This window comes from Sphingomonas sanguinis NBRC 13937, assembly GCF_001591005.1.
GTDB lineage: Bacteria > Pseudomonadota > Alphaproteobacteria > Sphingomonadales > Sphingomonadaceae > Sphingomonas > Sphingomonas sanguinis.
On record NZ_BCTY01000002.1, the window covers coordinates 55154 to 112824 of the forward strand.

The window sequence follows — 57671 nt, forward strand, 5'->3', positions numbered from 1 at the left end:
GCGCAGTGGGGTCTGGAGGTCGCCAGCTTCTTCGTCGAGAGCGTCTCGCTGCCCGATGAAGTGCAGGCGCATTTCGACAAGGCGAGCGCGATGCGGGTCGTGGGCGACCTCGACCGCTATGTCCGCTTCCAGACCGCCGACGCGATCGACACCGCCGCGGCCCAGGGCGGCGGCATGGGGGGGATCGGCGCGGGGGCGGCGGCCGGGGCCGCACTTGGCCAGGCGATGGCCTCGGGCCTGGGCACACCGGCAGCCGCCGCGCCTGTGGAAGACCCGTTCGCGCTGATCGAAAAGCTCCACAAGCTGCATGTCGCCGGCGCGCTGAGCCAGGCGGAGTTCGAGGCCAAGAAGGCTGCGTTGCTCGCCAAGATCGGCTGACATGACCGAATTTGCCTGTCCCCAATGCGGCGCGCCCGTCGCGTTCCGCTCATCGCTGCCCACGCGCGTGTGCGATTATTGTCGCAGCCTGCTGGTGCGCGACGGCGACGATCTGCGCCGCGTCGGTCAGGTGGCGGCGGTGCCCGAGGACGTCAGCCCGCTGCAACTCGGTGTGCGGGGACGGTTCGACGGCCATGGTTTCGAGCTGGTCGGCCGTGTCCGCTGGCGCTGGACGGACGGGGCGTGGAACGAATGGTACGCCGCCGCCGATGATGGCCGCTTCTGGTGGCTGGGCGAAGCGGCGGGCCGCTACATGCTGTTCGCTCCCGCAAGCGGCGACGCGGATCAGAACGCCACCTATCGCAAGGTTGCGGAAGGCAGAGAGCCGGAGGTCGGCGAGAAGTCCCGTATCGGCAGCACGCCATATGTTGTCGCCGATGTCCGCTATGTCGAATGCGTCGCCAGCGAGGGCGAACTGCCGATATCGACCCCGAGCGGCAGCAAGGCGCTGAGCGTCGACCTGGCCGCATCGGACGGCCGCTGCGCCACGATCCAGCGCGATGGCAGCGGGACCAGCCTCTATAGCGGCCGCTACGTCACGCTTGCCGAGATCGCCGCCACCGGCCTGCGCCGCTTCGATGGCTGGCCGATGCCCGGTTACGCGGCGTGAGGATGGGGCGATGACCGACACGGTGCGCGCCGTCACCTGCCCGCGTTGCGGCGGCACCATCGCGTTGCGCGCGGCGGGGTTGAGCGTGTCGGTGGTCTGCGAGCATTGCGGCACCACACTCGACGCGACGTCCGACGATGTGCGCGTCATCACCGCCGCGCAGCAGGCGATGCGCCAGCCCGCCATCGCGCTCGGCACGCGGGGCACACTGCGCGGCGAACAATGGGAGGTGATCGGCTATCTCGAGCGGACCGATGGCTATCAGGGTTGGCAGGAATATCTGCTGTTCAATCCATATCTCGGCTATCGCTTCCTGGTCGATGACGGCCGCTGCTTCAGCCTGGGCGTGCTGATCGATCGCACCCCGGACACGGTGTTCGACGGGTACGAGCTGGACGGTGCGCGCTATCGCCGCTTCGGGGCCGGGTACGCGGCGTCGGTGACCTTCGTCGTCGGCGAATTCTATTGGCGCGTCAGGGTGGGCGAGCAGGTCCATGTGTCGGACTATGTTCGCTCCGGCGCGATGCTGACCTGCGAGGAGAATGCGCAAGAGCGGAGCTGGACGCTGCTGACCCTGCTGAGCGTCGGCGAGGCGGAAGCGGCGTTCGGCCTGGAACCCCGACCAAGACCCTCGGGGGTCACGCCGTCACCGCACGAGCCCTCGCCCCATCTCCGGCCCCTGCGCGAGGCGGTGTTCGTCTTCGCCGCCGCCGCAATGGCGCTGGTCGCGGTGCTGATAGTCCTGGGCCAACCGAGCCGGACGCTCCTGAGCGAGACGATGGAGCTGACGCAGGACGCTCCGCCTGTCGAACGGGTGGTCGCAACCCTGTCCCTGCCCGCCGCGTATAACCGGATCACGGTCGACGCCCGCGCGGATACGCTGTCCAACAGCTGGATCGACCTGGATTATGCGTTGGTGGATCGGCGCACCCAGCGCAGTTTCGACACCTATGCCCTGGCCGAACGCTATAGCGGCACCGACTCCGACGGCAGCTGGAGCGAGGGGGACCGTTCGCCGAACACCAGCTATGCCAGCATTCCCGGCGGCACCTATGACCTGGTGGTCGAGGCCGCGGTCCATGGCTGGACCGGCGCGCAATCGCCGCCTGTGTCGTGGCAGACGGTCCCGGTCACGATCCGGGTGACGTCGGGCGGCAGGTTTGCGGGGCCGATGATCCTGGCGCTGATCGCGCTGTCGCTGTGGCCGGGCCTGCTGGCGATCCTCCACTTCGCGTTCGAGCAGCGGCGGGTCGCACCGATCAAGGGAGACGATTGATGCGGCTGAGCACGATCCTCTACGCCCTGTTCTGCCTGGGCGTCGTCGCCCTCTTCACGCTGGCCGTGATGCGCAGCTATTCGCCCTTCGCCGACAGCCATCCGGGCGGCGGCGCGCGGGCGGCGGGCGGCGTTCGCGGCGCGCATGGACCCACCCACAAATGACGGAGCAAGGAATGCTGTCCACCACCGTGCTGCTCGCGACCCTGCTCTATGCCGGGCTGGGCGTCCTGATCTTCGCCGTCGGTTTCTGGATCTGGGACCGACTGACGCCCGCCGATCTGTGGGGCGAAATCTGTCGCGGGAACCAGGCGGTCGCGATCTTCAGCGGGGCGATCGCCATCGCCATTGCGATCATCATCGGCGCCGCGATCCACGGCTGATCCGATGTCCCAAACCGTGCCGCCACCGCGCGCGGGCGCGGCCCTGTTGCTGTCCGCCTTCGTTGTCGCGACCTGCGGCCTGGTCTATGAACTGCTGGCGGGAACGCTGGCCAGCTATCTGCTGGGCGACAGCGTCACGCAATTCTCGACCGTTATCGGCACCTATCTGTTCGCGATGGGAATCGGATCGTGGTGCTCGCGCTATGTCCGGCGCGACGAACTGGCGGTGTTTGTCCGGGTCGAGATATTGGTCGCGGTGATCGGCGGCTCCTCGGCGGCATTGCTGTTCCTCCTGTTCGACCGCGTGGCCGATTTCCGGCTGCCGCTTTATGGCATCGTGCTGGCGATCGGCACGTTGGTGGGCCTGGAAATCCCGCTGCTGATGCGCATCCTGAAGGACCGGCTGGAGTTCGGCGATCTCGTCTCGCGCGTGCTGACTTTCGACTATATCGGCGCGCTGGCGGCCTCGTTGCTGTTCCCGCTGCTGCTGGTGCCCAAGCTGGGGCTGATCCGCACCGGTTTCCTGTTCGGGCTGTTCAACGTCGCGGTCGCCATCGCGCTGATCCTGCGACTGCCGGGGCGACGGCTGCGCGGCGAACTGGCGGTGGCCATCGCCGTCGCGCTCGCCCTGCTGGCCGGTTTCCTCTGGTCGGAACGGTTGCAGCAGACCGCCGAGATCGCCGCCTATGGCGATCCCATCGTATATGCCGCCTCCACCCCCTATCAACGGATCGTCATCACCAAGCGGCGCGATGATCTGCGCCTGTTCCTCAGCGGCAACCTGCAATTCTCGTCCCGCGACGAATATCGGTATCACGAGGCGCTGGTCCATCCCGCACTCAGCCGGGTGGCAGCCTTGCGTGACGTGTTGGTGCTGGGCGGTGGCGACGGGCTGGCGGTGCGCGAGATCCTGAAATATCCCGGCGTCCGGTCGGTGACGCTGGTCGACCTGGACCCCGCCATGATCGCGCTGTTCCGCAACAGCGCCATGCTGTCGACGCTCAACGCCCATGCCTTTTCCTCGCCAAAGGTCCATGTCGTCAATGCGGATGCCTTTCGCTGGCTGCGCGACAATCGGCGGAGTTTCGATGCGGCGATCGTCGATTTTCCCGATCCGACCAATTTCTCGCTGGGTAAGCTCTACACGGTCAGCCTCTACCGCGAGCTGGCGCGCGCGCTGAGCCCCGGCGCGGTGGTGAGCGTGCAGAGCACCTCGCCGCTCGTCGCACCGCAGGCCTTCTGGACGGTGGCGACGACCATGGAGGCGGCGGGCTTCACGACGCGCGGCTATCACGTCTATGTGCCGAGCTTTGGCGAATGGGGTTTCGTGCTGGCGGGCTTGGGCGCGCTTCCGGCGGCGGGGCCCCTACCCGCGGGCCTGCGCTTCCTCGATCCGACGACCGAGCGGCTCGCCTTCGCCTTTCCGCGCGACATGGCGCGACGGCCGGTCAGCGTGAACCGGCTGGACAATCAGGTGCTGGTCCGCCGGTTCGAGGAAGAATGGGCGAAGGTCGAGGGATGAGGCTGACCCGCCGCACGCTGATTGCCGGGGCGGCCGTCGCCGGGTTGCTCGACGGGTGCACGCATCCGGCCATGGCCGGGGAGCTGGGCGGGGCCGATCTGGCGCGCGGCCACCGGCTGCGCGATGGCGGTTTCCCCGAGCCTTCCAGCGAGCAGCATACCGATATCGCGATCATCGGCGGCGGCATCGCCGGACTGTCGGCGGCCTGGACGCTGGCCGACGCGGGAGTCGCGTTTCGCCTGCTCGAATTGGAGGACGAAACCGGCGGCAATGCCCGTGGCGGACGCAATAGCGTCTCCGCTTATCCGCTCGGCGCGCATTACCTGCCCATTCCCAACCCGGAAGCGACACGCGTCATCGCGCTGCTGGAGCGGCTGGGCATCATCACCGGCTGGCAGGATGGCAAGCCGGTCTTCGACCCCTATCAAGTGGTCTCCGCGCCCGAGGAACGGCTGCTGCGCCTGGGCCGCTGGCATGAGGGGCTGGTGCCCGGCACCGCCCTCAGCCCCGAGGACCGCCGCGACATCGCCGCCTTTTTCGCCGCGATGAAGGCGTTTCGCGACCGTCGCGACGATGGCAGGCCTGCCTTCGCCATCCCTATGGCGCTGAGTTCGACCGCCGACGACCTGACGGCGCTCGACCGGATCAGCATGACCCAGTGGCTGGACCGGCAGGGATGGCGCTCGCGCATGCTGCGCGATTATATCCGCTATGCCTGTCGCGACGATTACGGCACCGAGCCCGATCAGGTCTCGGCCTGGGCGGGCATTCATTATTTTGCCAGCCGACGCGGGGCCGCCGCCAATGTCGATGGCGACCTGGTGCTCACCTGGCCCGAGGGGAATGCGCATCTGGCCCGCGCCATGGCGGCGCGCGTGCGCGGGTCGATCGAGACCGGACGCATCGCCTGGCGAGTAGAGCGTCAGGGCGACGGGGTGGTGGTCGACAGCCATGACGTGGCCAGCGGCCACTCGACCCGGCTGCACGCGCGCGCCGCGATCCTGGCGACGCCGCGCTTCGTGACGGCCCGGCTGGTGAAGGGCGTGGATGCGACCGGCTTTCGCTATGCGCCGTGGATCGTCGCCAATGTCACCGTCGACCGGCCACCGGAAGGTCCGGGTTTCGACCTGGCCTGGGACAATGTGTCGGCGACCAGCGAGTCGCTCGGCTATGTCGTGGCGACACATCAGTCGTTGGCGACGGCCCCCGGCGCGACCGTGCTGACCTGGTACATGCCGTTGTCGCGCATGACGCCCGCCTCCGCCCGCAGGCTGATGCTCGAACGGCCGCTCGCCGCGTGGCAGGACATCGTGCGAGACGACCTGCTGGCGACCAATCCCGATCTGGACGGCGCGATCCGGCGGATCGATGTCTGGCGCTGGGGCCATGCGATGATCCGGCCCGAACCCGGCTTCATCTGGGGCGACGCGCGTCGCCACGCCGCCCAGCCGCAGCCGCCCCTGTTCTTCGCCCATTCTGACCTGAGCGGGTTCTCGATCTTCGAGGAAGCGCATCACCACGGCGCGGAAGCCGCCGAACAGGCGCTCACGTCGATCCGGGGTAGCCAAGTATGAACCAGGCCGGCACCCACCTGATCGCCGACCTGTATGGCTGTCGGGGCTTGGACGACATGGCGCTGATCGAAGACACGCTGCGCGCCGCCGTCCGCGCGATCGGCGCGACGCTCATCGGACTGCACCTCCACCCCTTTGGCGAGGGCCAAGGGATTACCGGTGTCGCGATGCTGGCGGAATCGCATATGACGATCCATTCCTGGCCGGAGACCGGCTATGCGGCGATCGACATCTTCGTCTGTGGCCTGGGCCACGATCTGGACCGGGGCATCGCACTGATCGCCGACGCGCTGGGGGCCGAGCGGCGGGTCCTCACCCGCATCGAGCGCGGCGCTTAATCGACCGCGACCGAGAAGCTCTCCGCAATGCCCGCGCTCGCCAGAATGGGCAGGAGCGCGGCCCCCAGCACCGTCGCCTTCTCCCCGATTGCCGACGCCCGGATCGCCGGGCGGCCCAGTTCGTCATACCAGGGCCGGTCCGACAGCAGCAGCGCGAGTTGCTCGCGGATCGGCTGGGGCAAGGGGCCGGAGAGGATGATCTCGCCCGGATCGAACCAGGCCAGCGCGTTGCTGATGACCGGATCGAGCTGAGCCGCCGCGCGCCGGGTCCAGCTCGCCACCGTCTCGTTATCGGCGGCGATCAGGGGGGCAACGTCGTCCGCCGATCGTACCTCATGCCCGGCCGCGCGCAGGCATCGCAGCAGGTCGACGGTGCTGGGACGGGGACGGTCGCTGGGAAATAACAGGCCGATCTCGCCGACATTGCCGTTCTGCCCCTTGGCGAGCCGCCCATTCTCGATCACGCCCGCCCCAATGCCGTGGCCGAACAGGATGACCAGTGCCGAGCGGCACCGCTGCGCCACCCCGGCCAGATAGAAATCGGCCAGGGCGGCGGCATTGGCGTCGTTCTCGATCCATACCGGCAGCGCCAGCGCATCGCCGATCACCGCCTGCAAATCGATGTCCCGCCAGGTCGGCAGGTTGGGCACGGTCAGCCAATGGCGGCGATCGGTTACCGCCTTGGGCCCCGGCACGCCGACCCCGCACCCGATCAGCCGCCGCCCGAGCAGGTGATGACGCTCGACCAGCTCGTGCACGATCCGCCGGACCTGCCGGGCGAAGACCTCGGGACCCGTATCCTCGAACGCTTCCCGCACCGAGGCGATGGGCGAGCCATGAAAGTCGACCAGCGTCACGTCGACCGCGCCGTGATGAGGTGCTGCACCGATCGCGTAGCCCGCATCGCGCGCGATCTGCAGCGGCACCGACGGGCGACCACGCGCGGGCGAGCGCAGGCTCTCCGCCTCCTCGACCAGCCCCACCGCCATCAGGTCGCGCGCCATCGCGGTCATCGCCGCCGGGCTGAACCCCAGGTTGCGCGCCAGGTCCAGGCGCGACGCCGCGCCCTTGACCCATAGCGAGTGCACGACGCGCTGCTGCGCCCGGTCGAGTTGGAAATTCGTCCTCACCCGCCCGCACCTATCGGCCGTTCGCGACGCTTTTATTTATTTTTGCAGAAATAATAAAATTCGTCACAAAGCGCAGCGAAAGGCCCGCCATCTCATCCGGGGGCTTTCCATGACCAAGCAGCATCTTCTGACCACCGCAGGCCTTGTCGCGCTCAGCGCTCTGGCCGCCACGCCCGTCCAGGCGCAACAGGCGACCCAGGCCTCGGCCGCCACTACCGCCGAAACCGGCGACATGCCCGCCGAGCAAAGCGGCGACATCGTCGTCACCGGCTCGGCCCGTGCCGAGCGTCGCTTCGACGTCGCCTATGCGGTCAACAGCCTGTCGCAGACCGACATCCAGAAGATCGCGCCGCTGAACACCGCCGATCTCTTGGGCAACGTGCCGGGCATCCAGGTCGAGGCGACCGGCGGCGAGGTTCAGAACATCACCCGAGTGCGCGGCATTCCGACCGATCGCGGCTATCTGTATTTCCAGCAGGACGGCCTGCCGCTCTATCAGGAAATCGACGGCTTCTTCTTTAATGCCGGCGAAGGCATGAACCGCTACGACCTGATGACGGAGCGGATGGAAGTGGTGCGCGGCGGCCCGGCGCCCATCTACGCCAGCGACGCCGCCGCCATCGTCAACAACATCACAGTCACCGGCACCGCCACCACGCGTGGCCGTGCGCAGCTGACGCTGGGCGATACCGGCCTCTATCGCTTCGACACCTATCAGGCCGGGCCGCTGGGCGAGAACACCTATTATGCGGTCGGCGGCTTCGTCCGCTATCACGACGGCTATCGCGACAACGGCTTCCCCAATGATCGCGGCGGCCAGATCCGCGCGAACATCAAGCATGACTTCTCCAATGGTTTCTTCAAGCTGAGCGCGCAGTTCGTCGACGACCACAATGTCTTCTACCTGCCGATCCCGACCAACGACCCCCGCAACCCGTCGGTCTCGCTCAACCCCTATATCGACTATTTCACGGGCACGATGAACTCGCCCGCGCTGCGCAACGTGGCGATCACCTTCCAGAATGCGGGCGGTGGACTGACCACGCTGCACCGCGATCTCGCCAATGGCCGCTATATCCGCTTCGGCAACCTCGCCTTCACCTATCAGGCGGAGTTCGACGACTGGACCGTCTCGCTGAAGTCGGGCGTGACCATCGGCAAGAACAGCTTCGACGCCTTTTACTCGACGACCAATCCGGTCGACGGCAACACCTTCGCCGCCAGCTATCTGAACGCCGCGCGTACCGCCTTCGGCCCGTCGGTTACGCGGATGGGCTATTCCATTGCAGGCACGAACGGCGCGACCACCTACGATCCGTACGGCGCGTCGGGCCTGGTCATGTCGGGTCAGTACCGTGCGGTCGAATCGAACTTCTATTCGGGCCAGGCCGACCTGAGCGTCACACGCCAGTTCGACACGCCCATCGGCCGTCACGACGTGAAGGCGGGCCTGTACGGTTCGCTCTGGGGCCAGAGCGTCCTTCAGGCCTATCAGGATTATCTGATCGAGGTGCGCGGCAAGCCCCGGACGCTGGACCTCTTCGCCTATAACGCGAACGGCGCGATCGTCGGCAGCGTGACGCAGAACGGTGTCCTGCGCGATACGACCACGCTCAATCGCGGCAATGTCGATGCGCGTATGGCCGCGCTCTATTTGAATGATACGTGGGACGTGACCGACCGACTGCGCGTCGATGCGGGCATTCGCCATGAATGGTATGGCTATGCGGGTTATGCGGCGCTGACCACGAGCGCCAATCTGGGCGACCCGACGACGCTGGCCGACAACAACACTCGCGCCTTCACCGGCTCGGCGATCCGCAACCGCTATACGCCGCAGGCGACCAACTGGACCGCGGGCGTCAATTACGACCTGACGCGTCATTTCGGCGCCTATGCCCGCATCTCGCAGTTGGAAATCCCGACGAGCTCGACCACGGTGCTCAGCACCGTGCCGGTCGCCATCGCGTCCAAGGCGCGGCAATATGAGGTCGGTCTGAAGGCGGTGTCGGGCGGTTCGTACCTGTACCTGACCGGCTTCTACACCAAGTTCGATCCGCTCAACGCCAGCTTCACCGCCTATAACCCGGTGACCGGCCGCAACGACCAGCCGGTGACCTTCATCGGCACGGCCGTGACCAAGGGTATCGAGGCGGACGGCCGTCTGGCCTTCGGCCGCACCTTCTCGCTCGCCGGGTCGGTCACGGTCGGCGATCCGCAGTACAAGAACCTGGTCAACAATGTCGGCGCGGACCCCAGCGCGGTGAACGGCAAGCAGATCATCCGCGAGCCCAAGCTTTATGGCCATGTGCGTCCGACCGTCGATTTCGACATCGGCACGACCCACGCCTCGCTCTACGGCAGCTATGAATATACCAGCCAGCGCTACACCGACTTCTTCAACCAGACCGCCCTGCCCGCCTTTGGCAGCTTCGGCGCAGGGATGATGGTGACGAACGGGCCGTGGCTGGTGCAGGTGGTCGGTGACAATCTGACCAACGCGCACGGCCTGACCGAGGGCAATACTCGCACCGACTCGCTGACCGGCCAGGGTAACGCCACCGCCATCTATGGGCGCCCCGTCTTTGGTCGCAACTTCCGCCTGGTCGTGAGCCGCTCGTGGTGACCGGACGCCTGATCCTCGCCGTCGGTGCCATAGCACTGGCGGCGGGAGCCCTGGCCCAGTCCGGCCCGCGCCCGGCCGACGAGGCATTGAAGCTGAACCAGATCCAGGTCGTCGGCACGCACAACAGCTACGCCCTGCCCGCCGACCCGCGCGTGATGGCGATGATGGCACCACGCATTCGTGCCCAATTCGCGCAGCCCCCCGCCAATCTCTCGGCCGAGCAGCGTGCCGCGCTGGCCGACGAGCATCCCGGCGGCCTCGCCGATCCGATGGATGCATTCGGCTATATCCAGATGCCGCTGGAGGCCCAGCTCGCCAGCGGCGTGCGCAGCGTCGAGCTCGACCTGCAGCCCGACCCCAAGGGCGGCCTCTATGCCGATCCAGCGCCCTATCGCGCTCTCGCCGCACGTGGCGAGAAGGACCTGAAAACCATCGACCGCGACGCATTGCGCGAGCCGGGGCTGAAGGTCTTCCACGTCGCCGATCTCGATTTTCGCAGCCAGTGCCCGACCTTCCGCTCCTGCCTGACGCTGCTGCGCCAATGGTCGGATGCGACGCCGGGCCACAGCCCGGTCTTCGTGCTGCTCGAGCCCAAGCTCAGCGGCGCGGGCGAGCACAGCGTCGCGCCCTTCGACGCCGACGCTTTTGCCGAGGTCGACCGCTCGATCGCCGAGATCATCGGGCGCGAACGGGTGGTGATGCCCGACGACGTGCGTGGCACAATGCCGACGCTGGAAGCCGCCGTGCTGGCCAAGCGCTGGCCCACCTTGGCGCAGGCGCGCGGCAAGTTCGTGTTCCTGTTCCTGGTGCCGGGAATGAACTTCGCCGCCTTCGCCCCTTATCTCGACGGGCATCGCTCGCTGGAGGGGCGCATGGCCTTTGTGCAGGGCAAGCCGGGCATGGCGCACACCGCCTTCCTGCTCTTCGACAATGCCCTCACCCGCCAGGCCGATATCCGCGCCGCCGTCGCCAAGGGCTATCTGGTGCGCACCCGCGCCGATATCGACACCGCCGATGCCCGGCGCAACGATCCCGCCCGGCGCGAAGCGGCGCTGGCCTCTGGCGCGCAAATCGTGTCCACGGACTATTTGACGACGCCCAATGTTCATGGGACCGACTATCATCTCGCGCCCTTTGCCGGCGGGTGGCGGTGCGATGCCGTGACCAGCCCCTGCCGCGCGACACGCTGATACCCCGGGAGATCGAATGACCATGAAGCGTATCGCCCTCCTCGTGCCGTTCCTTCTCGCCAGCCCGGCGCCCGGCATGGCCAGCACCGTGCCATCGGCTACCGCGACCGCCGATGACCGGGTGCTGGCCACGTTGCAGCGTCAGCTTTTCCCGACCGTCACCGCCGTGATGGCGGCCCCAGCTACCCGAGCGCTGCTGGCCGAACGCGCCGAGCGTGATGCCGCGTGCAAGGGCGATATCGGCTGCCGGATTGAGGCCGCACGCTGGTCGGATGCGGATATCGCGCGGTTGGCGACGCAGGGCGACGGGGCCGCGATCCGGCGCGAACTGGCCGGGCTGAACAAGGTCATCGCCGTCTATGCCCAGGGGGTGGCCCCCGCCTATCCGCTGATCGACGGTCCGGGCGTTACCGGTTCGGCCCTGACGGCTCTGGTCGCCACCGCCCTCGCCTCCGCCGATGCGCTGCGGGGGGAAGCGGACTCGGCCCATGATCCGGGCATCGCGCTGGCCCTCACCCTGCTGGACTCGGCCGATCGGCTGGAGGCCGTGCGCTTCGGCCCGCTGGCGGCCCAGGAGAACGCCGCCGCCTTTCGTCACGCCCAAACGGTCGCCTGGTCGCGCTACAGGTACAGCGCGATCATCGTGCCCGGCATCGGTCCCGACGATCTGACCACCCCGCTCAGCGCGGCGGGCAAGCTCAACGTCCATATGGCCGCCGCCCGCTATCACGCAGGTTTCGCGCCCTTCATCATCCTGAGCGGATCGGCCGTCCATCCGCGCGGCACGCGCTTCTTCGAGGCGATCGAGATGCGGCGCGCGCTGATCGAACGCTACGGCGTGCCCGCCGAGGCGTTGGTGGTCGATCCCTATGCCCGGCACACGACCACCAATGTGCGCAACGCGGCCCGCCTTCTCGCGGCCATGAACGCACCATCGAAACCGGCGCTGGTCGTCACCGATGTCGGGCAGGCCAGCTATATCGCCGGGCCCGCCTTCGCCGAGCGTAACCAGCGCGAGCTCGGCTACCAACCCGCCGAAATCAAGGCGCAACGCTCGCCCAATGAGGTCGAGATCCTGCCCCGCCGAACCGGGCTGTTCATCGACCCGGCGGACCCTCTCGACCCCTGACCTTGGCGTCGCTACGCCGGTCGGCCCGCGAGCCTTTCGACCAGGAAGTCGACGAACACGCGCACCCGCGCAGGCGTCGTCGAGCCGCCGACGAATACGGCATGGATCAGCTCGACATCGCCCGGATTATACTCCTCCAGCAGCGGCACCAGCCGTCCTTCGGCGATGTCGGTCGCGACGCTGAAGCGGCCGACGCGGGTGATGCCGACCCCGGCCACTGCGAGCTGCCCCAGCGTCTCGCCATTATTGGCGACAATCCCGCCCTCGATGCTCAGCGCGAAGTCCCGGCCATCGCGGCGGAACGGCCAGATCGGCTCGGCGCGGCGGAAGTTGAAGCTGAGGCAGTTATGGGCGTGCAGGTCCTCCGGCACCCGCGGCGTGCCCGCCCGCGCCAGATAGTCTGGCGAGGCGACGATCACCCGGCCGGACTCCCCCAGCTTACGCGCGGTCAGCCCACTATCGGCGAGCGGGCCGAAGCGGATCGCGACATCGGCCTGTCCGCCCGCGATATCGACCAGCGTGTCGGTCAGCGCCATGTCGATCAGGATATGCGGATAGGCCCGCGCGAAATCGCCGAGCAGCGGTACCACGCACAGCCGTCCGTGTGACAGCGCCGCATTGATCCGCAGCCGCCCGCGCGGCGCGCCCTGGTCGGCAATCTGCTGCTCGGCATCATCGAGATCGGCGAGGATACGCCGCGCGGCGAGCAGATAGGCCTGCCCCTCGGCGGTCAGCGTCAGCGCGCGCGTCGACCGCAGCAACAATCGCACGCCCAGCCGCGCCTCGATCCGATCGACCGCCCGCGCCACCGCCGACGGCGTCAGCCCCAGCGTCCGTCCGGCGGCGGAAAAGCTGCCCGCCTCCACGACGCTCGCGAACAGGGCGAGCGACCGGGCGCGGTCCTCTTGTCCGGCAAGCTTTGCATCCAACGCACAAATCCTTTGCTCCGGCAGAGCATTCCGCCGCCCGGCCCAACCATCCATTTATGCGTCAGACCATGAAATTCGCAAAGGATCTGTGATGGAATATCGGCAATTGGGATCGTCCGGTCTGCGCGTGCCGGCCCTGTCGTTCGGAGCCGCCACGTTCGGCGGCAAGGGCCCGCTGTTCAGCGCCTGGGGCACCAGCGACGTTACCGAGGCACGGCGGCTGGTCGACATCTGCCTCGACGCCGGTATCACGCTGTTCGACACCGCCGACGTCTATTCCGATGGCGCATCGGAAGAGGTGTTGGGCGCGGCGATCGAGGGGCGGCGCGACGCTGTCCTCATCTCCACCAAGACCGGCCTGCCGATGGGCGATGGCCCGCAAGACTGGGGCGCGTCACGCACACGGCTGATCGGCGCGGTCGAGGCGGCGTTGCGGCGGCTCGGCACCGACTATCTTGACCTGCTCCAGCTCCACGCCTTCGACGCCTCGACGCAGACTGAGGAGGTGATGGGGACGCTCGACCGGCTGATCGCCGATGGCAAGGTCCGCTATGCCGGCGTCTCCAACTATCCCGGCTGGCAGATCATGAAGGCGCAAAGCCTGGCCGACCGTCATGGCTGGCCGCGGCTGGTCGCACATCAGGTCTATTACTCGCTCATCGGCCGCGCTTACGAATGGGACCTGATGCCGCTGGCGGCCGATCAGGGGGTCGGCGCGCTGGTCTGGAGCCCGCTCGGCTGGGGCCGGCTGACCGGCAAGATCGGGCGCGGACGGCCGATCCCGGCGGGGAGCCGGTTGCACGAAACCGCGCAGTTCGCGCCGCCGGTCGAGGATGAGCATCTCTACCGCGTGGTCGACGCGCTGGAGGCCATAGCGGCCGAGACGGGCAAGACCGTGCCCCAGATTGCGATCAACTGGCTGTTGCGGCGGCCGACCGTGTCGTCGGTCATCATCGGCGCGCGCGACGAAGCGCAACTCCGCGACAATCTGGGCGCCGTCGGCTGGACGCTGACGCCCGAGCAGGTGGCGATGCTCGATGCGGCGAGCGACGTGCTGCCGCCCTATCCGCACACGCCCTATCGGCAGCAGGAGGGTTTTGCCCGGCTTGCGCCGCCGATGGTTTGAGGAACCCAAAGCATGAAATTCAACTCTGGGCTGATCGCACTGGCGATCGGCGCTTTCGGCATCGGCGTGACCGAGTTCGCGCCGATGGGCATGTTGCCGGTGATCGCCAGTGACCTGCACATATCGATACCGTCCGCCGGATTGCTCATCAGCGCCTATGCGATGGGCGTGTTGATCGGTGCGCCGTTGATGACGCTGACCACCGCGCGCTTCGACCGCCGGACGTTGCTGATCGCACTGATGGGCATCTTCACCCTCGGCAACGCGCTGTCGGCGCTGGCCGACGGGTACTGGATGCTGATGGCGGCGCGGGTCATCACCTCGTTCAATCACGGTGCGTTCTTCGGCGTCGGGTCGGTGGTGGCCGCCAGCCTGGTGCCGCCGGACAAGCGTGCAGGCGCGGTGGCGGCAATGTTCACCGGGCTGACCGTCGCCACGATCGGCGGCGTGCCGCTGGCAACCTGGGTGAGCGAAGCGATCGGCTGGCGCAGCGCCTTTGCCGGGATCGCGGGTGTAGGAGCGCTCGCCATGCTGTCCCTGCGCCTCGCCCTTCCATCGCTCCCCTCGACCGGGAGTGGCGAGATGCGCGGGGAATTGCGGGTCCTGACGCGGGCGCCCGTGATGATGGCGCTCGCCCTGACAACAATCGGCTTTGGCGGTGTCTTCACTGTCTTCACCTACATCGTGCCGATCCTGCGCGACGTGACGCATGGCTCGACCGGCTATATCACAGCGATGCTGATGCTGTTCGGGATCGGCGCGACCATCGGCAATGGTCTAGGTGGTCGGCTGGCGGATCGGTCGGTCGAGCGGACGCTGATGACCATGTTGGCGATCATGGCCCTCACCCTGCTGGGCTTCACGGTCTTGATGCAATGGCCGGTGACCGCCGCCATCGCGATCCTGATCTGGGGCATTGCCAGCTTCGCGATCGTGCCGCCGCTACAGATGCGGGTGATGGATGCGGCCTCCGACGCCCCGAACCTGGCCTCCGCGATGAACATCGGAGCATTCAACCTGGGCAATGCCATCGGCGCGGCGCTGGGCGGCGGCGTGATTGGAGCCGGGCTCGGCCTGCCCGCCGTTTCGCTGGCGGGGGCGGCGATGGCTGCCCTGGCGTTGGTTACGCTGCTGGTGTCACGACGTCGAGCGGACGCCTTTGCTCAGAGGGAGGAGGCACTCACATAAAGGCCGACACCGATCACCACCGCAGCAAAACCCCGCTCCAGCACGCCCTTGCGCCCGCCGAGCCGTTTGCCCAGCGCAATTCCGCCGATCGTGCCAACGACACCGCCCGCCACCAGCCATGCGGTGAGCGTCCAGTTGACCAGCCCCGATGCGGCATAGGACGCCGCGGTGGTCAGCCCCAGCGCGCTGACCACCACCAGCGAGGTGCCGATGGCGAAGGGCAGCGGCATGGCGGTCGCCAGGACCAACCCCGGCACGATCAGGAACCCGCCACCGATCCCGAAGAACCCGGCGGCAAGCCCTACGCCCAGCCCGATTGGTATCAGACGCGGCAGCAGCGTCGCGGCACTCCCGCGCGTCAGCCGGACATCCGGCACCTCCGCCGTCCGTCGCGGTCGCAGCATCGAAAAGCCCACCCCGATCATCAGCAACCCGAACAGCACGAGCAGGCGCTTGCCGTCAAACGCCTTGCCCAGTTCCGCACCCAGCGCCGCCCCGATCATGCCCGACGCCGCGAACACACCCGCACAGCGCCACTTGACCCGGCCCGCCCGTGCATGACCGATCAGGCTGGCGACCGCATTGACCGTGACCGCCACCGCCGCCGTGCCGATCGCGGCATGGGGCGACCCGACGCCGACGACGTAGACCAGCAGCGGAACGGCCAGGATCGATCCACCCCCGCCGACAAGGCCCAGGATCAGGCCGATCACCCCGCCCGAGGCGAGTGCGGCAAGGATGGTGAGGCTACTCATGACCGGCTTACGCGGCCGCGCGCCGGTTCCAGGGCATCAGGCGCAGCAGGTTGGCCATGCCGCACCAGCCACTCGCGCCCGCGAATATCAGCCCCGCGCCGACGAATGCTGACAGACCGAAAAAGCCGGGTGCGACGAACAGGCCAAGCAGCACGCCGATCAGGACCAGTGCGCCCGCCGTGATCTGCACCTGACGCATGATTTCGATCGGCTGCGACCGATCGGTGAAGGTCGGATGGCCCGCGCCGCGCCACGCCTCGATCCCGCCGCCCAGGATATAGGCCGGGGCGGCGCCCGCCGCCGCGCGAAGCTGGTCCGCATTGGCTGCGGTACGCATTCCCGACTTGCAGTGAAAGACGATCGGCCTGCCGTCGCCCGCCAGCTCGCCGATCCGGTCGAGCGGCAGGTTCACGGCGCCGGCAATCCACTCGCGCGCATGTTCGTCGGCGCCACGAATATCGATCAGCCGCGCGCCTGCGGTGATGGCGGCGCGGGCTTCGGCGGGAGACAGGGTGACAAGCGTCATCACATCAGTCCTTGCAATAGAGTTGGTACAGGGTGGCGAGCAGCGTTTCGACGCGCGGGTCGGCGATGGCGTACCAGAGCGTCTGGCTCTCACGCCGATAGGTGACGAGGCCCTCGTCGCGCATCTTCGCGAGATGCTGCGAACAGGCGGATTGCGACAGGCCGACATCGCGGGCGAGATCGCCCACCGTCACCTCGCCATGTTCGACCAGCTTGCACAGCAGCATCAGCCGGCGGGCGTTGCCGATGGCCTTCAGCGTGTCGGCCACGCCGCCCGCCTTTTTCTCGAACGTCGCCAGGTCCATCGGCGGTTTGAGCATCATCGCCACTCCATTAGATATTGCTTATGTAGTACTTCCTAATATATTAGCAAGGGCGAATGGAGGACATGATGACCCAACCGGTGATCGAGGCGTTTTTCGACGAACCGACCAACACGATCAGTTATCTGGTCGGCGATCCTGTCACGCGCGCCGCCGCCGTGATCGATCCGGTGCTGGATTTCGACATGCCGAGCGGTGCCGCCGATACCCGGTCGGCCGAGAGAATCCTGGCCTTCGCACGCGAACAGGACTGGCGGATCGCGATGGTGCTGGAAACGCATGCCCATGCCGATCACCTGTCGGCCGCTCCCTTCATCAAGGCCGCCACGGGCGCGTGGATTGGGATCGGCGCGGCGATCCGCGACGTGCAGAATATCTTCCGCCCGATGTTCGCGATGAAGGATTTGAAGACCGACGGCTCGGACTTCGACCGGTTGTTCGAGGATGGCGACCGCTTTGCGATTGGCGACCTGGCCGTGGAGGTGCTGCACGTACCCGGCCATACGCCAGCGGACATCGCATACCGGATCGGCGACGCCGCGTTCGTCGGCGACACGCTGTTCATGCCCGACTATGGCACGGCGCGCGCCGACTTTCCGGGCGGCGATGCGCGAACGCTCTATCGCTCGATCCGTCGATTGCTGGCGCTCCCCGACGAGACGCGGCTGTTCCTGTGCCATGATTACAAGGCGCCCGGCCGCGACCATTATCGCTGGGAAACGACGGTCGGTGAACAGAGGCGCGACAGCGTCCATGTCCATGACGGGGTCAGCGAGGACGACTTCGTCGCCATGCGCGAGCGGCGCGATGCCGGGCTGTCGGTCCCGAAGCTGCTGCTGCCCGCGATCCAGGTCAATATCCGCGCCGGTCGCTTCCATCGGGCCGAGGCGAACGGCGTATCCTATCTGCGCATCCCGGTGACGTGGGCATCATCCGCTATGCCGTGACGGCGTGCGCCCATGAAGCCGCCACCAGCATCACCACCAAGGCGATCGGGGGGAAATGCCAGCGCATCAGGGCGACGATCCCCGCCGCGACCAGCAGCATGTCGAAGATCGAGCCGATCCCGCTCGTCCACAGCGGATCGTACAGGGTCCAGGCCAAGATGCCGACAACGGCGGCATTGACGCCCGCCACGCCTGCGCGCGCCGCCGGATGATGTCGCAGCCACGACCAGAAGGGCAGGACGCCGATGACGATCAGCAACCCTGGCAGGAATATGCCCATTAGGGCGGGCACTGCGCCCCAGGGACTATGCGCCGCGACCGCCCCCAGATAGGCGGCGATCGCGAATAGCGGTCCGGGCAAGGCCTGCGCGGCGCCATAGCCGCCCAGGAACTGGTCATCGGTCATGAGACCCGTCGGCACCAGATCAGCACGCAACAGCGGCAGGACGACATGCCCTCCGCCGAACACCAGCGCCCCTGCCCGGTAGAAGATGGCGAAAATCTCGGAACCCATACCTCCCGCCAGCATGGGGAGACCGACCAGCAGCACCACAAACAGGGTCAGGCTGATCACCCCCAGTCGCCGCGAAACAGTCATGGCCAGCCCTGTAGCGGGCGAAGCCGGAAGTGCGCGGCACAGCGCCAGTCCCCCGGCCGCGCCGATCAGGATCGCGGCAATCTGTCCCACCGCGCCGCCGACCAGTGCCAGTACCAGCGCGGCGGCCAGGGCGATGCCCCGCCGCCGCCAATTTGGCGTCAGCGTCTGCGCCATGCCCCAGACCGCCTGGGCGACGACGATGATCGCCACCAGCTTCAGGCCATGGATCACAGCCTTGGCAAGCTCGCCATGCAGCCGCGCCGAACCATAGGCGACCGCCAGCATGATGAGCGCGGATGGCAGCGTGAATCCCAGCCAGGCTGCCAGTGCCCCCAGAGGCCCCGCCCGCCACAGCCCCAGAAGGAAACCGGTCTGGCTGGAGGCCGGGCCGGGCAGGAACTGGCACAGGGCGACGATCTCGCCATAGGCCTGCTCGCCAATCCAGCGGCGGCGGGTGACCAGGTCCTGGCGGAAATAGCCCAGATGCGCGATGGGCCCGCCGAACGCGGTCAGTCCCAGCTTCAGAAAGACGAGAAACACCTCGCCCGCCCGCCGCCATGCCGTCGGCTTGCTATCCAACACCACCGTCATGGCATCCCCCTAGCACGACAGACAAGCCATGACATGGCGCGGCATTAGGCGTTCGAGGCGTAGCGGACCGTCTCGGCTATTTCTCCAGCAACTGCCTAGCGCAGGTCCGGACGTGGTCGGCGATCAACCAGAAATCCGATTGGTCTCGCCCATGATATGTCATTACGTTGACATCACATGGATCAGACCGAAGCGTACCTTTCTTAAGCGTCCAGCAAAGATCCAGCAAAAATTGGCCATTATCGGCTCGCTCGAAAGACGAAGGGGGACGAACGTGGCTTCACAGCGATTGGGATTTCGGGACGCGATAGGCTGGCTATCGCAGATTATCGGCCCCGATGCCGCCTATGTGCGGTTGGGGCTTGTCTATACCATGGCGATCAGCCTGCTCGCCCTGGCGACACCGATCTCGGTCCAGCTGCTGATCAACAGCGTCGCGAACACCGCCATGCCCGCGCCGCTCTGGGCACTGTCGGGCGTGCTGCTGCTGCTCTTGCTGATGGTCGCGGGGCTCAGCGCGTTGCGGGTGTGGATCATGGCGGCGTTCGAGCGGCGGCTGTTCTCGCGCGTGGTGGCCGAAGTCACGCTGCGCGCGGTCCATGCCCAGGACCCCTTCTTCGCCGATGGCAATCGCGGCGACCTGTTCAACCGCTATTTCGATCTGGTGGTCGTGCAGAAATCGGTGCCCAGCCTGGTCATCGGCGCCTTTACCATCGTGCTGCAGGCGGTCATCGGGCTGACGATCACCAGCTTCTACCACCCCGTCTTCCTGGCGTTCAACACCGTGCTCGTTGCGGCGGTCCTGCTGGTTTGGATGCTGTGGCGGCGCGGGGCGATCAGCGGGGCGGTGGCGCTCAGCCATGCCAAGCACAATGCCGCGCGCTGGCTGGAAAGCGTGGGCGGATCGAACGGCTTCTACAAGTCGCTGCGCCATCTCGATTTCGCTATGGACCGGTCGGAGGCGGTGACCGCCAGCTATGTCGGCACCCATCGCCGCTATTTCCGCTATCAGTTCGCCCAGACCGTCGCGTTCCTGCTGATCTATGCCTTTGCCAGCGCGGGGCTGCTGCTGCTGGGCGGCATGTTGATCCTGAAGGGGCAGTTGTCGCTGGGCCAGCTGGTCGCGGCTGAGCTGATCCTGTCGGGCGTCTTCTACGGCATCTCGCAGCTCGGCTGGTATCTCGACACCTTCTATGATCTGGCGGCGAGCTCGGAGGAGCTGTCGCTGCTCTTCGCCATTCCGCAGGAACCCAATGTGCGCGGCGACAATGGCCCGCGTGACGGGGCCGTTAAGATCACGGATGTCGTGTTCGACGATGCCCGCTACAATCTGGCGTTGGCGGCGGGCGATCAGCTGGTCACCGTCGCCGAGCCGGGGGCGGAGCGTCGCCTGGCGATGCTGCTGAAACGCCACTGCCTGCCCGATCGCGGGCTGATCCAGATTGGAGGAGGCGATCTGGGTTCGTTCGACATGTACCATCTGCGCTCCGACGTGACGGTGCTCGACCGGTCGACGATCGTCGAGGTGACGATCCGCGAATATCTGCGCCTGGCCTCGGGCGAGCTGGTGCAGGATGCGATGCAGGCGCTGGCCATCGTCGGGCTGGAACGTCGCCTGGCGAGCCTGCCGCAGGGCTTGGACACACTGCTCGGCTCGACCGGCTATCCGCTCAGCGTCGGCGAGACCATGGCACTGAAACTCGCCAATGCGCTCCTCGTCCGTCCCAAGCTGTTGCTGCTGGGCCAGCTTTACGACTTGCTGCCGCCCGAACGGCTGGTGGCGGCGCTGCGGCTGCTCAAGGCGCATGGGACGACCGTGCTGCTCTGCACCGGGCGGCCCGAGGACCTGGAACTCGATGGCTATCTTCATCTCGGCATGACCGAGCAGCGCCGCTTCACGCGGCTCGCCGATCTTCAGACCGCTTGCCAGCAGGAGGGCGCCGATGTCGCATCCGCCTGAACATCTCGCGCATTTCCGCACGCTCGCCTCGCTGCGCCCGCCCCGGGTTACCGTCGCCATCGCGTGGATCGTGACCGTGGGGATCGCCGCGACCATCTTCATCCTGTTCTTCGTACCCTGGCTGCAGACCGCCCAGGGGCGCGGTCAGGTCGTCTCGCTCGATCCCCAGGACCGGGCGCAGGACGTGACCGCCCTGGTCCCCGGTCGGGTCGAGCGCTGGTACGTCCATGACGGCCAGCATGTTCGGCGCGGTGACCCGATCGCCCGCATCATCGACCTCGACCCCAACCTCCTGTCCCGCCTCGCCGCCGAGCGGGCGCAGGTGAAGGCAGAGATCGCCTCCGTCCGCCAGTCGCAGGCGGTCGCCCAGCTCGACGTCAACCGCACCCGCCAGCTCTATTCCGAAGGGCTGGCCTCGCGGCGCGATTACGAGCAGGCGCAGATCAAGGTCGCGGACTCCGGTGCCAAGCTGGCGGAGTCGCGCGCCAAGCTGAACCGGATCGAGGTCCAGCTCAACCGACAGTCGGCGCAGCTCGTCCGGGCGCCGCGCGATGGCCGCATCCAGAATCTGAACGCCGCAGCCGGCGGCGCGCTGGTGTCGGCAGGCACCGCGCTGGCCGTCGTGGCCCCCGAACAGGTCGAACGCGCGGTCGAGCTGATGATCGACGGCCGCGACGTGCCGCTGCTCCGTCCCGGCGGCCCGGTGCGCCTGGAGTTCGAGGGTTGGCCCGCTATCCAGTTCAGCGGCTGGCCTTCCGTCGCCTATGGCTTTTTCGACGGTCGCGTCCGTACCATCGATCCCAATGCCAATGCGCAGGGGCTGTTCCGTATCCTGGTCGAACCCATGCCTGGCAAGCCCGCCTGGCCGGAGCGCCGCTTCGTCCGGCTGGGCGGCAAGGTGCAGGGCTGGGTCCAGGGGCAGACGGTCACCGTCGGCTATGAACTCTGGCGCCAGCTCAATGACTTCCCGCTGGAATTCGGTCAGACCGCGACCGACAAGAATGCGGACAAGGACGACGACAAGAAGATCGCGGCCAAGGCGGGGAAACCGAAATGATCCGGCCCCTGATGCTCTCCCCCCTGCTGGCCGCCCTGCCCCTGTTCGCAGGTCCCGCCCTCGCCCAGCGGATCGAGGCCAACCCCGCCCCCGCCCCGGCCGCCGCCACGTCCGCCCCGCTGACGCTGGACGAGGTGCTGCGGACCTCCGCGCGCGCCGCGCCGCAGATCGTCGAGGCACTGGCCAAGATCCGCAGCGCGGAGGGGCGCGCCCTTACCGCCAGCGGTGCCTTCGACACGGTGTTCGAGGCGGAGGGACGGTCGCGCACGCTGGGCTATTATGACGGCACCGTCGCCTCGGCGGGCGTCACCCGGCCGCTGAGCGACAATGGCGGTTATCTCTATGGTGACTACCGCGTCAGCCGGGGTAATTTCCCCGTATATGAGGACAAGAGCTATACCAACCGGCTGGGCGAGGTGAAGGTCGGCGCGCTCTATTCCCTTCTGCGCGACCGGCTGGTGGACGAGCGGCGGACGCGGCGGACGCTGGCATCGGGCGATATCGACATCGCCCGGTTCGAGCGGGAAGCCGTCGCCATCGGTGTGCAGCGGCGCGCCATCGACGCCTATCAGAACTGGGTCGCGGCGGGTCTGCGCCTGCGGGCCTATCGCGACCTGCTCCAGTTGTCCGAAAGTCGGCGCAGCGGCCTCGCCCGCCAGGTGGAGCTGGGCGCGCGGCCCGACATTCTGCTGGCCGAGAACGATCAGAACCTCGTTCGCCGCCGGGCGCTGGTGGTGCGGGCCGAGGGCGACTTCCAGACCGCCGCCAATGCCCTGTCCCTCTATTACCGCGACGCGGCAGGGGACCCGGTGCTGGTCGGGCCGGAGCGATTGCCCGCCGACGCCACCGCCTTGTCCGGCGTGGCGGCGATCGCGCGCCAGGATTTCGAGCGGCGACGGCCCGATCTTCAGATGCTGCTCGCCCGGATCGATCAGGGATCGGCGCGGCTGGCGCTGGCGCAGAACGACCTGCGTCCCCGGCTCGACCTGCGCGGCGAGATGGCGAAGGATGTCGGTCCGGTCGGCCTGGGCGGTTCTTCTCGCACGCCGCTCGAAGCCGCGATCGGCTTTCGCTTTTCCCTGCCGCTCCAGAACCGCGCCGCCAAGGGCAAGATCGTCGAGGCGCAGGCGGAGATGGACGCACTGGCCGCCCGCAGCCGCTTCGTGCGCGACCAGATCGCGGTCGAGGTGGAGGGCATCTCGATCGGCGTCGGCGCGAGCGAAAAGCTGGTAACCATCGCCGAACAGGAGCGCCAACTCGCCGAACGCCTGGCCGCCGCCGAGCGGCGACGCTTCGAGCTGGGGTCGAGCGACTTCTTCCTGGTCAACCAGCGCGAGGAAACGGCGAACGACGCCCGCGTCCGCCTGATCGACGCACAGGCCCGCATCGCCGCCGCCCGCGCCGAACTCGCCGCCGCCACCGCCGACCGCGCCGCCCTGGGGCTGGAGCCGTGATGTCGGGGAGCGGACCCGACATTCAGAAGGGCGTCCGCAGCCCATGGCTGGCGGGCAGCCATATTGACCATGGTCAATGTCATGCGCGGCCGGACGGCGCATGATCCTCTCATCCCAGGAGGACATGATGACGACCACCGACACCGAACTGCTGGTCACCCGCCAGGGCGTGCGGCTGCACGTCCGCCCGGCCTGTGACGCGGACGAACCTGCCCTCGCCGCCTTTTTCGCGCGGGTATCGCCTGAGGATCTGCGCTTCCGGTTCCTGACTGGGGTGCGTGAGGTCAGTCATACGCGCCTGTCGAGCATGATCCACGCCAATGACGAGGCGAATGAAAGCCTGGTCGCCTTTGCCGATGACGGATCGATCGTCGCGGCGGCCATGCTGGCGGGCGACGACAGCGCCACCACGGCCGAGGCGGCGATTGCGATCCAGCGCGACAGGAAGCAGCAGGGCATCGGCTGGACCTTGCTCGACCATCTCGTCGAGCATGCCCGGCGCAAGGGCTATCGGACGATCGAGGCGATCGAGGACCGCGACAACCGGTCCGCTATCCTGGTCGAAACCGACATGGGGTTCGAGCCGCATCCCGTGGAGGGCGACCCGACGATCGTCAGGCTGAGACGCCGCCTCGCCTGACGATCGGCCGGGGACGATCCCCGGCGTCGATCAGAATTCCCGCCACTCGTCGTCGGCCAGCGCCGTGTTGCCTTGCGACACCAGCCGGATCGCGGGCTTGGACGGCAACGGGGCTGGCGCAGGCGCTGGCGACACCGATCGCGCCACCGGCATGGCGACGGGGCTGGCACCCCGGATCTGGAACCGGGAGACATGGGTCGCCAGTTCGTTGGCCTTGTCCGTCAGCTCACGGGCCGCTGCCGTGGTTTCCTCGACCATGGCGGCATTGCGCTGGGTCACATCATCCATTTCGTCGACCGCGACATTCACCTGCCCGAGGCCGCCCGCCTGCTGCTCGGCGGAGTGGGCGAGGCTGCCGATCAACGCCTTGATCTCCTCGACCCGACCGATGATCTGCTCCAGCGATCGTCCGGTCTCGGCCACCAGTTCGACGCCGCTTTCGATCTGCTCGTTGCTGGCGACGATCCGTGACTTCACATCCTTGGCCGCATCCGCCGATCGCTGGGCCAGCGCCCGGACCTCGCTGGCCACCACGGCAAAGCCCTTGCCCGCATCGCCCGCCCTCGCGGCCTCGACGCCTGCGTTCAGGGCCAGCAGGTTGGTCTGGAACGCGATACCGTCGATGACGCTGATGATTTCCGAGATTTCGTGGCTGGATCGCTCGATCCCGCTCATCGCGGCCACCGCTTCACGCACGACCTGCCCGCCGCTCTGCGCCGCGCTGCTGGCGTCCGCCGCGACCGCATCGGCGCGTTTCGCGTCGGAGGCGGAGCGTCCCACCATATCGGTGATCTGGTGCATCGAGGCGGCGGTTTCCTCCAGGCTGGCGGCCTGCTGCTCGGTCCGCTGCGACAGGTCCTCGGAGGCCGAGCGGATTTCGCCGGAGGCGGCGCGAAGCCCTTCGGAGACGCCGCGTACCGCGACCATCGCCTGCTCCACCTGGGTCATGGCGTGGTTGAAGTCGCTCGCCAGCGACGCAAAGGGTTCATCCAGCGCGACATCGATCCGGGCGGTCAGGTCCCCGGCGGCCAGGGCCTGCATCCCCGTCCCGATCGTCGAGACGATCAGCGCCGCCTGTTCGTCCTTTTGCCGATCGGCCTGCGCCAGCTGATCGCGCAGCGCGGCGGCGGCGCGCATCATGTCGCCGACTTCGTCTCGCGCGTCGTTCGCGGGGATCGCGACGGATCGCTCCCCCGCCGCCAGCTTGCCCAACAGGCCGCTCATCGCGCCGACCGGCCGTGCGATCAGGCGAACCAGCAGCATCAACATGGTCATGGTCAGCACGGCGACGCCGATCACGGTGCCGATCACGATCCATTGGCTGGTCTGATAATTGTCCTTCGCCTCGGCCACCAGCGCGTCGATCGCCTGCGACTGTTTCACGCGCAGCGTATCGGCGGCCTTGTTCACCGTGACGAAATAGGGCCGCGCGACCCGGAAAAGCGCAATGGCCTGGGGCGATCCCGCCGTCGCTGCGCGCGAGGTTTCCTCGGCATGGCTGCGATATTCGTTCCAGTCGCGCACGAACGTATCGAGTGCATTGCGCGTCTCGTCATTCGCCAGCCGGGGCCGAAGCCAGCGCGTCCGCTCCGCAATCTGGTCGCGAAGCTCGTCGATCCGCCGCTGCGCCACCGCCCGGTCCTCCGGCGTGACGGACAACAGATGCTGGCCGACCGTGGCGCGATAGGTCGCCGTGCTAGCGTTGATGACCGCGATCGCCTCGAGCTGGGCGCGCTGCTCGCCACCCAGATTGACCGCAACGTCGCGCATTTCACCCAGGCGGACGACGGTGAGCGCCGCCAGTCCCATGAGCGCGATCAGCAAGAGGGAAAAGCACGCCAGCAGTTTTCCCGAGATGCGAAGATTCTGCATCGCAGCCGTTCCTTCAGTCTATCTGCGCCCCCCGGCGAGGGCCGCTCCACTGACGGCGCGGGGTTAAGCTTTCGGCACCAGACACGGTTAATTTGGATTAAGCCTGTCGCGGACCATGCCCGATTGCCGGACGGGCCGGACGATGTAAGGTCTGGGGCCGGAACGGATGCGATGCGCATCCCCGGACCAAGGGACCGAACGCCATGAACGGGATTTTCCGCCTGTCGCTGACCATCGCCGCCCTTATCGCCTCCCCGCCCTTGCTGGCGCAGGATAGCGACGGCCAGGATCATCCGCTGTTCCCGCGCTACCCCGGTGCCGTGATCGACGGCTATCGCGCGCCCTCGCTCGATACGATCGTCATGCCGACCGGTCCGATCGCCAATGAGGAGGGCTCGACCAACCGGCGGACGCTGGAAGGCCAGGTCACGCATATCGATTACCGGGTCCGGCCCGCCACGGCGCCCCTGCAGATCGAACGCTATTATACGGACCTTTTGCGCAAGGCCGGATGGACCACCGTCTATTCCTGCATCGGCCCGGCCTGCGGAAAGGCGATGGGCAGCCTGATTTTCAATTCGGGCAAGGTCGCGCCGGTCGGTCTGCCCGATGGTCTGTTCAACGACCGCATCCGGGTGATCGTCGCGCGGCACGACAACGACTGGGTGCTGCTCCACATTGCGGAGGGCCCCGACCGGTCGCAGATTTTCGAGGCGGTGGTACAGGACACAGCCCCGACCGCGCCGTAACGCCAGCCCCCGGCCGGACCACGGGACATTGCCGCGCCGCGGCCGATCATGGCATGGCCCCGGGCGTGGAGCAGCAACCCCAAATTCTCGTGGATGCCGACGCCTGCCCGGTGAAGGAAGAAATCTATCGCGTGGCCTTCCGCCTGGAGGTGCCGGTGACGATGGTCAGCAACACCCATTTTCGCATACCCCAGCATCCGCTCGTCACACGCATCGTCGTCGGGGCGGGCTTCGATGCGGCCGACGACTGGATCGCCGAGCACGCCCACGCCGCCAGCGTCGTCGTCACGGCCGACATCCTGCTGGCCGACCGGTGCCTGAAGGCCGGTGCGGCGGTGATCGCGCCGAACGGCAAGCCCTTCACCACCAGCTCGATCGGCAATGCGGTCGCGGTCCGGGCGATCATGAGCGACCTGCGCGCCGGCGGCGAGCGGGTCGGCGGCCCGCCGCCCTTCGCCAAGGAGGACCGATCGCGCTTCCTATCCGCGCTGGACACGGCCTTGGTGGCGATCCTTCGCAAGACAAGAGGATAACAACGAGCGCGTGGCGGTCCTTGATCGGCCCCCATCGCCCGACTAGGGCGCGGGACATGAACCGTCCGCTTCCCCTCCGCCGCCTTTTTGCCATGCTCACCCTGCCCGTGCTTGCCGCATGGCCCGTCCTGCCTGCCGCAGCCCAGAAGGCACCCGCCCCGAAGCCGGTGAGCGCCGATAACGCGATCATCCCCCTGCCGCTCAACCCGGTCCTGCCCCCAGCCAAGCGCGTCTGCGCCGCGCGCACGCCCACCGGCCTGGGCTATACGGTGCTGCGCGCCGCTCAGGGGGCCAAGCCCGCTGCCGATGATACGGTGCTGGTCAACTATATCGGTTATCTGAACGCGACGGGTGCCGTATTCGATCAGTCGATGCAGTCGCCGATGCCGCTGAACGGCGTCATTCCCGCCTTTTCACAAGGTGTGCAGATGATCGGTCGCGGCGGCATCATCCGCCTCTGCGTCCCGGCCGCACTGGGCTATGGAGCCGAAGCATCGGGTCCGATCCCCGCCAATTCCGATCTGGTGTTCCAGATCGAGCTGCTGGATTTCAAGACCGCCGCCGAAATCGACGCGATGCGCAAGGCGGCCGGTGCGCAGGCGTCAAAGCCCGCCCAGCCCTGACCCACGCGGATTGTCCGTTGCCGGGGGGAAGCCTTTTCAGACGCTTGGCGCAACGCACGCCCCCCGCTTCGGTCGGCGCGACCGGGCCCCGAACCCCACTATTCTGGAGCGTCCGCATTGCCCTTCTGCACGGGCGGACGCTAGGACGGGCAGCATATCGTTAGAATGCAGGGGTCAAGGTGCCGATACTGGATTGGATGACGCGCGGAGAGGATGTGCGCGCGGCGGCGGCGGTGCCGTATCGGTTGCTGGAAGCGGTGCCCATGTTGGACGGCGGCGATGCGGACGCCGCCAACATGCTTATCCAGGGCGACAATCTCGACGCGCTCAAGGCGCTGCTGCCCTATTACAAGGGCGCGGTGAAGTGCATCTATATCGATCCGCCCTATAATACGCGGTCGGCGTTCGAGCATTACGACGACAATCTGGAACACAGCCAATGGCTGGCGATGATCTATCCACGCCTCGTGCTGCTGCGCGAACTGCTGGCGGAGGACGGCAGCATCTGGGTTTCGATCGACGACAATGAGGGGCATTACCTCAAGGTCGTGATGGATGAGGTATTTGGGCGCGCTAGTTTCGTTGCCAGTCCGATTTGGCAGAAGAGATATTCACGCGAAAACCGAGAAGCGATCGGTGACGTTCATGAATATCTGCTATGCTATTGCCGGCGCCCACTTGCATTTAAAGCATACAGAAATCTTGTGCCCCTCACAGAGGATCAGGCAAAAGTGTACCGAAACCCAAATAACGATCCCCGCGGTCGTTGGCGGCCGATACCCATGACTGCGCAAGAAGGGCACGCGACAGCCGAGCAATTTTATGAGGTAGTAACTCCTGGGGGCGCTAAGCACTACCCTCCAGAGGGTCGCTGCTGGGGAGTATCACAAAAAACCTTCTTACGCCTGCGCGAAGAGGGCCGGATATACTTCGGCAAAGATGGTAAGGGCCAGCCGAATATAATTCGCTATCTTGATGAAGTGCCAGGCGTTGCCCCTTGGACTTGGTGGCCTTCTGATGAGGTTGGTCACACTGATGAGTCTAAGAAAGAAATTCACAGCCTATTTGGTAAATCAAGGGCGTTTGCTAGCCCCAAACCCGAACGCCTCATGCAGCGCATCCTCCACATCGCCAGCAACCCCGGCGACCTCGTGCTCGACAGCTTCCTCGGCTCGGGCACCACGGCGGCGGTGGCGCACAAGATGGGGCGGCGCTGGATCGGGATCGAGATGGGCGACCATGCCGAAACCCATTGCAAGCCGCGCCTCGACAAGGTGATCGCGGGCGAACAGGGCGGTGTGTCCGAAGCGGTCGGCTGGACCGGCGGCGGTGGCTATCGCTATTACCGGCTGGGCGCGCCGGTGTTCGAGGCGGACGGGCATATCGCCGACGGTATCCGCTTCGCGACGCTCGCCGCGCATATCTGGTTCAGCGAGACGGGCACCCCCTTCACTGGCGCGGCCGATACGCCCATGCTGGGGGTGCATGACGGCATGGCCTATGCCCTGCTCTACAACGGCATCCTCGGCGACCGGTCGGTCAGCGGCGGCAACGTCCTGACCGCCGCACTGCTCGAACGGCTGCGGGCGGAAAGCGGCTGGGACGGGCCGATGACCGTTTATGGCGAATGGTCGAAACTGGGCGCGGCGCGGCTGGCCGAAGCCCAGGTCGTATTCAAGCAGACCCCCTATGACGTGAAGGCGCGCTGATGGAACTGAAGGACTATCAGCGCCGGGCGCTCGACGCGCTGCGTACCTTCCTCGACCAGGCGGCGATCCGCGACCATGCAACCGCCTATGCCGCCGCCTGCGCGGTCGGCGAGCCGGGGGCCTATGGCGCGACCTATCGTCCGCTGAACGGGCTGCCGGACGTGCCCTATTGTTGCCTCCGCCTGCCGACCGGCGGCGGCAAGACATTGCTTGCCGCGCACGCCATCGGCATCGCCCGCGATACCTATCTGGCGCGTCGCTATCCGGTGGTGCTGTGGTTGGTCACGTCAAGCGCGATCGCCGACCAGACGCTGGGCGCGCTCAAGAAGATCGGTCACCCGTATCGCCAAGCGCTGGAGGCGCAGTTCGGCGGCGCGGTCCGTGTGTACGGCATCGACGAGCGGCGGCAACTTCGCCCGCAGGACATGGCGGATGCCGCGACGGTGATCGTCGCGACCGTCCAGTCCTTCCGCGTCAACAATGTCGCCGATCGCAACGTCTATCGCGACGATGAAGAGCTGGAGTCGCACTTCGCCGCCCTGCCCCCCGCCGTGTCCGGTGCAGCCGATCTTGCCCGGCATGCCGACGGCCCGCGCCGGGGCAAGCCGATCGCCAGCTTCGCCAACCTGCTGAAGCTGCACCGCCCGTTGGTGATCGTGGACGAGGCGCACAATTTCGTTTCACCCCTCTGGGCAGAAACCGCACAGCGTCTGGCCCCGTCCGCCGTCGTCGAGTTCACCGCGACGCCGGTGCGCTCCAACGTCATCGTCTCTGCCACCGCCGCCGAGCTGAAGGCGGCGGACATGATCAAGCTGCCGATCCACCTCTCGCAGCATGGCAGCTGGCAGGCGGCGATCACCCACGCCGTCGACAACCGCGCCTGGCTGCATGGCATTGCGGCGCGGGACGGCGGCGGCATCCGCCCGATCGCGCTCTATCAGGCCCAGCCCGCGCGCGAGGGTGCCGAGGCGACGGTCGACGTCGTCAAGCGCCATCTGATCGAGGATTGCAAAATCCCCGAGGAGCGGATTGCGGTGGCGACGGGCAACCAGCGCGAGCTGGACGGCATCGACCTGTTCGATCCCGCCTGCATCATCGAGCACGTCATCACCGTCGATGCGCTGAAGGAAGGCTGGGACTGTTCCTTTGCCTATGTCTTCTGCTCGCTCGCCAGCATTCGCAGCGGCGGAGCCGTCGAGCAGTTGCTGGGCCGCGTGCTGCGCATGCCCTTTGCGACCCGGCGCTCGTCCGAAGAGCTGAACCGCGCCTATGCCCATGTCTCCGAACGCAATTTCTTCGAGGCCGCCGAGGGGCTGAAGGATCGGCTGACCGAAATGGGCTTTGACGAGCGAACCGCGCTGGAAGCGATCGTCGAGCAGCCCGAGACGTTCGACTGGCGCGAGGACCAGACGCTGTTCACCCGGCCCGAGCTGCCGGTGCTGCATGTGCAGGAACGCCCCGACCAGAGCGGCTGGACGCCGGAAATGGTCTCGGCGACGCGCATCGCCGACGACGGCGCGGGCGGGGTGGCGATCACCTTCGACACGACCGCGCCCGACACGGTGCTGCGCGAGGTCGCCGCGGCAGTCAGTGCGCCCGGCGCGTCGCCAGAGACGGCGATCGAAGCGTTCATCGTGCAGCGTACGGCCTCGCTGTCACCCGCCGAGCAGGGCGAGGTATTGACTCTCCCCCGCCTGGCCATCGAGCGCGACGGACAGCTTGAGATCGTGTTCCCCGACACGTTGGTGGATGTCGGCGGCTGGGATCTGCGGCACGTCGACACCAGCCTGCCGGGCTTTACGCTGACCGACCGGCCCGACACGTTCGAGATGGACGTCGACGGCGATCAGGTCGTCTATGCCCGTATCGACGCCGCCGCCGAACTGGCGCTGGACGACGCGACCGACTGGGACGTGGCGGCGCTGTCGCGCTGGCTCGACCGCACCACGCGCCAGCGCGACGTCGCCCAGCCGATCTTCCTGGAATATTGCCGCCGCGTGGTGGAGGGCGTCGCGAAACGCATCCCGCTCGCCCAGCTCGTTCGAGGCAAATATGCCCTGCGCCGCGCGATCGTGGCACGGGTCGGCCAGCTGCGCCGGGACGCTGGCGCGCGCGGCGTACAGCTGCTGCTCGGCGATATCGCCCCGGTGCTGGCACTGGGCGACAACGGGTTCCGCTTCAGCAAGGCGGGCTATGACCCGCGCACGCCCTACAAGCCGGGGTACAGGTTCCAAAAGCATCTGTTCGCCCAGGTCGGCGACCTGAAGCATGGCGGCGAGGAATGGCAGGCGGCGGTGCACATCGACGAACACCCGGCGATCAAATACTGGGTACGCAACGTCGATCGCACGGCCTGGTCCTATGCGCTGCCGACGTCCACCGACCTGTTCTACCCCGATTTCGTCGCGGAACTGACGGATGGCCGCAAGCTCATCATCGAATACAAGGGCGCCGACCGCACGGACAATGCCGACAGCCGCGAGAAGAAGAATATCGGCGCGCGACTACAGGAGGTAAGCGCTGGCGAGGTGCTATTCCTTTGGGCGGAGCGGGATCGCGACGGCAATGTCTCAAGACAAATCGACAGGGCCTTGGGATAAGGACCCTTCATCGTTTTCCCTTTTCGAACGACTATTCGGGTGAACGGCGAAATTGTCTACACCCGTGGAGCCTTAACCTGCATTTGCAAAGCTTCGCATAATCGCGCAGGGGGGAGCTTCACACGAGGGGCCTTGGACCGAACATGGGAGCGACGCATCGGGTCTTTGGGCGGTTGCCGCTGCTTCGCGACCGCAGGCCCCTGGCCTATCTGGCGGCGCTTCTGCTGTCCGCCATCGCATGGTGGATTCGATGGGAGCTTGATCCCGCCTTCCCGCCGGGATTTCCGTACCTGACATTCTTTCCGGCGGTCATCGTCTCGTCATTCTTGTTCGGCCGTGGTCCGGGGACATTCTCGGCTATCCTCTGCGGTCTTCTCGCCTGGTATTTTTTTATCCCTCCGACCCACACATTCGGGTTGGATTCGCGCACGTTCGTCGCCCTGGGCTTTTACGCTGGCGTCGTCGCGGTCGACATCGGCCTCGTCGATGCCATGCAGCGGGCCAATCAGCGCTCGTCCCGCTTGGCGGACGAGCAGCGGCAATTGGCCGAACGGACCGAGCTGCTTTTCAGTGAGTTGCAGCACCGGGTGTCCAATAACATCCAGATGGTCGGCGCCATGCTATCCCTGCAGCAGCGGCAGGTCATCGATCCGATCGCCCGCATGGTTCTGGCGGATGCTTCCACGAAGCTCCAGCTTATCGGTCGCATTCAGCGGCAGCTTTACTCGACGACGGGCGAGCAGGTGCCACTGGACATCTTTCTCCGGGATTTGATGGCCGACCTGTTTGCCGCCGACACCAAGCCGGGAGTCCTGCATCGGATCGAGGCTGCTCCCGGGATTCGCCTCTCCCCGGATCTGGCGATCCCGCTCGCCCTGATCATGGCCGAGGGTATTGCCAATGCGATGGAGCATGGCTTTGCCGATCGGGACTTCGGCGAGATTGCCGTCACGCTCACACGCGAAAACGACGCCATCGAATTGTGCGTGATCGACGACGGCGCAGGCCTGCCGCCAGGCTTCGATCTCCATCGTTCGGACAGCCTTGGCTTGAAGCTCGTGCGAAGCCTGACCAAGCAGATGGAAGCGCAGGTTCGTATCGAAACCCTCTCCTCATCGGGTACGATCTTGCGCCTTTCACTGCCCCATCGCGCCTGTCAGCCGTGAGACGCGGTGGTCGATTACGCTTGCACACGGCCTAGATAGGGACAGCCATACGGGTCCGAGCCCTGCCGGCAATCGGGCAACCGGATGGCTCTTGAGTGACCAAGCCTGCGAAAAATGGGCCTGAGATCGCGCTCCGATAAGCTGACGACGAAGCCTGACAGCATGTGCCCCGGATCAGCTCTGGACACATCGACAGGCGGCTCGAGTCGCCAGCCGCAGCCCGCCCATTTCCTCACTTTCGCGCGTCCGCAGCATCGGTTTTTCGCAGCCGTCTTATTCCGCCCTGTCATCCTGCACCCAAGCCCGCCACGCCGCACAAGAATTCTGGCAGTACCAGAAAGCGCAAAACAGCCTGATAATTCGTTGACGGATGGTCCCGACAGGCAGATTTTAATCTAAATAACCCATATCTGGTACTACCAGAATGCCGGGAGAGGTGTCGTGCAAGTCTGGACGCAGAATTACGATCCGTTGGGCAATATCTGGCTCTCCAGCCTGGTCGCAGCCGTGCCGATCATCTTCTTCTTTCTGGCGCTGACCGTTTTTCGCCTGAAAGGCTATGTCGCGGGAACGATCACCGTAGCGTTGACGCTGGCTGTCGCCATCGCGCTGTACGGCATGCCGATGCACAGTGCGATCGCCGCCGGTGTGTTCGGCTTCTTCTACGGCTTGTGGCCGATCGCCTGGATCATCCTGGGCGCGGTGTTTCTCTACCGTATCGCGGTGGCAACCGGCGCATTCGACATCATCCGGCAATCGATCCTGAACGTCACCGAGGATCAGCGGCTGCAGCTGCTGCTGGTCGGCTTTGCGTTCGGTGCCTTTCTGGAAGGCGCGGCGGGGTTCGGCGCGCCGGTCGCGATCACCTCGGCCTTGCTCGTCGGGCTGGGCTTTCGGCCGCTCTATGCCGCGGGCCTGTGCCTGATCGCCAACACCGCCCCCGTGGCGTTCGGGGCGATGGGCATTCCGATCGTCGTCGCCGGACAGGTAACCGGCATCGACCCGTTCCTGATCGGACAGATGGCGGGGCGGCAATTGCCGCTGCTGTCGGTTCTCGTGCCCTTCTGGCTGATCCTGATCATGGACGGCCCGCGCGGCGTGCGCGAGACATGGCCCGCCATTTTGGTCGCCGGTGGGTCATTCGCCATCGTCCAGTTTCTGACCGCGCAATTCATCGGGCCGGAGCTGCCCGACATCACCGCGGCGCTCGCGACCCTGATCACCCTGCCCATCTTCCTGCGCTTCTGGCAGCCCAAGCGCATCTTCCGCTTTGACGCGGCGGAGGTCGCCGCCGACGGCGCGGTGCCGGTCGCGCCGGTCACGGCGCAGACGGTTCGCCATTCGCCCGCACAGATCGCCTGGGCCTGGTCGCCGTTCCTGATCCTGACCGTGTTCGTCACGCTGTGGAGCATCGCCCCGGTCAAGGCGCTGTTCGCCGCCGACGGGCCGCTCGCGCACCTCGTGCTGAAGCTGCACGTACCGTTCCTCGACAAGCTGGTCGCCAAGGTGCCGCCGATCGTCCCGCAGGTCACGCCCTATGAAGCGGTGTACAAGTTCGACTGGCTGTCGGCGACCGGCACCGCGATCATGCTGGCGGCGATCGTCACCATCGCCTTCCTGCGAATGAAGCCGGTGGATGCGGCCCGTACCTTTGTCGGCACGTTGAAAAGCCTGCTGATTCCGATCTATTCGATCGGCATGGTCCTCGCCTTTGCCTTCCTCGCCAATTATTCGGGGCTGTCGGCGACCCTGGCGCTGGCGTTGGCGCATACGGGATCGGCCTTCACCTTCTTTTCGCCGTTCCTCGGCTGGCTGGGCGTTTTCCTGACCGGATCAGATACCTCGGCCAACGCGCTGTTCGCCGCCCTCCAGGCCAATACCGCGCACCAGATTGGGGTCAGCGACGTGCTGCTGGTCGCGGTCAACACGACCGGCGGCGTCACCGGCAAGATGATCTCTCCGCAATCGATCGCCATCGCCTGCGCTGCGGTCGGGTTGGTCGGCAAGGAATCCGACCTGTTCCGCTTCACCGTGCGCCACAGCCTGCCGCTCTGCGCGCTGGTCGGGGTCATCACCACGGTCCAGGCCTATCTCCTACCATGGATGATCCCATGAGCGTCCCAGCCAGCGTATCCCACCGGGCGGAAACCGCGATCGAGGCGCTGATCGCCCAGCGCAAGTTGCTGCCCGGCGCGCGCCTGCCCTCCGAACGATCGCTGGCCGAGACGCTGGGGGTATCGCGCAACATCCTGCGCGAGGCGATGAACCGGCTGGCGGCGCAGGGACGGATCATCATCCGCCCGCGTGCCGGGGCGATCCTGGCCGAGCCGTCGGCGCAATGGACCGAGCAGATGATCGCCGAACCGCTGGCTCCGCTGGTCGAGGCCAATCCGGGCTATGGCCATGACATCTTCGAGGTCCGGGAGTCGCTGGACGGCACCGCCGCCTATCATGCCGCCCGGCGCGCCGATGCGGTGGACAAGGACCGTATCCGCCGCCGCTTCGACGCGATGGAGAAGCTGCACGGTGCGGGCGACGTCACGGCGGAGGCGCATGCCGATGCCGCCTTCCACCTTGCCATCGCGCATGCGTCACGCAACGCAGTGCTGACGCATGTCATGTCCAGCCTGTTCGGGCTGCTGCACACCAGCATCTCGCAGAGCCGCGAAAAGATCTACGCCGTGCCGCGCACGTTCGAGGCGCTGTCGGCGCAGCACCGTGCGATCATGGAGCGGATCGTGGCGGGCGACGCCGACGGCGCGCGCGATGCGGCCGATGTCCATCTCGAATTCGTGCGCACCACGGTCCGGCAGGTCGAAGATGACCTGGCCCGCACCGAACGCGCCACCGCCGCGCGCAGCGCCGAACTCTCGTTATAGATTGGGAACGACCCGATGATCATCTCCGCCCCCACCGACTATCGCGAAGCCGCGCGCCGGCGCCTGCCACCGTTCCTGTTCCACTATATCGACGGCGGCGCCTATGCCGAACATACGCTGCGCCACAATGTGTCCGACCTGTCCGAGGTGGCGCTGCGCCAGCGGGTGTTGCGCGACGTCGCCGATATCGACCTGGGCACGACGCTGTTCGGCCGGTCGGTCGGGATGCCGATCGTCCTTGCCCCCGTCGGGCTGACCGGCATGTATGCCAGGCGCGGCGAGGTGCAGGCAGCGCGCGCCGCGGCGAGCAAGCAGGTGCCCTTCACCTTGTCGACCGTATCGGTCTGCGCGATCGACGAAGTGCAGCGCCAGTCGCCTGCGCCGATCTGGTTCCAACTCTATGTGCTGAAGGATCGCGGCTTCATGCGCGACGCGTTGGAACGCGCGCAGGCGGCGGGGGTGGAGACGCTGGTCTTTACCGTCGACATGCCGGTGCCGGGTGCCCGCTACCGTGATGCGCATTCGGGCATGTCGGGACCGGGGGCCGCATGGCGGCGGATGCTGCAGGCGGTCACGCACCCCCGCTGGGCCTGGGATGTCGGCATTCATGGACGGCCGCACGACCTGGGTAATATCTCCGCCTATCGCGGCGCGGCCACCGGCCTTGAGGACTATATCGGCTGGCTGGGCGCGAATTTCGATCCGGGGATTGGCTGGCGCGACCTGCAATGGATTCGCGATGTCTGGAAGGGATCGATCGTCATCAAGGGCATCCTCGACGTCGAGGATGCGCGAGAGGCGGTGCGCTTCGGTGCGCAGGGTATCGTCGTGTCGAACCATGGCGGGCGACAGCTCGACGGCGTGTTGTCGTCGGCGCGCGCCCTGCCCGCCATCGCCGACGCCGTGAAAGGACAGCTCACGATCCTCGCGGACTCGGGCGTGCGATCGGGGCTGGATGTCGTGCGGATGCTGGCGCTGGGTGCGGACGCGGCCATGCTCGGCCGCGCCTTCATCTACGCGCTGGCCGCTGATGGCCAAGCGGGGGTCGCCAACCTGCTTGAACTATTCGACCGCGAGATGCGGGTGGCGATGGCGCTGACCGGTGTTCGGACGATCGCGGACATCGACTCGACCCTCATCGCGCGCTGACGCCGACCGGGCCGGCGACGCGCGCCGGACCTCTCGATAAGGGGATATCAAATGCCGCATGTTCGGCAGCGGAAGACGTGTGCCATGTTCCTTTGCGGCGAGGTAACGCAGTTGCAGCAGCAGCGCATCGCTCAATAGTTTCGCGCGTTGGCCAAGGCTAATGCTCGGGGATCATTCGCTGTACACAATGCGCAAGGCTTCCGTCGCCGAGCCGAGGCGTAAGCTGATACCCGTGCGTCCGTAAAGCTCATTGCACCGATGGATAACGCCAGCGTTAACCGCACGCCAGCGACCGTCATTTTCTTGCGCCACCAATAGCGACTGCCGCGCTAACCCACGTTCGAAAAGCCCATTCTGCCACCCCTAGGGGTACAGTCGGGGGTACAACCGTCCCTGATCGCCGTCGTTAAGACGCGAAATCAAGGACTTAGATGCGGATGGTCGGGGAGACAGGATTCGAACCTGCGACATCCTGCTCCCAAAGCAGGCGCGCTACCAGACTGCGCCACTCCCCGACAGGGGGTTGCCCTTAGGGGAAGCGGGGGGGACGGTGCAAGGCCTATTTCCGGCGAAGTTTACAGGTTGGCTTGTTCATCCTCGGACAGGTCGGCATCGGGCGGATAATAGAGCGCCGCGCATTCCTCGCGCAGGCAGCCGCCTTCGATTACGATATCGTCGCGATAGGCATCGGCGATAAAGCCCAGCGTGTCGACATGCTGTGCCTCGAAATACATGGGGTGGACATCGTCGCGGCCCGCGCCGTACACGACCCGCCCGACCTTGGACCAGATCGATGCCATGGTGCACATGCCGCAGGGCTGCAGAGTCGAATAGAGCGTCGCGCCGCGCAGTTCGAGTTCGCCCTCCCCTTCGCAGGCGCGGCGGATCGCCATCATCTCGGCATGGGCGGTGGCGTCGGGCAGTTCTTCGGTCTGGTTACGCTCGGCCGCAAGAACCCGACCGTCCAGCACGATCACCGAGCCCAGTGGCGAGGTCGAGGGATCGGAACCCTTCGACCGCGCCACCTCGATCGCCATGCGCATCCATTTTTCGTCGTCCTGGGTCATGGCAGGCTTAACGCCCTCGCCCCGCTTTCGGGCTCAAGCGTTTGATATTCGACCTATCGCTGAACCGCCTTCGTGCCATAGTATGCGCTGAGCACGTCGAACGCTTCCTTGCGCTCCCCCGTTTCGGAGATCAGGCCCTTGCGGTTCCACCCCTGTTGGAAATCCGGGTTCTGGCGGCGGGGCGAGCGGAAATCCTTCAATATCCACGGCGACATGCCGCGCACGGTCGGCACGCTATCCGCCATGTTCAGCGTCGCGCGGTAATAATCGGCCTGATACTCCTCGGAGAATTTCTGTTTGTTGGCCGGATCGTGGAAGCCCGCCCGCGCATCGGCGCCGAATTCGGAGAAGATCAGCGGCTTGTCGGCGGGCACACGCCATTCGCTGCGCGCCAGATCGGCCAGGCGATCCTGCGAGTACCAGCCGTTATAGGTGTTGATCGCCATGATATCGAGCGCGTCGGCCAGCGGATCGGCCAGCGTCATCACGGGGTGATCGGCGCTCTCGTCCCGCTCGACCAGCAGGGCCGCGCTGACTAGGCGCGTGTCGTCCAGTCGCCGGACATCGCCGACCAGCGTCCGCAGGAAGATGTTGCGGGCATCGGTCACCGGCGTCTCGTTGGCGACGCTCCAGATCGCGACGGAGGCACGATTGCGGTCGCGCAGGATATTCTCGGCCAGCATGGTGCGGGCGCGGTTCAGCGTGTCGGGGTTGGACCAGGCGACGCGCCAATAGACCGGCACTTCGCTCCACACGATCAGGCCGAGTTCGTCGGCCAGCCGCACCGTTACGTCGGAATGCGGATAATGCGCCAGCCGCACGAAATTGCCATGCAGCCCGTCCTTGATCTCGCTCAGCAACGCGCGTGACGCGGCGGGGGTCATCGCACGGGTCGGGTCGACACCCAGTTCCTCCTCGTGCATCGAAATGCCGCGCAGGAAGATGGGCTTGCCGTTCAACAGGATGTCCGCGCCGCGCCGCTCGATCGTGCGAAAGCCGATCCGGTCGCGCCACTGGTCCTCGCCGGACGCAATCGTGACCTCATAGAGCTTGGGTCTGTCCGGCGACCAGCGGATCAGCGCGCGCGGTGCCGCCATGGTCGCGCGCCAATTCCCGTTGGCGTCGGTGGTCCCTGCCCGGTCCAGCCCCAGTTCCGCAATCCGCAGGCGCACGGCGCGGTTCGCCGCCTCCGGCCCGTCGAGATGGACGTCGACCGCCATCTTGCCGTCACGGGTCAGCCGGACCCAGGCATCGTCGACATAGGTATCGGGCGTCGAGATCAGCCGCACCGGCCGGGTGATGCCGCCATAATTCTCCCAGTCGGTGACGGGCGGCGGCACGGTCGCCTCGGTCGCCTGGCTGTCGACGCCGACGGTGATCTGGTTCTGTCCGCCGCGCAGCAGCCGGGTCACGTCGAAGGCGAAGGGGGTGAAGCCGCCCTCGTGCCGTCCGACCTGCTTGCCGTTCAGATAGACGATGGTCGCATAATTGGCCGCACCGAAGCGCAGGAAGTAGCGGCCCTTGCGTAGCTCCGGCGCGGCGAAGGTCCGCTGATACCACATCAGACCGTCATAATGGCGAAGCTCCGGTGCCTGGGTCAGCCAGGATGACGGCAGCGAGGTCAACGGCGAATGGGCCAGGTCGAACTCGTAAAGGACACGACTGTCCTTCGCCATCGCCGCGCGGATGTCGACGTCGCGCCAGCGCTGCTGGCCCGCATCGGGCATGCCGCCATGAAAGCCCGCAATGCCGGAGCGGAAAGGGTCGATCGAATAATGCCAGGGTCCCGACAGGTCGGTGCCGTCGCGCAAATCCGCCGAGGCCAGCACCGGGCCGGCCGACGGCGGCGCGCCGGGGGTGACGGCCTGTGCGGCCAGCGGTCCGCTGTACAGCGCCAGCACTCCGGCCAAGATGCCGGTCCAACCCCTTGCCATGATCCCGTTCCTCTCCCTGTTGTCGCTGACCTTAGCCGATATGCTCGCCTGCGCCAGAGCGGTGCTCAGGGGGCGGGCCGATACTCGAATGTCATGCCGACCGCGCGGCCGGGCTGGAACCCCTTCCACACCGTTGAGGCGGGCGGACCGGGGCTGTACTGCGCGACCCGACCGACCGGTGCGCCGGGCCAGCGGCCCGCATCCGACTGAACCGTCAGGCCGTTCAGATAGGCGTCCTTGTCCATCTCGCCCTTCACATACCGGTCGAGAAAGGCGGTAATGAAATGCGTCTGGATGGGGAGAAGCCGGTCCTTGCGCCACACCGCATCCTCGAACCAGTCCATGTCCCAGAAACGCTGCCGCATGGCCGGAGGCGCGGCGACCAGCGCGATGCTGTGTCCCGCCTGCTGGAAGGTCAGCAGATAGCGGGGCGCAGGCGCAGGCGTCGTGAACAGCGCGCGCACCGCCTCATGTCCGACCACCCGGTCATGATCGCCGACGACGATCAGCGTCGGAGCCGTGATCGCGCCCACGCCCTTGCCGGTCCAGATCGGGACGTCACCGAAGCGTGCGGCGGGCGACAGGGCGACGATCGCCTTTACCCCCGGCACCGCCAGTTCGGACGCCTTCGCACCACCCGCCGCATAGGGGCCGAGAATGCCCCGGCTCAGCCCCGCCATCGCCGGGTTGAGCGGCGCGCCGCCCACGGTCAGCACGCCGTAGCCCCCCATCGAATAGCCAATTAACGCGGTGCGAGCCAGATCGGCCGAAGCGAAGATGCCATCTCGCGCACTGGCCCGCCTCTGGGCTTCATGGGCGACGAACGCGATGTCCAACGGACGCCGCGCGATCGGTCCGGCGCGGGCGGCATCGGTGCGAATGCTGATCGGGGGATCGCGAAAGGCCGGCGCAACGACCACATAGCCCTTGCTCGCCAGGTTCTCGCCCAGCCAGGATAGAACTTCGGGCGTGTTGCCATAGCCATGCGCCAGGATGACGAGCGGGAAACGCCCGCCCGCCACCGGCCGGTCCTGCGACGCCAGCCCCGGCAGGTCGAAGGGTACGTCGCGTCCGTCCTCGCCCGACAGCGCCGTGTGATAGGTGATCCCCTGCCCGGCCGACGCCGCCGGATACCAGATGACGACCGGCAGCTCGCGGTCGACGATGGCGGGTCGATCCTGGCCCTGGAGCGGATCGGCCTGGCCCGGCTGGACGAAGCGGGTGCGTTGCACCCCGACCGCATAGCGGCCCAGCCGTGCCAGTTCGGGCGCGTCGACCGGCGGCCGCGCCGGAACCTCGACCGGCGTCTGTTCCTGCGCGATCGCGACGGCCGCCAGGGCCGCCATCGCCACCATGCCCGCCGCCGCGACCGCGCGCCGCATCAGAAGTTGAAGCCGAGACGCAGGCCGCCATAACGACGGAAGTCGCGCGGCAGGACCGCCTGGGTCGCGACGTTGTTGCCGAAATTGCCCGCCGTGTTCACCAGCGACCCATAATATTGCTTGTCGAACAGGTTGTTGACGAAGGCGACGAGCTCCCAGCGGCGATCCTCGTCCCGCACGCCCAGGCCGACATTGACGATGCTATAGGCCGGCTGGAAGGTCTGAGGATCGCGGGCCTGGAAGTAGAGGCTGCTCTGATATTGCCAGTTCACCTGCGCCACACCGCGCAGATTGGTGGTCAGGTGCGGCGAATAGTCCAGATTGGCGTTGAACTTCCACTTCGGTGCCTGGATCGCGGTCGTGCCGGTCAGGTTCTGGCTGGCGGGCGAACCCGTGCAGCCTTGCGCCGCCGTCTGGAGCGGATAGCATTGAGCCACGTCGAACTGGGTGTACTTCGCGTCCAGATAGGTGACCGCACCGCCCAGGTTGAACTCGTCGTTGAAGCGCATCGAGCCCTCGAACTCGATACCCTTGGTGTTGAGCCTGCCGACATTGGTCAGCCGATAGTTAGAGGTGCCGTCCGCCAGCGTCTCGATCGTCTGGGCCTGGAGATCGCGGTAGTTGGTGTCGAAGAAGGTGACGTTCGCGGTCAGGCGACGGTCGAGGAACTGGCTGCGGATGCCCAGCTCCTTGTCGCGCGACCGCTCCGGCTTGATCGGCCCGGCCAGCGCGCGGTTGCGGTTGAAGCCGGTGGTCAGGTCATAGGTCTGGCCCTTGTAACCGGTCGCATAGGTGACGAAGGCATTGACCGTCGGGCTGAAATCATAGCGCAGCGTGCCGCGATAGGTGCCCGCCGTATCGCTGGCATGGCCCGCAAAGGACGTGCCCGCAAGATTGTCGCGGAAGGTATAGGCGACCCGCTCGTTCTGCACGCGTCCGCCGCCGGTGAAGGTCAGATCGGGGACGATCGTCCAGTCCACCTGCGCAAAGGCCGCGACCTGGCGCGACTGCGAAGTGGCGTACCAGTTGGCGAGCGAGAAATACGGCCCGCGCTGGAAGGGCCGGTTGAACTTCACATTCGCGCCATACAGGCCGACAGTGTAGCGGAACGGCTGGTCGGCGTCCGACTGAAGCCGGACTTCCTCGGTCACCTGCTCGGAATTGAACACGCCGACCTGGGTGTTGTTGCCCAGATTGCCCGGCGCCGACGTATCGTCATGGTCGAGATAGTCGTTGAGGTGGAACCGGTCATAGGAGCTGATCGTGACGAGGTTCAGCTTGCCGATGCCGAACTCGCCGCGAATGTAACCGCCGCCGCCCTCATAGCGGGTGCGCGAGTCGTAATTGTTGCTGATATCCTGATTGGTCGGGCTGACCGCGACACCGGGGAGCACAACCGCAGGGGTCAGCCCCGCCGTCCCGCGCAGCCGCGCATTGGCGCCAAAGGCCAGGAAGGGACGACCGACCGTGGTGTTGCCGTTGACGTAATTGCCCGAGATGGTGAGCGCGGCAGTGTCGGTCGGTTCCCAGCGGATCTTGCCACGCAGGTTCAGCGTCTCGCGGCCATTCACCCGCTTGCCGTTGAACAGGTTGCGGACATTGCCGTCCCAGTCATTATACGCCGCCGAGACGACATAGCCGAGCTGCTCGTTGATCGGGCCCGACACGCTGAAGTTCACGCCGCGCTCGCGGTCGGTCGTCGCCACCGCATTAGCGCGGACGCGCAGTTCGGAGGTCGGGTTGCGGGTGATGAGGTTGACCAGACCGGCCGAGGCCGACTTGCCGTACAGCGTGCTCTGCGGCCCGCGCAGCACCTCGATCCGCTCGACGTCGGGCAGGTCGGTGAAGGCGCGTGCCTGGAAGGCCAGCGGCACTTCGTCGACCAGCACCGCGACGCTCGACTCCACGCCGATGCCGAAGGCGAAGGTGCCGACGCCGCGCAGAGAGATGTTGGAGTTCTGCGGCTGTTCGGCCGGCCGGACGACCAGCGAGGAGGAGACCTTACCGATGTCGGTGAAGTTGCGAACACCGGCCGCGGCGAGCTGGGCGGGGGCGACGACCGAGACGGCGAGCGGCACGCGCTGGACATTCTCGGCGCGCTTGTTGGCGGTGACGATGATGTCGCCCGCGCTTGCCGGTTCGGGGGCGACCGCAGAGGTCGGGCCACCGGGAGCGCCCTGGCTGTCCTGGCTCAGCTTGGCCTGATCGGCTGACGGCGAGGTGGTCTCTTGGGCGGAAACCTGGGTCGCGGCGGCCAACGACACAATCAACGCGGTCGCGGCCACGGTGGAACGCAGCATCTTCATAATCCCCTCCTCTGCAGCCGGTCTGGGCCGGTCTTGCTATCAGAAACCCAGCATACCAAATGGTCTTACCAATGCAATGGGCTTATTTGACCCATGAAAAGCCTTGCCAGCCTTTTGCAAAGCTTTGCGGAAAAGCGTGACCTTTACATCACAATCCGCACGCCCCGCCGCCCATCATGCTCGACCGTCGTGCCCGCCCCGCCCTGCACGACCAACTGGCGCGCATCGCCGGGCGGCAGCAACAGGGTGATCCGCTCGCCCTCACCCGCCTCGCAGGTCAGCGTGACGACAACCTGTCCGGCATCGGCCTGCCCCGTCAGATGCCAGCGGCGAACGGGACCATGGCCATCGCCCTGATCGTCAACTCCCGACCAATCGAGTGCGCCGGACGCGGGCGGAAAGAGCCACAGGCCGCGCTCCATCGGTTCGGGCCGCCAGCCGCCCCGCGTCAGATCGACCAGCATCGCCGAGCCCGCTCGTGCCAGCAGCGGCGGCGGCCCGTCGAGCGGCGCGGACAGCCGAGCCGTCTCTCCTCCGGCGAACCGCGCGCCCGTCCAGACATCGACCCAATCGCTACCGGCCGGCAATCGGACAGACCGGTTCTCGGCCCCTTCGTCCATCACCGGGGCGGCAAGGATATCGGGCCCCAGCATATGCTCGTCGCCTTCACCCCATGCCTGCGGGTCCTGCGGAAAGTCGAGCCAGAGCGGCCGCACCATCGGCTCATACTCGGCATGATAACGGTGCAGCAGATCGTAGAAGAAGGGGATCAGCGTCTGCCGCAGCGCCATCAGCCGGTGGATGGCCGGCAGCACCTCCGGGTACATCCACGGCTCGTTGACCGTGCGATCGTCGTTCCAGCTATGGATGCTGAAGCGCGGCATCAGCACCCCCGCCTGGACCCAGCGGACCAGCAGTTCCGGCGACGGCGCGGGGCCGGAAAAGCCGCCGACGTCATGGCCGCTGTTCGACACGCCCGACAGCGCCAGCCCGATCGACTGGCGCGCATTGTAGCGGATCGTCTTCCACTCGGTACGGTTGTCGCCCGACCAGGTCTGGGCATAGCGATGCAGGCCCGCCATGCCGGAGCGGGTGACGACATAGGGCCGTGTCTCCGGCCGCACGGCGATCTGCGCCTGGCGCGAGGCGCGAGTCATCAGGATCGGCTGGACCGGCCGCATCTCGGCGGCGGGGCGGCTCTGGCCGAAGCCATGGACACGGGCGCGTGCATCCCAGAGTTCATATTCGTTATTGTCGTTCCACGTCGCCTCCATGCCGTGGTCGAGCAGCGCGGCGGTCACCTGATCGCGCCACCAGGCGGCCGCTTCCGGCTTGGTCATGTCGATATAACTGCCGACCTCATCCCAGAATTGCGCCTCGACCGGAGTGCCATCGTCGTCGGCGACGAACAGCCCGGCCGTCGCTACCGCGTCGTAAAGCGGATGGCTGCGCAGCAGGGCGGGCTTGATATTGGGGACCAGCCGCACCCCCGCCTCAGTATAGGAAGCGATGAAGGCGGCGGGGTCTGGAAACTTGTCACGGTTCCAGTGGAAGACATACCGCTTGTCGCCGATCGAGGTATAGCCCGATGACAGGTGGAACGAGGTGCAGCCCAGATCATGCTGCTCGCACAGCGTCAGGAAACCCGCCATCTGCGCCGCCGCATCGGGCGCATCGGTATAGGTCATGGTCGACCCCGAATATCCCAGCGACCAGCGCGGCATCAGCGCCGGACGCCCGGTCAGCCAGGTGAAGCGCCGCGTGACGCTGCGCGGATCGGGTCCTGCGATGATCCAGCGATCGACATCCCCTGCCTCGGCCACGACATGGCGGTAGAGGCCGTGATAATTGTCCAGCTCCTGCCCCAGGTCGAAGGTGACATCGGCAACCGTGTCGTAGAACTCACCGTGGCAGCGCCCCTCGGCATCGGCGACCAGAAGATAGGGGATCGACTTGTAGAGTGGATCGCTCGTTTCGGCGTCGAAGCCCATCGGGTCGACATTGGTCAGGCGGAAGCGCCGCCCCGCCCGGTCGGTATCGCCAGTCCGGTCACCCAGGCCATAGAAGCGCTCGCCCGGCACACGCGCCGCATAGTGATGCGCCCGGCCGTCCCACCAGCCAAAGTCATAGGCCTGGGTCGGACGGTCCTGGGTGATGACGTGCCAGCCCCCCTCGCCCCGCTGTTCCCAGCGGCTGTGCAGCCCGTCGAGCGCGATCGTCACGCGCAGCCGGTCGGTGGCGACGGTCAGCGTGCCGTCCGCTTCGTCGCAGGTAAAGTCGGGGCAGGCAAAGCCCGACACGTCCATCCGGTCTCGGCCAGGCTCGGCAATGTCCTCTGCCCCCGGCGCAATGGCCCAGCTGGGCGGGCTGGTCACATACCCCTCGGCCAGCAGCAGCAGGCGCATGACGTCAGCCTCCAGCACGAACAGATGCGCAACCGCACCGGTATCGGCGGTCAGGGTGATGCGTCCCCGGTCACGCGCGGTCAGGGCGAAACGCGGCGGCTGGGACAGGGTGGCGCGCCTCATCGGCCGGGCTCCTCATTGGTGATGGCAAAGGGCGTCAGACGCCGGATGAAGATGATGAGCACCGCCGCGCCGATCAGGTCGAACACCGCCAGCACGGCGAACAGCGGCGCATAGCCGACCGTATCCGCCAGCTGGCCAATCAGCAGCGAGAACAGCAGCCCGCCGATCCAGCCCGCTTGCCCGATAAAGCCATTGGCGGTGCCGACCTCGGCAGGGGCGAAGACGTCGGACGACAGGGTGTTGATGAGCCCTGAGATCATCTGATGCGCAAAGCCGCCGATGCAGAACAAGGCGATCGCCGTATAGGGGCTGGCGGCCAGCCCGATGCACCCCGGCGCGATCATCAGCACCGCGCCCAGCGCCACGCCCGCGACCCGCGACGGGATCAACGACACGCCACGCTTCATCAGCCAGGGCGACAGATAACCGCCCAGGATGCCACCCACATCCGCCGCCAAAAAGGGCAGCCAGGCGAACAGCGCGATCTGCTTCAGGTCCATGCCCCGCTCGCTGGCAAGGTAGAGCGGAATCCAGAAGCTGAAGGTCTGCCAGGCGGGTTCGGCCAGGAAGCGCGGCACCGCGATGACCCAGAAACGGGGGGTGCGCAGGATGTCCTTGGCCTTGGCGCGGCGAACGGGGCCCTTGGGCTTTTCGACCGCGATCATCGCCTTTTCCTCAGGCGTGATCGCAGGGTGATCGTCGGGCGAGCGATAGAAGATGTACCAGGCCGCCGCCCAGAAGATGCCGACACCACCGGTCACCAGAAAGGCGGTGCGCCAATCTGCCCACAGCGCCACCGCGACCACCACCGGCGGCGCGATCAGCGCGCCGAGCGAGGTGCCCGCATTGAACCAGCCGACCGCGACCGAGCGCTCGCGCGCCGGGAACCATTCCGCCACCGCCTTGATACCCGAAGGGATCGCCGCCGACTCGAACAGCCCCAGCACGCCGCGGAAAAAAGCCAGGCTCAGCCAGCCGATGGCGAGCGCATGGAGCATATTCGCTGCCGACCAGGCCAGGCCGAACAGCGCGAAACCGGCGCGCAAACCGAAGCGATCGATGAACGCCCCCGCCACCGGCTGCATGATGGTATAAGCGAGCTGAAACGCGCCGACGACATAGCTATACTGCTGCGTCGACATATGGAGGGCGGACTTCAGCTCGGGGGCCAGCACGCCCAGCGAGTTGCGTGCCAGATAATTGGCGATCGTGCCCGCACAGATCAGTGCTACGATCCACCAACGCAGATTGCGTACCCGCACAGGCCGTCACTCCCCTCACCCACCGGGCGATCATCGTCGCCGATCTTGGGAGGGGAGCTTAGCGGGGTAAAATAGGGCTGTCCATATTGGTCTGTCCAATCATCGTGACCAGAACCGAAGGCAGCGCGGACTATTCCGAATAATGGAAATGGCGGAAATCGGCATGGTGACCGGTGCCGCTCATGTCCTGGCAGGCCATGCCGACGAAGGTGCCCGTGAAATTGGGCAATCCGGCCAGCGTCGCTTCATCCGACAGAATGCTGGCATCGAACCTATCCGGCAACTCCGTCCATTCGCCCTGCCCTTCTGCCCGCCAGGCGAAGCGCAGGGCATCATGATCCACCGACGCGCGCAGCTCGATGGGCCCGGCGGGTATCGGTGTCGGCGCCGATAGAACGCTCCGCCCCTCGCCCACTGGCAGGACGGACAGCACCTGAATTAGCCTCTCGCCATCGTCTCCGGCCGTGATGTGCAGGAAATGATATTTGGTGCTGTTGTAATAGCAGACGATCCCGGCCGCCTGCTGGAAATGCGCGGGCTCGAACTCGACCAGTGCGCGCGCCTCATAGGTGAAGGCCGTCTGGCGGCGCGCGACCAGCGCCTGCTCGAAATGGCTGCCGATCGTCTCCCGGCCAAAGAGGCGCAGATAACCCGGCCGCTCGGTCAGGCTGAACAGCCGTTCGGGCCGAGGGGTCCGCAGCCATTGGAAGGCGGGCGGCAGGCTCGGTCCGTCGAAGCGGTCGAGCGCGTCCACCGGCTCGGGCGGCGGCTCCACCGGCGTCGGCTCGGCGCAGCGCAGCCAGCCATCCGCGCCCCACTCCATCCGCTGGATCGCCGTCTCTCGGCCCAGCACGCAACGGTCGCTGTCCGGCAAGGGACGGCCGCACAGATAGGTCATCCAGGTCTCGCCCTCCGATGTCTCGACCAGATCACCATGCCCGGTGCGCTGGAGGGGGGCGTCCGGCGTATCGCGCGCGGTCAGCACGGGGCCGTCGGGATGCACCTCATAGGGTCCGAACAGATCGCGTGAGCGCGCCATCACCACGGCATGACCACGCTCGGTCCCGCCCTCCGCGACCAGCAGATGATACCAGCCGTCCCGCCGGTAGAGATGCGGCCCCTCGGTAAAGCCCAGCGCCGTGCCGTCGAAGATGCGCCGCCGCTCGCCGAGCAAACGCCCCGTGGTCAGGTCCATCTGCTGGATGACGATCCCGGCAAAACGCTTGCGGTCGGGCCGATGGTCCCACAACATGTTGAGCAACCAGCTGCGCCCGTCATCGTCATGGAATAGCGCGGGGTCGAAGCCGCTGCTGTTCAGATGGACCGCATCGCTCCATTCGCCGTCGATCCGGTCGCACGATACCCAGTAATTGTGGAAATCGCGCAACGACGCACCCTTGGCCCCGTCGACCGTGGTGCGGCCATAGCGCTTCACATCAGTGAAGATCAGGTGGAAGCGGCCGTCATGATAGCTCAAATCCGGTGCCCACACGCCGCAACCATCGGGGTTGCCGCGCATGTCGAGCTGGTCGGCGCGGTTCAGCGGCCGGGCGACAAGCGTCCAGTTCACCAGGTCGCGGCTGTGGTGGATCTGGACACCCGGATACCATTCGAAGGTCGAAGTCGCGATATAATAGTCCTCGCCGACGCGCACGATCGAGGGGTCGGGATTGAACCCGCGCAAAATGGGATTGGTCGGGGTCATGCGGGTTTGCGCACCAAAGTCCAGAGGAGGGCCGCACCGGCGAGATCGAGCAGGCCGAGCAGAATGAAGAAGGGTTGATAACCGACCTGATCGACCAGCGAACCCAGGCTGAGCGTGAACAGCAGCACGCCCAGATTGGCCGCCGTGCCCGAGACGCCGGTCGCGGTCGCCACCTGATCCTGCGGGAACAGGTCGGAGCAGAGCGTGATGACGGTCACCGATAGCGTCTGGTGGGCAAAGCCGCCCAGGCAGAGCAAGGCGATCGCGGCGACCGGGCTGGTCACGCTGCCGACGAACATCATGCCGGTCATCAGCACCGCGCCCAGCGTGAAGGCGGCGCGCCGCGCATCGATCAGATTGATGCCACGCCGCTGCAGGAACGCGACGACGGCGGGTCCGAACAGGCATCCCAGGTCGGCGGCCAGGAAGGGAAGCCAGGCGAACAAGGCGATCTGGGTCAGGTCGAAATGCCGCGCCTGAACGAGGTAGAGCGGCATCCACAGCGACAACATGCCCCAGACCGGATCGGCCAGGAACCGCGCCGCCGCGATCGCCCAGAGATTGCGCCGCCGCAGCAGCTCGCCCAGCGGCGGGCGACGGCGATGCCGGGCCAGCGACGCCTCCTGCCCCTCGACGATCAGCGCACGTTCGCGGTCGGACACGGCCCGGTGCCGCTCGGGTGGCGCATACCAGAACAGCCAGGCCAGCACCCAGAGCAGGCCCAGCCCGCCGGCGACGAAGAAGGCCGCGCGCCAGCTGTGATGAAACACCGCCCAAGCGACGAGCGGCGGCGCGAAGACCGCGCCGAAGGACGCCCCGATCTGATAGATGCCGCCCGCCACGCCGCGCTCTCGCGCCGGAAACCACTGGGCGACGACCTTCATGCCAGCAGGCTGCGCCGATCCCTCGACCAGCCCCAGCGCGCCGCGAAGCCCCGCGAACCCCAGCCAGCCGCTGGCGAACCCATGGCCCAGTGTGATCAGCGACCAGACTGCGACGAACAGCGAAAAGCCGAACTTCAACCCGAACAGGTCGAGCAGATAGCCCGCCACCGGCTGGAACATGATGCCGAACTGAAAGGCGCCGGTGATCCAGCTATATTGCTCCGAACTGATATGCTGTTCGGTCATGATTGCGGGTGCGGCGACGCCCAGGATGCTGCGCGTCAGATAGTTGATGACCATCGCCCCGACGAACAGCGCGATGATCGTCCAGCGAATATAGGGAAAACGCCTCACACCCGGCCTTTCAAACTCTGTGGCATCCGTCCGCCCCATTGACGTTTCGCCCCGTCGCGGGGCACGGCATTCTGTAAATACCGGCCCAACGCGCGCGCCGATGACAGGACAGGATGACCGTGACGAACAGCCGACGGCGCCCACGCGGCGTAACCATCATCGACGTGGCCAAGGAAGCCGGTGTCTCGCCGATGACTGTCTCGCGCGTCATCAACGGCGATCCTGGTGTCCGTGACGAGGTTCGCGCGCATGTCCGCGAAGTCATCACGCGCCTGAACTACACGCCCAATTTGATGGCGCGCAGCCTGGTCACGTCCAGCGAGACGCGGATCGGCGTCATCTATTCCAACCCCAGCGCCGCCTTCATGAGCGAGCTGCTGGTCGGCGTGTTCGAGGAAGCCTCGACCCGCGCGGCGCAGCTGTTCCTGCTGAAGGGCGAACAGGGACGGCCGCCGACGCGCGAGGCGATCCAGGGGCTGATCGACCAGCGTATCGCCGGACTGATCCTGGCGCCGCCGCTGGGCGAGTCGGCGTTCGTGCGCGACATCATTCGCGAGGCGGGGTTGCCGGTCGCGGTGGTCGGCGGCGTGGCCCCCGATGCGATCTGCGTATGGATCGACAATGACCGCGCCGCCTATGACATGACCCGCCATCTGATCGGCCTGGGCCATCGCCGCATCGGCTTCGTCCACGGCAATCCCGACCAGTCGGCCAGCATCGCGCGCCTCGCGGGGTTTCGCCGCGCGGTCGCCGAGGAAGAAGGCCTCGAAACCCGGATCGTCCAGGGCGATTTCAGCTATGCCTCGGGCCTGAAGGCGGGCGAGGAACTGTTGGAAGCGGAGCGGCCGCCGACCGCCATCTTCGCCAGCAATGACGACATGGCCGCCGCGATCGTCTCGGTGGCGCATCGGCGGCATCTGGACGTGCCGGGCGACCTGACCGTGGTCGGCTTCGACGACAGCACCGTCGCGACGACGCTCTGGCCGCCGCTGACCACGATCCACCAGCCCGTCCGCGCCCTGGCGACCGAAGCGCTGCAAAGGCTGATCCAGGACATTCGGGGCGGAGTATCGGCGACAAACGGCCAGTCGCGTGTCACGGTGCTGGAACATCAATTGATCGAACGCGACTCCACCGCCCCGCCGCGCGCGTAAATCCATTCCTCCCCTGCAAGGGGAGGTGGCAGGGCGAAGCCCTGACGGAGGGGTATCGCCTTCTCGATAGCGAGTGGCAGGCCGGATTGCCCCCGGCAATCCTCGAACCCGCGGGGCGGGTTCGACCTGCCACTCCCCTCCACCATGCTGCGCATGGTCCCGCTCCCCTTGCAGGGGAGGAATGAAAATGACGCCGAAACCCACCCTCTACCGCGCCGATGCCGTTACACCGGCCTGGGTCTGGACCACCGGCTTCATCGTCCCGTCGGGGTTATAATAAAGCCGCTCGACCGTCACCGCGCGACGTCCGATCGCGCCGCTCTGGTCGCCGATCGCCAGCGTCGCATTGTGCAGGAACAGATATGACTTGCCCTTGAAGTCGGCGATGCCGGGATGGATGGTGAAGCTGTACTTGCCCGATCCGGTCAGCAGCCCGCGATAGGTCCACGGCCCCTTCAGCGACGGCGCGGTGGCATAGGAGACATGCTCGTCCCGCTGCGTCGTCCGGTCGAGCGAGGCATAGGTCAGGTAATAGAGCTTGCCGCGCTTGTGCAGCCAGGGCCCTTCCTCGAAATGCGGCGGCGTGATTTCGGTGATCGGGCCGTCGATCTCGATCATGTTGGGTTTCAGCTTGGCGATATAGCATTGCCGGTTGCCCCACGCGATCCAGGTCGTGCCGTCGTCGTCGGTCAGCACGGTCGGATCGATATCCTCCCAGCTGTGCGTGCCCTTGGGCGTCATCTGGTTGGTGATCAGCGCCGATCCCTTGGCATCGACGAAGGGGCCGGTCGGCTTGTCCGAGACCGCGACCGCGATCGCCTTGCCCGGATGGGTGTCATCATGTTCGACCGCGGCATAGAACCAGTATTTGCCGTTCTTATAGACCGCCTGGCTGGCCCAGGCGTCCTTCTTGGCCCATTTGAAGTCCTTCACATTCATGATGGGACCATGCGGCGTCCAGTGGCGCATATCGGTGGTCGAATAGACCAGCCACTCCTTCATGTTGAACATCTCGTCGCGCTGCGCCTCGTCATGCCCGACATAGAGGTACAGCGTGTTGCCAACGACCAAGGGCGCGGGATCGGCGGTAAAGCGGTCGCGAATGATCGGGTTGGACCCCGGGACGCTACGCGGTGCATCGGTCGCGGCCGCCGTCCCCATCAGCACCGCCAGCAACAGCGGCATCATCCTGCGCGCGTTCATCCTGTCATCCCCTCTCAAAAGCTGAACCGCACGCCCGCCCGGAACACCCGTCCGAGCACGTCGTACAGCGCCGGGTTGACGAAATAGGGCGACCGCGCCGGATCGCGATTAAATACGTTATCGACCTTGAAATAAGCGGTGACCGCCTTGGTCACATTATAGGTGCCGCCGATGTCGAAATAGAAGGCGCCGGGGATGAAGTTGTCGTCGATCGTCGGCCGATTGGCGGTCGAGGCGGGGCAGCCGGTCGTGCACTGGACATATTGGTTGCCCAGCTTGCCATCGCTGAACCAGCGCTCCTGCAATAGCAGCGACCAGTCGTCGGTGGCATAGGTCTGCACCGCCAGCCACTTCCACTTCGGCGTGTTGCCGATGTTCACGCCCGCCGTGTCGTTCGGGATCGTATTGGGCAGACCGGTGTCGGTGATGAAGCGCCGGATATTGGTCGCCAGCGCGCGTAGCGTCAGATTGCCCGGCAGGCCAAGCGGATTGCGCCAGCGATAGCTCGCCTCGATATCGAAGCCGTCGGTCAGGATCGACGCCAGGTTGAACGACTGAACGTTGATGAAGTTGGGGCCATTCGGGTTATTCAGGTTGAACACACCGCAGGTCTCGGGCGCGATGTTCAGATAGCACAGGTTGACGATGTCCTGCGCGCCCAGGCTGGAGATCACGTCGGTGATCTTGATCTTGTAATAGTCCACCGACAGGCTGAGGCCCGGGATCGCCTGCGAGTTGGAGAAGGCGATGCCCAGCGTGGTGTTGCGCGCGATCTCGGGCGTCAGGTTGACGTTGCCGATGGTGTTCTGAAGCGCCAGCACATTGACGTTGCGGAAGGGATCGAAAAAGCCCGGCAGCGTCGTGGTGACGGGCGCGGCGAACAGTTCCGACAGGTTGGGCGCGCGGACATCGCGCGAGGTCACGCCGCGAATACGCAGGCCATCGACCGGCAGGTCCCAGGTGCCGCCGATCTTCCACGCCCAGACGGTGCCCGAGGTGCTGTAGTCGGTGACACGCACCGCGCCGTTGATATTGGCACGGCCGCCGGCGTCCGAGTTGATGACCGGCAGGTTCGCCTCGACGAAGGCCTCCTTCACGCTATAGGCGCCGCTGCCGTTCTTGTAATTGCCCGCATACCAGTTGTTGCCGTCCGCCAGCAGCGCCGGGTCGGCCGGGTAGTTCGCATTGGCCGGGCTGTTGGCGAAGCCCGCGCCGTAAGGATCGGCGCGCACGCGGTAGAATTCGTGGCGGAACTCGCCGCCGAATGCGACCGATACCGGCCCCGCCCAGGACGAGAAGGGCGACCCCGAGAAGTTCAGGCTGATGACGTCCTGCGTCTGGCGGGTCCGCTGATATGGGCCATATTGCGGCATGATATAGCTGATCGCTGCGGCCGACGGATTGCCGCCGAAGATGTTGAGCGGCTGACACCCGTTAGTGCGCGCGGTGGCGTCGGCGCAGACGATCGCGCCGTTCAGCGTCGTCGCGTTGATCGCCTGGTTGAAGCGGCGGGACAGCATGATGTTGCTGACATCGACATCCGTATAGTTGGTGCCGTGTTCGAAATACATGTCGTAGGACCAGTCGGACCCGGCGACGCTCTCCCGCCCCTTGGCGCCCGCGACGAAGCGGAACTGGCGGCGATCGGTATAAACCTGGGTGTTGCCCAGTGCCGCATTGCTAGTGCCGTACTGGAAATTGGTGATCCCCGCCGTGGCGCACTGCGCCTTGACCAGCGCGGGGACATAGGGGTTGGCGCACTGGATGGTCAGGTTCGGTCGGTTCTGCCCACCGACCGGCTGGTTGTTGGTCTTCACCTGGCCGATGTTGATCGTGCCATAGATTTCGCCATTGGGCGCGAAGTCATAGCCGATGCGGCCATAGCTGTTGACGCGCTGGATCTTCGACTGGAGCGAGCGCCCGGCATCGACATTGCCCGACAGGTCGCCGCCCTGGCAGAAGCCCGGCAGACAGCCCCGGACATTGCCCGCCGCGTCGCGCGCGGGCACGCCGTTCGAGCCATATTGGAACTGGAACGGATTGCCCGACTGATCGAAGGCGATGCCCTGAAGCGGCCCGGCGGTGATCAGGCCGTATTTGGTGTAATTGTAGGACTGGGCGTAGTCACGGAACAGATATTGCGGCGACCCGTCGTTCAGAACGTTGCGGTTGATCAGCGTCGACTGGCGGAACCAGTCGCGGCCATTCGCCAGACCGATGCCGAAATCGCCGCCGCCGACGCCGTCCTCATGCGCATATTCGGTGCTGGCGATCACATGCAGGCTGTCATTGAGCAGGCTGGTGCCGCCCGCCAGTTGGACCAGCACCTGCTGATCGTCGCCATAGGTGGTTACGCCGCCCTGGATATTGCCCTTGATCCCCTTGAACCGGGTGTCGGTGATGAAGTTGACCACACCGCCGACCGCATCCGAGCCATAGGAGGCCGAAGCGCCGCCATTGACCACATCGACCCGCTTGATCAGCAGCTGCGGGAACAGGCTGATATCAGGCACGCCGGTCACGTTCGCGCCGACGACGCGCTGGCCGTCGAGCAGGGTCAGCGTGCGGATCGCGCCGACGCCACGCAGCGAGAAGGAGCTGAGGCCCTGCTGACCGCTCGAGGTGCTGAAGGTGTTCGTCGCGGTGCCGGTCGAGCCCTGAAGCGAGGGAAGCTGGGCGACTGTGGTGAAGACGTTGGGCTGTGCGTTGGCGGCGATCTGTTCCTCACCGATCACCGTGGTCGGGGTCGGTGCGGTAAAGCCGCCGGTGGTGATGCGCGAGCCGGTCACGATGATGTCGCGCGCCGCGCCTTCGTCGAGCTGATCGGTCTGGAGTGCGGGGGCCGGATCGGACGGAGCATCCTGCGCTACCTGGTTCGGCGTGACCTGTGCCCAGGCCGGTGCGGCCATCATTCCGCCCGCCAGAACCATCAGGCTGGCCGCGCCCAAGGCGTGACGGCGCAGCCGCCGGGTGTGCGTTCCCGTCTTCATCATGATCCTCATCCCTTTTGATTCTGTTTTTCTGGTAACGTTACCAGCATTCATCCCGCGTTTTTTCCGGCATGTCAATGTTGCAAAATGACACGTACGTTAGGCGGGCGGGTTTGAAAGGATGAGCGACTGTCTCGCGCAAAGCGCGTGATCCTCCCCGGCACGGGGCGGGGGACCAGCGAATCTGGTGGAGGGGGCGTCCCCCAAACGATGACCTTTGAGGAAGTCCCCCTCCGTCAGCGCTGTGCGCTGCCACCTCCCCGTACCGGGGAGGAGTTTTGAAGGCTCAGCCCTTGGAACAGTCCGCGCAGCGACCGCGCACCTCGATAACGGGCCGCTCCGGGCGAAACCCTGCGCCGACGGCGGCATCGCGGACCGCGCCGGTCAGGCGATCATCGTCGATATGCGTGATCTGCCCGCATGTATCGCAGACCAGGAAGATGCAGTCGTGCAGGCAGTCGGGATGCGCGTTGGCGACATAGGCATTGGCGCTCTCCACCCGGCGGGCCAGATTGGCCCCGACGAAAAGGTCGAGGATGCGATAGACGCTGTTCGCCGCCACGCGCCGCCCCTGCGACTGCGACATGACATCGGCGATGTCATAGGCCGAGGCGGGCTTGTCGAATCCGGCCAGCGCCTCGAACACGCTCGCGCGCATCGCCGTCCACTGCTCCCCGGCGCGTTCCAGCGTAGCCTTGGCCGCAACGGAGAGGTCGGCCCCCTGGGGCTCCTGATGGGTGTGAGCATGCGCCATGGAGGGGATTTAGGCGGTGCCGCCCCGGCGGGCAAGGTCCCGGCGGCGGGGCATTCGGTCCACTATCGCACGCGGATGCGAAACCCTATGAGAGCATCATGCTGCAACCGAGCCCTGCCTTCATGATTACCGCCCGCCCCCGCAGCCTCGCCCGCTGGCTCTTTGCGGTCGCCGGACTGATCGTCGCCATGGTCGTGGTCGGCGGGATCACGCGCCTGACCAATAGCGGTCTGTCGATCACCGAGTGGAAACCGATCACCGGCATCGTGCCGCCGCTGACCGACGCGCAGTGGCAGGCCGAGTTCGCCAATTACAAGCGTATCCCCGAATATTGGACCTTCAACCGCGACATGACGCTGGCCGGGTTCAAGGCGATCTTCTTCTGGGAATATCTGCACCGGGTGCTGGGCCGGGTCATCGGCATGGCCTTCGCCCTGCCCCTGATCTGGTTCTGGGCGAGGAAAGCCATTCCGGTCGGCTATAAGCCGCGGCTCGTCGCGCTGCTGGCGCTGGGCGGGCTGCAGGGCGCAATCGGCTGGTGGATGGTCGCCTCGGGTCTG

The 57671-nt window shown here is 66.4% G+C and carries 47 protein-coding genes and 1 tRNA gene (2 of these 48 running past the window's edge); 29 read left to right on the top strand and 19 right to left on the bottom strand.

Going from position 1 to position 57671, the window contains the following annotated elements; all coding sequences use genetic code 11:
• The 8 genes in view from SSA01S_RS01830 to speD are tightly spaced (at most 11 nt apart) and all read left to right on the top strand, a layout consistent with a single transcriptional unit that may run on beyond the window.
• On the top strand, window positions 1-378 hold the 3' portion of the coding sequence (locus SSA01S_RS01830) for an SPFH domain-containing protein (RefSeq protein ID WP_061778962.1). 606 nt of this gene lie to the left of the window's left edge; only the last 378 of its 984 coding nucleotides appear in the window; its start codon lies off the left edge, out of view; its stop codon occupies window positions 376-378.
• 1 nt (window position 379) lies between these two features.
• Window positions 380-1048, top strand: a complete 669-nt coding sequence (locus tag SSA01S_RS01835) for a DUF4178 domain-containing protein (RefSeq protein WP_061778963.1) — start codon at window positions 380-382, stop codon at window positions 1046-1048.
• Between the two features lie 10 nt (window positions 1049-1058).
• Window positions 1059-2324, top strand: coding sequence for a DUF4178 domain-containing protein (locus tag SSA01S_RS01840; protein WP_061778964.1), 1266 nt, complete (start codon window positions 1059-1061; stop codon window positions 2322-2324).
• Window positions 2324-2488 (top strand): hypothetical protein, encoded by a 165-nt coding sequence (locus SSA01S_RS19755; RefSeq protein WP_167348880.1) that lies wholly within the window; start codon window positions 2324-2326, stop codon window positions 2486-2488. The genes SSA01S_RS01840 and SSA01S_RS19755 overlap by 1 nt, the downstream gene beginning before the upstream one ends.
• 11 nt (window positions 2489-2499) lie before the next feature.
• On the top strand, window positions 2500-2706 hold the full coding sequence (locus SSA01S_RS01845) for a DUF350 domain-containing protein (RefSeq protein ID WP_058716632.1): 207 nt from the start codon (window positions 2500-2502) through the stop codon (window positions 2704-2706).
• A gap of 4 nt (window positions 2707-2710) precedes the next feature.
• Window positions 2711-4228, top strand: a complete 1518-nt coding sequence (locus SSA01S_RS01850; RefSeq protein ID WP_061778965.1) for a polyamine aminopropyltransferase — start codon at window positions 2711-2713, stop codon at window positions 4226-4228.
• Window positions 4225-5802 (top strand): FAD-dependent oxidoreductase, encoded by a 1578-nt coding sequence (locus tag SSA01S_RS01855; RefSeq protein ID WP_061778966.1) that lies wholly within the window; start codon window positions 4225-4227, stop codon window positions 5800-5802. The genes SSA01S_RS01850 and SSA01S_RS01855 overlap by 4 nt, the downstream gene beginning before the upstream one ends.
• Window positions 5799-6140, top strand: a complete 342-nt coding sequence (gene speD, locus SSA01S_RS01860) for an adenosylmethionine decarboxylase (RefSeq protein ID WP_061778967.1) — start codon at window positions 5799-5801, stop codon at window positions 6138-6140. Before SSA01S_RS01855 ends, speD begins: the two co-directional genes overlap by 4 nt.
• On the opposite strand, the gene SSA01S_RS01865 is transcribed toward speD, so the two are convergent.
• On the bottom strand, window positions 6137-7270 hold the full coding sequence (locus tag SSA01S_RS01865) for an ROK family transcriptional regulator (protein WP_061778968.1): 1134 nt from the start codon (window positions 7268-7270) through the stop codon (window positions 6137-6139). The genes speD and SSA01S_RS01865 overlap by 4 nt on opposite strands.
• 109 nt (window positions 7271-7379) lie before the next feature.
• On the opposite strand from SSA01S_RS01865, the gene SSA01S_RS01870 reads away from it, so the two are divergent.
• Genes SSA01S_RS01870 through SSA01S_RS01880 form a run of 3 tightly spaced genes read left to right on the top strand, consistent with a single transcriptional unit; the run spans window position 7380 to window position 12215 of the window.
• Window positions 7380-9896: a TonB-dependent receptor gene (locus SSA01S_RS01870; protein ID WP_061778969.1), complete on the top strand. Its 2517-nt coding sequence runs from the start codon at window positions 7380-7382 to the stop codon at window positions 9894-9896.
• Window positions 9893-11086, top strand: coding sequence for a Ca2+-dependent phosphoinositide-specific phospholipase C (locus tag SSA01S_RS01875; RefSeq protein WP_244885513.1), 1194 nt, complete (start codon window positions 9893-9895; stop codon window positions 11084-11086). The genes SSA01S_RS01870 and SSA01S_RS01875 overlap by 4 nt, the downstream gene beginning before the upstream one ends.
• A 22-nt stretch (window positions 11087-11108) precedes the next feature.
• Window positions 11109-12215 carry a YdcF family protein gene (locus SSA01S_RS01880; protein WP_244885514.1) on the top strand — a complete coding sequence of 369 codons (1107 nt, stop codon included), beginning with the start codon at window positions 11109-11111 and terminating at the stop codon, window positions 12213-12215.
• Between the two features lie 11 nt (window positions 12216-12226).
• On the opposite strand, the gene SSA01S_RS01885 is transcribed toward SSA01S_RS01880, so the two are convergent.
• Window positions 12227-13144, bottom strand: a complete 918-nt coding sequence (locus SSA01S_RS01885; RefSeq protein WP_061778971.1) for a LysR family transcriptional regulator — start codon at window positions 13142-13144, stop codon at window positions 12227-12229.
• A gap of 91 nt (window positions 13145-13235) precedes the next feature.
• On the opposite strand from SSA01S_RS01885, the gene SSA01S_RS01890 reads away from it, so the two are divergent.
• Window positions 13236-14270, top strand: coding sequence for an aldo/keto reductase (locus SSA01S_RS01890; RefSeq protein WP_061778972.1), 1035 nt, complete (start codon window positions 13236-13238; stop codon window positions 14268-14270).
• A gap of 12 nt (window positions 14271-14282) precedes the next feature.
• Window positions 14283-15458: an MFS transporter gene (locus tag SSA01S_RS01895; protein WP_061778973.1), complete on the top strand. Its 1176-nt coding sequence runs from the start codon at window positions 14283-14285 to the stop codon at window positions 15456-15458.
• On the opposite strand, the gene SSA01S_RS01900 is transcribed toward SSA01S_RS01895, so the two are convergent.
• Genes SSA01S_RS01900 through SSA01S_RS01910 form a run of 3 tightly spaced genes read right to left on the bottom strand, consistent with a single transcriptional unit; the run spans window position 15434 to window position 17061 of the window.
• A complete protein-coding gene (locus tag SSA01S_RS01900) occupies window positions 15434-16213 on the bottom strand; it encodes a sulfite exporter TauE/SafE family protein (RefSeq protein WP_061778974.1) in 780 nt (259 codons plus the stop codon). The genes SSA01S_RS01895 and SSA01S_RS01900 overlap by 25 nt on opposite strands.
• Before the next feature lie 7 nt (window positions 16214-16220).
• Complete coding sequence (locus SSA01S_RS01905) at window positions 16221-16739, bottom strand: rhodanese-like domain-containing protein (protein ID WP_061779086.1); 519 nt, start codon at window positions 16737-16739, stop codon at window positions 16221-16223.
• Between the two features lie 4 nt (window positions 16740-16743).
• Complete coding sequence (locus SSA01S_RS01910) at window positions 16744-17061, bottom strand: ArsR/SmtB family transcription factor (RefSeq protein WP_061779087.1); 318 nt, start codon at window positions 17059-17061, stop codon at window positions 16744-16746.
• A 68-nt stretch (window positions 17062-17129) separates the two neighbouring features.
• Between SSA01S_RS01910 and SSA01S_RS01915 the strand changes: the two genes are divergently transcribed.
• Window positions 17130-18008: an MBL fold metallo-hydrolase gene (locus SSA01S_RS01915; RefSeq protein WP_061779088.1), complete on the top strand. Its 879-nt coding sequence runs from the start codon at window positions 17130-17132 to the stop codon at window positions 18006-18008.
• Here the strand turns inward: SSA01S_RS01915 and chrA are convergent.
• Complete coding sequence (gene chrA / locus SSA01S_RS01920; protein ID WP_061778975.1) at window positions 17998-19197, bottom strand: chromate efflux transporter; 1200 nt, start codon at window positions 19195-19197, stop codon at window positions 17998-18000. The genes SSA01S_RS01915 and chrA overlap by 11 nt on opposite strands.
• 274 nt (window positions 19198-19471) lie before the next feature.
• Here chrA and SSA01S_RS01925 point away from each other — a divergent pair, with 274 nt between their 5' ends.
• The 4 genes from SSA01S_RS01925 (at window position 19472) to SSA01S_RS01940 (ending at window position 24308) form a co-directional block, all read left to right on the top strand.
• Window positions 19472-21157: an ABC transporter transmembrane domain-containing protein gene (locus SSA01S_RS01925; RefSeq protein ID WP_061778976.1), complete on the top strand. Its 1686-nt coding sequence runs from the start codon at window positions 19472-19474 to the stop codon at window positions 21155-21157.
• Window positions 21141-22214: an efflux RND transporter periplasmic adaptor subunit gene (locus SSA01S_RS01930; RefSeq protein ID WP_061778977.1), complete on the top strand. Its 1074-nt coding sequence runs from the start codon at window positions 21141-21143 to the stop codon at window positions 22212-22214. The genes SSA01S_RS01925 and SSA01S_RS01930 overlap by 17 nt, the downstream gene beginning before the upstream one ends.
• Window positions 22211-23668, top strand: coding sequence for a TolC family protein (locus SSA01S_RS01935; RefSeq protein ID WP_082794879.1), 1458 nt, complete (start codon window positions 22211-22213; stop codon window positions 23666-23668). The genes SSA01S_RS01930 and SSA01S_RS01935 overlap by 4 nt, the downstream gene beginning before the upstream one ends.
• A gap of 124 nt (window positions 23669-23792) precedes the next feature.
• Window positions 23793-24308 carry a GNAT family N-acetyltransferase gene (locus tag SSA01S_RS01940; protein WP_244885515.1) on the top strand — a complete coding sequence of 172 codons (516 nt, stop codon included), beginning with the start codon at window positions 23793-23795 and terminating at the stop codon, window positions 24306-24308.
• 30 nt (window positions 24309-24338) lie between these two features.
• On the opposite strand, the gene SSA01S_RS01945 is transcribed toward SSA01S_RS01940, so the two are convergent.
• Window positions 24339-26180, bottom strand: coding sequence for a HAMP domain-containing methyl-accepting chemotaxis protein (locus SSA01S_RS01945; protein ID WP_061778978.1), 1842 nt, complete (start codon window positions 26178-26180; stop codon window positions 24339-24341).
• A gap of 203 nt (window positions 26181-26383) precedes the next feature.
• On the opposite strand from SSA01S_RS01945, the gene SSA01S_RS01950 reads away from it, so the two are divergent.
• The 9 genes from SSA01S_RS01950 (at window position 26384) to lldD (ending at window position 37588) form a co-directional block, all read left to right on the top strand.
• Window positions 26384-26929, top strand: a complete 546-nt coding sequence (locus SSA01S_RS01950; protein ID WP_061778979.1) for a hypothetical protein — start codon at window positions 26384-26386, stop codon at window positions 26927-26929.
• Between the two features lie 53 nt (window positions 26930-26982).
• A complete protein-coding gene (locus tag SSA01S_RS01955; protein WP_061778980.1) occupies window positions 26983-27462 on the top strand; it encodes a YaiI/YqxD family protein in 480 nt (159 codons plus the stop codon).
• A gap of 56 nt (window positions 27463-27518) precedes the next feature.
• Window positions 27519-28085, top strand: coding sequence for an FKBP-type peptidyl-prolyl cis-trans isomerase (locus SSA01S_RS01960; protein WP_061778981.1), 567 nt, complete (start codon window positions 27519-27521; stop codon window positions 28083-28085).
• A 179-nt stretch (window positions 28086-28264) separates the two neighbouring features.
• Window positions 28265-29794 (top strand): site-specific DNA-methyltransferase, encoded by a 1530-nt coding sequence (locus SSA01S_RS01965; RefSeq protein WP_061778982.1) that lies wholly within the window; start codon window positions 28265-28267, stop codon window positions 29792-29794.
• Window positions 29794-32394, top strand: coding sequence for a DEAD/DEAH box helicase (locus SSA01S_RS01970; RefSeq protein WP_061778983.1), 2601 nt, complete (start codon window positions 29794-29796; stop codon window positions 32392-32394). The genes SSA01S_RS01965 and SSA01S_RS01970 overlap by 1 nt, the downstream gene beginning before the upstream one ends.
• Window positions 32395-32537: 143 nt before the next feature.
• On the top strand, window positions 32538-33560 hold the full coding sequence (locus SSA01S_RS01975; protein ID WP_061778984.1) for a sensor histidine kinase: 1023 nt from the start codon (window positions 32538-32540) through the stop codon (window positions 33558-33560).
• 441 nt (window positions 33561-34001) lie between these two features.
• Window positions 34002-35675 carry an L-lactate permease gene (gene lldP / locus SSA01S_RS01980; protein ID WP_061778985.1) on the top strand — a complete coding sequence of 558 codons (1674 nt, stop codon included), beginning with the start codon at window positions 34002-34004 and terminating at the stop codon, window positions 35673-35675.
• Window positions 35672-36439, top strand: a complete 768-nt coding sequence (locus tag SSA01S_RS01985) for an FCD domain-containing protein (protein ID WP_061779091.1) — start codon at window positions 35672-35674, stop codon at window positions 36437-36439. The genes lldP and SSA01S_RS01985 overlap by 4 nt, the downstream gene beginning before the upstream one ends.
• A gap of 15 nt (window positions 36440-36454) precedes the next feature.
• Complete coding sequence (gene lldD, locus SSA01S_RS01990; protein WP_061778986.1) at window positions 36455-37588, top strand: FMN-dependent L-lactate dehydrogenase LldD; 1134 nt, start codon at window positions 36455-36457, stop codon at window positions 37586-37588.
• Between the two features lie 438 nt (window positions 37589-38026).
• On the opposite strand, the gene SSA01S_RS01995 is transcribed toward lldD, so the two are convergent.
• From SSA01S_RS01995 to SSA01S_RS02035, 9 genes are all read right to left on the bottom strand, one after another.
• Window positions 38027-38103 (bottom strand) — tRNA-Pro (locus SSA01S_RS01995).
• A 60-nt stretch (window positions 38104-38163) separates the two neighbouring features.
• The gene (locus SSA01S_RS02000) at window positions 38164-38655 is read right to left on the bottom strand and encodes a nucleoside deaminase (RefSeq protein ID WP_061778987.1); all 492 of its coding nucleotides are present in this window, start codon (window positions 38653-38655) and stop codon (window positions 38164-38166) included.
• A 53-nt stretch (window positions 38656-38708) separates the two neighbouring features.
• Window positions 38709-40589, bottom strand: coding sequence for a glycoside hydrolase family 2 protein (locus tag SSA01S_RS02005; protein ID WP_061778988.1), 1881 nt, complete (start codon window positions 40587-40589; stop codon window positions 38709-38711).
• Between the two features lie 65 nt (window positions 40590-40654).
• On the bottom strand, window positions 40655-41971 hold the full coding sequence (locus tag SSA01S_RS02010) for an alpha/beta hydrolase family protein (RefSeq protein ID WP_240954795.1): 1317 nt from the start codon (window positions 41969-41971) through the stop codon (window positions 40655-40657).
• Window positions 41971-44277 (bottom strand): TonB-dependent receptor, encoded by a 2307-nt coding sequence (locus SSA01S_RS02015; protein ID WP_240954946.1) that lies wholly within the window; start codon window positions 44275-44277, stop codon window positions 41971-41973. The genes SSA01S_RS02010 and SSA01S_RS02015 overlap by 1 nt, the downstream gene beginning before the upstream one ends.
• Window positions 44278-44420: 143 nt before the next feature.
• Window positions 44421-46805, bottom strand: coding sequence for a glycoside hydrolase family 31 protein (locus SSA01S_RS02020; RefSeq protein ID WP_061778989.1), 2385 nt, complete (start codon window positions 46803-46805; stop codon window positions 44421-44423).
• Window positions 46802-48067: an MFS transporter gene (locus tag SSA01S_RS02025; RefSeq protein WP_061778990.1), complete on the bottom strand. Its 1266-nt coding sequence runs from the start codon at window positions 48065-48067 to the stop codon at window positions 46802-46804. Before SSA01S_RS02025 ends, SSA01S_RS02020 begins: the two co-directional genes overlap by 4 nt.
• A 130-nt stretch (window positions 48068-48197) precedes the next feature.
• Window positions 48198-49772 (bottom strand): glycoside hydrolase family 43 protein, encoded by a 1575-nt coding sequence (locus SSA01S_RS02030; protein ID WP_061778991.1) that lies wholly within the window; start codon window positions 49770-49772, stop codon window positions 48198-48200.
• On the bottom strand, window positions 49769-51010 hold the full coding sequence (locus SSA01S_RS02035; protein ID WP_156477626.1) for an MFS transporter: 1242 nt from the start codon (window positions 51008-51010) through the stop codon (window positions 49769-49771). Before SSA01S_RS02035 ends, SSA01S_RS02030 begins: the two co-directional genes overlap by 4 nt.
• A 113-nt stretch (window positions 51011-51123) precedes the next feature.
• On the opposite strand from SSA01S_RS02035, the gene SSA01S_RS02040 reads away from it, so the two are divergent.
• The gene (locus tag SSA01S_RS02040) at window positions 51124-52164 is read left to right on the top strand and encodes a LacI family DNA-binding transcriptional regulator (protein ID WP_082794881.1); all 1041 of its coding nucleotides are present in this window, start codon (window positions 51124-51126) and stop codon (window positions 52162-52164) included.
• Window positions 52165-52371: 207 nt separating this feature from the next.
• Here the strand turns inward: SSA01S_RS02040 and SSA01S_RS02045 are convergent, their stop codons facing one another.
• The 3 genes from SSA01S_RS02045 to SSA01S_RS02055 all read right to left on the bottom strand — a co-directional run bounded on the left by SSA01S_RS02045 (window position 52372) and on the right by SSA01S_RS02055 (window position 57111).
• Window positions 52372-53367 (bottom strand): glycoside hydrolase family 43 protein, encoded by a 996-nt coding sequence (locus SSA01S_RS02045; RefSeq protein ID WP_061778993.1) that lies wholly within the window; start codon window positions 53365-53367, stop codon window positions 52372-52374.
• A gap of 14 nt (window positions 53368-53381) precedes the next feature.
• Complete coding sequence (locus SSA01S_RS02050; RefSeq protein ID WP_156477627.1) at window positions 53382-56360, bottom strand: TonB-dependent receptor plug domain-containing protein; 2979 nt, start codon at window positions 56358-56360, stop codon at window positions 53382-53384.
• A gap of 283 nt (window positions 56361-56643) precedes the next feature.
• Entirely contained in the window at window positions 56644-57111 is a 468-nt protein-coding gene (locus SSA01S_RS02055) for a Fur family transcriptional regulator (RefSeq protein WP_058716072.1), read from the bottom strand.
• Between the two features lie 98 nt (window positions 57112-57209).
• Between SSA01S_RS02055 and SSA01S_RS02060 the strand changes: the two genes are divergently transcribed.
• Window positions 57210-57671, top strand: the 5' end (the start) of a protein-coding gene (locus SSA01S_RS02060; protein WP_240954796.1) for a COX15/CtaA family protein. It continues 576 nt past the right edge of the window; 462 of the gene's 1038 nt are visible here — the first part of the coding sequence; it begins with the start codon at window positions 57210-57212; the stop codon falls past the right edge of the window.

Excerpts from the sequence above, each read along its gene's own strand:
- SSA01S_RS01835 (WP_061778963.1), top strand. The coding sequence starts at position 380 with ATGACCGAATTTGCCTGTCCCCAATGCGGCGCGCCCGTCGCGTTCCGC.
- SSA01S_RS01840 (WP_061778964.1), top strand. The coding sequence starts at position 1,059 with ATGACCGACACGGTGCGCGCCGTCACCTGCCCGCGTTGCGGCGGCACC.
- SSA01S_RS19755 (WP_167348880.1), top strand. The coding sequence starts at position 2,324 with ATGCGGCTGAGCACGATCCTCTACGCCCTGTTCTGCCTGGGCGTCGTC.
- SSA01S_RS01845 (WP_058716632.1), top strand. The coding sequence starts at position 2,500 with ATGCTGTCCACCACCGTGCTGCTCGCGACCCTGCTCTATGCCGGGCTG.
- SSA01S_RS01850 (WP_061778965.1), top strand. The coding sequence starts at position 2,711 with ATGTCCCAAACCGTGCCGCCACCGCGCGCGGGCGCGGCCCTGTTGCTG.
- SSA01S_RS01855 (WP_061778966.1), top strand. The coding sequence starts at position 4,225 with ATGAGGCTGACCCGCCGCACGCTGATTGCCGGGGCGGCCGTCGCCGGG.
- speD (WP_061778967.1), top strand. The coding sequence starts at position 5,799 with ATGAACCAGGCCGGCACCCACCTGATCGCCGACCTGTATGGCTGTCGG.
- SSA01S_RS01870 (WP_061778969.1), top strand. The coding sequence starts at position 7,380 with ATGACCAAGCAGCATCTTCTGACCACCGCAGGCCTTGTCGCGCTCAGC.
- SSA01S_RS01880 (WP_244885514.1), top strand. The coding sequence starts at position 11,109 with ATGAAGCGTATCGCCCTCCTCGTGCCGTTCCTTCTCGCCAGCCCGGCG.
- SSA01S_RS01890 (WP_061778972.1), top strand. The coding sequence starts at position 13,236 with ATGGAATATCGGCAATTGGGATCGTCCGGTCTGCGCGTGCCGGCCCTG.
- SSA01S_RS01895 (WP_061778973.1), top strand. The coding sequence starts at position 14,283 with ATGAAATTCAACTCTGGGCTGATCGCACTGGCGATCGGCGCTTTCGGC.
- SSA01S_RS01900 (WP_061778974.1), bottom strand. The coding sequence starts at position 16,213 with ATGAGTAGCCTCACCATCCTTGCCGCACTCGCCTCGGGCGGGGTGATC.
- SSA01S_RS01905 (WP_061779086.1), bottom strand. The coding sequence starts at position 16,739 with ATGACGCTTGTCACCCTGTCTCCCGCCGAAGCCCGCGCCGCCATCACC.
- SSA01S_RS01910 (WP_061779087.1), bottom strand. The coding sequence starts at position 17,061 with ATGATGCTCAAACCGCCGATGGACCTGGCGACGTTCGAGAAAAAGGCG.
- SSA01S_RS01915 (WP_061779088.1), top strand. The coding sequence starts at position 17,130 with ATGACCCAACCGGTGATCGAGGCGTTTTTCGACGAACCGACCAACACG.
- chrA (WP_061778975.1), bottom strand. The coding sequence starts at position 19,197 with ATGACGGTGGTGTTGGATAGCAAGCCGACGGCATGGCGGCGGGCGGGC.
- SSA01S_RS01930 (WP_061778977.1), top strand. The coding sequence starts at position 21,141 with ATGTCGCATCCGCCTGAACATCTCGCGCATTTCCGCACGCTCGCCTCG.
- SSA01S_RS01935 (WP_082794879.1), top strand. The coding sequence starts at position 22,211 with ATGATCCGGCCCCTGATGCTCTCCCCCCTGCTGGCCGCCCTGCCCCTG.
- SSA01S_RS01940 (WP_244885515.1), top strand. The coding sequence starts at position 23,793 with ATGATGACGACCACCGACACCGAACTGCTGGTCACCCGCCAGGGCGTG.
- SSA01S_RS01945 (WP_061778978.1), bottom strand. The coding sequence starts at position 26,180 with ATGCAGAATCTTCGCATCTCGGGAAAACTGCTGGCGTGCTTTTCCCTC.
- SSA01S_RS01950 (WP_061778979.1), top strand. The coding sequence starts at position 26,384 with ATGAACGGGATTTTCCGCCTGTCGCTGACCATCGCCGCCCTTATCGCC.
- SSA01S_RS01955 (WP_061778980.1), top strand. The coding sequence starts at position 26,983 with ATGGCCCCGGGCGTGGAGCAGCAACCCCAAATTCTCGTGGATGCCGAC.
- SSA01S_RS01960 (WP_061778981.1), top strand. The coding sequence starts at position 27,519 with ATGAACCGTCCGCTTCCCCTCCGCCGCCTTTTTGCCATGCTCACCCTG.
- SSA01S_RS01970 (WP_061778983.1), top strand. The coding sequence starts at position 29,794 with ATGGAACTGAAGGACTATCAGCGCCGGGCGCTCGACGCGCTGCGTACC.
- SSA01S_RS01975 (WP_061778984.1), top strand. The coding sequence starts at position 32,538 with ATGGGAGCGACGCATCGGGTCTTTGGGCGGTTGCCGCTGCTTCGCGAC.
- SSA01S_RS01985 (WP_061779091.1), top strand. The coding sequence starts at position 35,672 with ATGAGCGTCCCAGCCAGCGTATCCCACCGGGCGGAAACCGCGATCGAG.
- lldD (WP_061778986.1), top strand. The coding sequence starts at position 36,455 with ATGATCATCTCCGCCCCCACCGACTATCGCGAAGCCGCGCGCCGGCGC.
- SSA01S_RS02000 (WP_061778987.1), bottom strand. The coding sequence starts at position 38,655 with ATGACCCAGGACGACGAAAAATGGATGCGCATGGCGATCGAGGTGGCG.
- SSA01S_RS02005 (WP_061778988.1), bottom strand. The coding sequence starts at position 40,589 with ATGGCAAGGGGTTGGACCGGCATCTTGGCCGGAGTGCTGGCGCTGTAC.
- SSA01S_RS02010 (WP_240954795.1), bottom strand. The coding sequence starts at position 41,971 with ATGCGGCGCGCGGTCGCGGCGGCGGGCATGGTGGCGATGGCGGCCCTG.
- SSA01S_RS02015 (WP_240954946.1), bottom strand. The coding sequence starts at position 44,277 with ATGAAGATGCTGCGTTCCACCGTGGCCGCGACCGCGTTGATTGTGTCG.
- SSA01S_RS02020 (WP_061778989.1), bottom strand. The coding sequence starts at position 46,805 with ATGAGGCGCGCCACCCTGTCCCAGCCGCCGCGTTTCGCCCTGACCGCG.
- SSA01S_RS02030 (WP_061778991.1), bottom strand. The coding sequence starts at position 49,772 with ATGACCCCGACCAATCCCATTTTGCGCGGGTTCAATCCCGACCCCTCG.
- SSA01S_RS02040 (WP_082794881.1), top strand. The coding sequence starts at position 51,124 with ATGACCGTGACGAACAGCCGACGGCGCCCACGCGGCGTAACCATCATC.
- SSA01S_RS02045 (WP_061778993.1), bottom strand. The coding sequence starts at position 53,367 with ATGAACGCGCGCAGGATGATGCCGCTGTTGCTGGCGGTGCTGATGGGG.
- SSA01S_RS02050 (WP_156477627.1), bottom strand. The coding sequence starts at position 56,360 with ATGATGAAGACGGGAACGCACACCCGGCGGCTGCGCCGTCACGCCTTG.
- SSA01S_RS02055 (WP_058716072.1), bottom strand. The coding sequence starts at position 57,111 with ATGGCGCATGCTCACACCCATCAGGAGCCCCAGGGGGCCGACCTCTCC.